General features: G+C 71.7%; 54 protein-coding genes and 1 riboswitch. Of the genes, 31 read left to right on the forward strand and 23 right to left on the reverse strand.

Annotated elements, in window-relative coordinates; genetic code table 11:
• The 3 genes from ABT381_RS12485 to ABT381_RS12495 all read right to left on the reverse strand — a co-directional run.
• A partial coding sequence (locus ABT381_RS12485; protein WP_351591881.1) for a HutD/Ves family protein occupies positions 1-434 on the reverse strand: 434 nt, incomplete at its 3' end.
• Positions 435-442: 8 nt separating this feature from the next.
• Positions 443-1,405: a zinc-binding dehydrogenase gene (locus ABT381_RS12490; protein ID WP_351591884.1), complete on the reverse strand. Its 963-nt coding sequence runs from the start codon at positions 1,403-1,405 to the stop codon at positions 443-445.
• A 223-nt stretch (positions 1,406-1,628) separates the two neighbouring features.
• Positions 1,629-2,831 carry an NAD(P)-dependent malic enzyme gene (locus ABT381_RS12495; RefSeq protein WP_351591887.1) on the reverse strand — a complete coding sequence of 401 codons (1,203 nt, stop codon included), beginning with the start codon at positions 2,829-2,831 and terminating at the stop codon, positions 1,629-1,631.
• 564 nt (positions 2,832-3,395) lie between these two features.
• Between ABT381_RS12495 and ABT381_RS12500 the strand changes: the two genes are divergently transcribed.
• From ABT381_RS12500 to ABT381_RS12510, 3 genes are read left to right on the forward strand one after another with little or no spacing between them, the layout of a single operon-like run.
• Positions 3,396-4,364, forward strand: coding sequence for an ABC transporter substrate-binding protein (locus ABT381_RS12500; protein WP_351591890.1), 969 nt, complete (start codon positions 3,396-3,398; stop codon positions 4,362-4,364).
• A gap of 56 nt (positions 4,365-4,420) precedes the next feature.
• A complete protein-coding gene (locus ABT381_RS12505; RefSeq protein WP_351591893.1) occupies positions 4,421-5,365 on the forward strand; it encodes an amino acid ABC transporter permease in 945 nt (314 codons plus the stop codon).
• A 29-nt stretch (positions 5,366-5,394) separates the two neighbouring features.
• Positions 5,395-6,147 carry an amino acid ABC transporter ATP-binding protein gene (locus ABT381_RS12510; protein WP_351591999.1) on the forward strand — a complete coding sequence of 251 codons (753 nt, stop codon included), beginning with the start codon at positions 5,395-5,397 and terminating at the stop codon, positions 6,145-6,147.
• A gap of 69 nt (positions 6,148-6,216) precedes the next feature.
• On the opposite strand, the gene ABT381_RS12515 is transcribed toward ABT381_RS12510, so the two are convergent.
• Positions 6,217-6,978, reverse strand: coding sequence for a class I SAM-dependent methyltransferase (locus tag ABT381_RS12515; protein WP_351591896.1), 762 nt, complete (start codon positions 6,976-6,978; stop codon positions 6,217-6,219).
• Between the two features lie 91 nt (positions 6,979-7,069).
• Here ABT381_RS12515 and ABT381_RS12520 point away from each other — a divergent pair, with 91 nt between their 5' ends.
• Positions 7,070-7,693, forward strand: a complete 624-nt coding sequence (locus ABT381_RS12520; RefSeq protein ID WP_351591899.1) for a CGNR zinc finger domain-containing protein — start codon at positions 7,070-7,072, stop codon at positions 7,691-7,693.
• On the opposite strand, the gene sodX is transcribed toward ABT381_RS12520, so the two are convergent.
• Positions 7,690-8,130, reverse strand: coding sequence for a nickel-type superoxide dismutase maturation protease (sodX, locus tag ABT381_RS12525; RefSeq protein ID WP_351591902.1), 441 nt, complete (start codon positions 8,128-8,130; stop codon positions 7,690-7,692). The genes ABT381_RS12520 and sodX overlap by 4 nt on opposite strands.
• A gap of 141 nt (positions 8,131-8,271) precedes the next feature.
• On the opposite strand from sodX, the gene sodN reads away from it, so the two are divergent.
• Together sodN and ABT381_RS12535 are read left to right on the forward strand one after the other, a co-directional pair.
• A complete protein-coding gene (gene sodN / locus ABT381_RS12530) occupies positions 8,272-8,667 on the forward strand; it encodes a superoxide dismutase, Ni (RefSeq protein WP_030085982.1) in 396 nt (131 codons plus the stop codon).
• 325 nt (positions 8,668-8,992) lie between these two features.
• Positions 8,993-9,733 (forward strand): GAF and ANTAR domain-containing protein, encoded by a 741-nt coding sequence (locus ABT381_RS12535; RefSeq protein ID WP_351591906.1) that lies wholly within the window; start codon positions 8,993-8,995, stop codon positions 9,731-9,733.
• 34 nt (positions 9,734-9,767) lie between these two features.
• Here ABT381_RS12535 and ABT381_RS12540 read toward each other — a convergent pair whose 3' ends face one another.
• A complete protein-coding gene (locus ABT381_RS12540) occupies positions 9,768-10,496 on the reverse strand; it encodes a GAF and ANTAR domain-containing protein (protein ID WP_351591908.1) in 729 nt (242 codons plus the stop codon).
• A complete protein-coding gene (locus tag ABT381_RS12545; RefSeq protein WP_351591910.1) occupies positions 10,496-11,230 on the reverse strand; it encodes a GAF and ANTAR domain-containing protein in 735 nt (244 codons plus the stop codon). Before ABT381_RS12545 ends, ABT381_RS12540 begins: the two co-directional genes overlap by 1 nt.
• 286 nt (positions 11,231-11,516) lie before the next feature.
• Between ABT381_RS12545 and ABT381_RS12550 the strand changes: the two genes are divergently transcribed.
• Positions 11,517-11,933, forward strand: a complete 417-nt coding sequence (locus tag ABT381_RS12550) for a hypothetical protein (RefSeq protein WP_467754578.1) — start codon at positions 11,517-11,519, stop codon at positions 11,931-11,933.
• A 38-nt stretch (positions 11,934-11,971) separates the two neighbouring features.
• Here ABT381_RS12550 and ABT381_RS12555 read toward each other — a convergent pair whose 3' ends face one another.
• From ABT381_RS12555 to ABT381_RS12565, 3 genes are all read right to left on the reverse strand, one after another.
• Complete coding sequence (locus ABT381_RS12555) at positions 11,972-13,213, reverse strand: RNA polymerase sigma factor (RefSeq protein ID WP_351591914.1); 1,242 nt, start codon at positions 13,211-13,213, stop codon at positions 11,972-11,974.
• A gap of 14 nt (positions 13,214-13,227) precedes the next feature.
• On the reverse strand, positions 13,228-13,641 hold the full coding sequence (locus ABT381_RS12560) for a YciI family protein (protein WP_351591917.1): 414 nt from the start codon (positions 13,639-13,641) through the stop codon (positions 13,228-13,230).
• Positions 13,642-13,908: 267 nt separating this feature from the next.
• Complete coding sequence (locus tag ABT381_RS12565; RefSeq protein ID WP_351591919.1) at positions 13,909-14,856, reverse strand: LysR family transcriptional regulator; 948 nt, start codon at positions 14,854-14,856, stop codon at positions 13,909-13,911.
• Positions 14,857-15,085: 229 nt separating this feature from the next.
• Here ABT381_RS12565 and snpA point away from each other — a divergent pair, with 229 nt between their 5' ends.
• The 4 genes from snpA (at position 15,086) to ABT381_RS12585 (ending at position 19,187) form a co-directional block, all read left to right on the forward strand.
• Positions 15,086-15,742 carry a snapalysin gene (gene snpA / locus ABT381_RS12570; protein WP_351591922.1) on the forward strand — a complete coding sequence of 219 codons (657 nt, stop codon included), beginning with the start codon at positions 15,086-15,088 and terminating at the stop codon, positions 15,740-15,742.
• A 298-nt stretch (positions 15,743-16,040) separates the two neighbouring features.
• Positions 16,041-16,733, forward strand: a complete 693-nt coding sequence (locus ABT381_RS12575; protein WP_351591924.1) for a FadR/GntR family transcriptional regulator — start codon at positions 16,041-16,043, stop codon at positions 16,731-16,733.
• Positions 16,733-18,028, forward strand: a complete 1,296-nt coding sequence (locus ABT381_RS12580) for a CynX/NimT family MFS transporter (protein WP_351591926.1) — start codon at positions 16,733-16,735, stop codon at positions 18,026-18,028. Before ABT381_RS12575 ends, ABT381_RS12580 begins: the two co-directional genes overlap by 1 nt.
• Positions 18,029-18,098: 70 nt before the next feature.
• Entirely contained in the window at positions 18,099-19,187 is a 1,089-nt protein-coding gene (locus tag ABT381_RS12585; RefSeq protein ID WP_351592002.1) for a magnesium and cobalt transport protein CorA, read from the forward strand.
• A gap of 76 nt (positions 19,188-19,263) precedes the next feature.
• On the opposite strand, the gene ABT381_RS12590 is transcribed toward ABT381_RS12585, so the two are convergent.
• Positions 19,264-20,262: an NAD-dependent epimerase/dehydratase family protein gene (locus tag ABT381_RS12590; RefSeq protein WP_351591929.1), complete on the reverse strand. Its 999-nt coding sequence runs from the start codon at positions 20,260-20,262 to the stop codon at positions 19,264-19,266.
• 190 nt (positions 20,263-20,452) lie between these two features.
• On the opposite strand from ABT381_RS12590, the gene ABT381_RS12595 reads away from it, so the two are divergent.
• Both ABT381_RS12595 and ABT381_RS12600 read left to right on the forward strand, forming a co-directional pair.
• Positions 20,453-21,391 carry a beta-ketoacyl-ACP synthase III gene (locus tag ABT381_RS12595; protein ID WP_351591932.1) on the forward strand — a complete coding sequence of 313 codons (939 nt, stop codon included), beginning with the start codon at positions 20,453-20,455 and terminating at the stop codon, positions 21,389-21,391.
• A 100-nt stretch (positions 21,392-21,491) separates the two neighbouring features.
• Positions 21,492-21,941 carry a VOC family protein gene (locus tag ABT381_RS12600; RefSeq protein WP_351591935.1) on the forward strand — a complete coding sequence of 150 codons (450 nt, stop codon included), beginning with the start codon at positions 21,492-21,494 and terminating at the stop codon, positions 21,939-21,941.
• Between the two features lie 10 nt (positions 21,942-21,951).
• On the opposite strand, the gene ABT381_RS12605 is transcribed toward ABT381_RS12600, so the two are convergent.
• Both ABT381_RS12605 and ABT381_RS12610 read right to left on the reverse strand, forming a co-directional pair.
• Positions 21,952-22,863: a glutaminase gene (locus tag ABT381_RS12605; protein ID WP_351591938.1), complete on the reverse strand. Its 912-nt coding sequence runs from the start codon at positions 22,861-22,863 to the stop codon at positions 21,952-21,954.
• Between the two features lie 10 nt (positions 22,864-22,873).
• Entirely contained in the window at positions 22,874-23,569 is a 696-nt protein-coding gene (locus tag ABT381_RS12610; RefSeq protein WP_351591941.1) for a helix-turn-helix transcriptional regulator, read from the reverse strand.
• 123 nt (positions 23,570-23,692) lie between these two features.
• Here ABT381_RS12610 and ABT381_RS12615 point away from each other — a divergent pair, with 123 nt between their 5' ends.
• The 3 genes from ABT381_RS12615 (at position 23,693) to ABT381_RS12625 (ending at position 25,689) form a co-directional block, all read left to right on the forward strand.
• A complete protein-coding gene (locus tag ABT381_RS12615) occupies positions 23,693-23,929 on the forward strand; it encodes a hypothetical protein (protein ID WP_351591943.1) in 237 nt (78 codons plus the stop codon).
• A 241-nt stretch (positions 23,930-24,170) separates the two neighbouring features.
• A complete protein-coding gene (locus tag ABT381_RS12620; protein WP_351591945.1) occupies positions 24,171-24,761 on the forward strand; it encodes an N-acetylmuramoyl-L-alanine amidase in 591 nt (196 codons plus the stop codon).
• A 34-nt stretch (positions 24,762-24,795) separates the two neighbouring features.
• Entirely contained in the window at positions 24,796-25,689 is an 894-nt protein-coding gene (locus tag ABT381_RS12625; RefSeq protein ID WP_351592005.1) for a 1-aminocyclopropane-1-carboxylate deaminase/D-cysteine desulfhydrase, read from the forward strand.
• A gap of 73 nt (positions 25,690-25,762) precedes the next feature.
• Here the strand turns inward: ABT381_RS12625 and ABT381_RS12630 are convergent, their stop codons facing one another.
• Entirely contained in the window at positions 25,763-27,370 is a 1,608-nt protein-coding gene (locus ABT381_RS12630; protein WP_351591948.1) for a Na+/H+ antiporter, read from the reverse strand.
• A 41-nt stretch (positions 27,371-27,411) separates the two neighbouring features.
• Here ABT381_RS12630 and ABT381_RS12635 point away from each other — a divergent pair, with 41 nt between their 5' ends.
• The 4 genes from ABT381_RS12635 (at position 27,412) to ABT381_RS12650 (ending at position 29,889) form a co-directional block, all read left to right on the forward strand.
• Entirely contained in the window at positions 27,412-27,672 is a 261-nt protein-coding gene (locus ABT381_RS12635; RefSeq protein ID WP_351591950.1) for a UBP-type zinc finger domain-containing protein, read from the forward strand.
• 72 nt (positions 27,673-27,744) lie between these two features.
• Positions 27,745-28,233 carry a GNAT family N-acetyltransferase gene (locus ABT381_RS12640; RefSeq protein ID WP_351591953.1) on the forward strand — a complete coding sequence of 163 codons (489 nt, stop codon included), beginning with the start codon at positions 27,745-27,747 and terminating at the stop codon, positions 28,231-28,233.
• Between the two features lie 266 nt (positions 28,234-28,499).
• Positions 28,500-28,913, forward strand: a complete 414-nt coding sequence (locus ABT381_RS12645) for an ATP-binding protein (RefSeq protein ID WP_030264314.1) — start codon at positions 28,500-28,502, stop codon at positions 28,911-28,913.
• Between the two features lie 43 nt (positions 28,914-28,956).
• Positions 28,957-29,889: an RNA polymerase sigma factor SigF gene (locus ABT381_RS12650; protein ID WP_351592008.1), complete on the forward strand. Its 933-nt coding sequence runs from the start codon at positions 28,957-28,959 to the stop codon at positions 29,887-29,889.
• 329 nt (positions 29,890-30,218) lie between these two features.
• Here the strand turns inward: ABT381_RS12650 and ABT381_RS12655 are convergent, their stop codons facing one another.
• Positions 30,219-30,674, reverse strand: coding sequence for a hypothetical protein (locus ABT381_RS12655; RefSeq protein ID WP_351591956.1), 456 nt, complete (start codon positions 30,672-30,674; stop codon positions 30,219-30,221).
• 105 nt (positions 30,675-30,779) lie between these two features.
• On the opposite strand from ABT381_RS12655, the gene ABT381_RS12660 reads away from it, so the two are divergent.
• Together ABT381_RS12660 and ABT381_RS12665 are read left to right on the forward strand one after the other, a co-directional pair.
• The gene (locus ABT381_RS12660; RefSeq protein WP_351591959.1) at positions 30,780-31,763 is read left to right on the forward strand and encodes a diacylglycerol/lipid kinase family protein; all 984 of its coding nucleotides are present in this window, start codon (positions 30,780-30,782) and stop codon (positions 31,761-31,763) included.
• 317 nt (positions 31,764-32,080) lie between these two features.
• On the forward strand, positions 32,081-32,338 hold the full coding sequence (locus ABT381_RS12665; RefSeq protein ID WP_003983230.1) for a WhiB family transcriptional regulator: 258 nt from the start codon (positions 32,081-32,083) through the stop codon (positions 32,336-32,338).
• Positions 32,339-32,494: 156 nt separating this feature from the next.
• On the opposite strand, the gene ABT381_RS12670 is transcribed toward ABT381_RS12665, so the two are convergent.
• Positions 32,495-33,964, reverse strand: a complete 1,470-nt coding sequence (locus ABT381_RS12670; RefSeq protein WP_351592011.1) for a sensor histidine kinase — start codon at positions 33,962-33,964, stop codon at positions 32,495-32,497.
• Positions 33,965-34,516: 552 nt separating this feature from the next.
• Here ABT381_RS12670 and nagB point away from each other — a divergent pair.
• Positions 34,517-35,299: a glucosamine-6-phosphate deaminase gene (nagB, locus tag ABT381_RS12675; RefSeq protein ID WP_351591962.1), complete on the forward strand. Its 783-nt coding sequence runs from the start codon at positions 34,517-34,519 to the stop codon at positions 35,297-35,299.
• A gap of 68 nt (positions 35,300-35,367) precedes the next feature.
• On the opposite strand, the gene ABT381_RS12680 is transcribed toward nagB, so the two are convergent.
• The 4 genes from ABT381_RS12680 to ABT381_RS12695 all read right to left on the reverse strand — a co-directional run bounded on the left by ABT381_RS12680 (position 35,368) and on the right by ABT381_RS12695 (position 40,206).
• A complete protein-coding gene (locus ABT381_RS12680; RefSeq protein WP_351591965.1) occupies positions 35,368-36,906 on the reverse strand; it encodes a glycoside hydrolase family 3 protein in 1,539 nt (512 codons plus the stop codon).
• 154 nt (positions 36,907-37,060) lie between these two features.
• Positions 37,061-37,891: a carbohydrate ABC transporter permease gene (locus tag ABT381_RS12685; RefSeq protein WP_351591968.1), complete on the reverse strand. Its 831-nt coding sequence runs from the start codon at positions 37,889-37,891 to the stop codon at positions 37,061-37,063.
• Positions 37,888-38,874, reverse strand: a complete 987-nt coding sequence (locus tag ABT381_RS12690; protein WP_467754577.1) for a carbohydrate ABC transporter permease — start codon at positions 38,872-38,874, stop codon at positions 37,888-37,890. Before ABT381_RS12690 ends, ABT381_RS12685 begins: the two co-directional genes overlap by 4 nt.
• Positions 38,875-38,952: 78 nt before the next feature.
• Positions 38,953-40,206, reverse strand: a complete 1,254-nt coding sequence (locus ABT381_RS12695; RefSeq protein WP_351591974.1) for an extracellular solute-binding protein — start codon at positions 40,204-40,206, stop codon at positions 38,953-38,955.
• Positions 40,207-40,448: 242 nt separating this feature from the next.
• On the opposite strand from ABT381_RS12695, the gene ABT381_RS12700 reads away from it, so the two are divergent.
• From ABT381_RS12700 to ABT381_RS12735, 8 genes are all read left to right on the forward strand, one after another.
• Complete coding sequence (locus tag ABT381_RS12700; protein WP_351592014.1) at positions 40,449-41,210, forward strand: GntR family transcriptional regulator; 762 nt, start codon at positions 40,449-40,451, stop codon at positions 41,208-41,210.
• 167 nt (positions 41,211-41,377) lie between these two features.
• Positions 41,378-43,519, forward strand: coding sequence for a carbon starvation CstA family protein (locus ABT381_RS12705; RefSeq protein WP_351591977.1), 2,142 nt, complete (start codon positions 41,378-41,380; stop codon positions 43,517-43,519).
• Positions 43,520-43,566: 47 nt separating this feature from the next.
• On the forward strand, positions 43,567-43,815 hold the full coding sequence (locus ABT381_RS12710; RefSeq protein ID WP_467754576.1) for a YbdD/YjiX family protein: 249 nt from the start codon (positions 43,567-43,569) through the stop codon (positions 43,813-43,815).
• Positions 43,816-44,028: 213 nt separating this feature from the next.
• Positions 44,029-44,298 carry a DUF3311 domain-containing protein gene (locus ABT381_RS12715; RefSeq protein ID WP_351591983.1) on the forward strand — a complete coding sequence of 90 codons (270 nt, stop codon included), beginning with the start codon at positions 44,029-44,031 and terminating at the stop codon, positions 44,296-44,298.
• Between the two features lie 95 nt (positions 44,299-44,393).
• Positions 44,394-46,010 (forward strand): monocarboxylate uptake permease MctP, encoded by a 1,617-nt coding sequence (gene mctP, locus ABT381_RS12720; RefSeq protein WP_467754575.1) that lies wholly within the window; start codon positions 44,394-44,396, stop codon positions 46,008-46,010.
• Positions 46,011-46,116: 106 nt separating this feature from the next.
• Positions 46,117-46,632: a GNAT family N-acetyltransferase gene (locus tag ABT381_RS12725; protein WP_351592019.1), complete on the forward strand. Its 516-nt coding sequence runs from the start codon at positions 46,117-46,119 to the stop codon at positions 46,630-46,632.
• A 76-nt stretch (positions 46,633-46,708) separates the two neighbouring features.
• A riboswitch (cobalamin riboswitch) is annotated at positions 46,709-46,840 on the forward strand.
• A gap of 153 nt (positions 46,841-46,993) precedes the next feature.
• Positions 46,994-49,423 carry a ribonucleoside-diphosphate reductase subunit alpha gene (locus ABT381_RS12730; protein ID WP_351591986.1) on the forward strand — a complete coding sequence of 810 codons (2,430 nt, stop codon included), beginning with the start codon at positions 46,994-46,996 and terminating at the stop codon, positions 49,421-49,423.
• On the forward strand, positions 49,423-50,475 hold the full coding sequence (locus tag ABT381_RS12735) for a ribonucleotide-diphosphate reductase subunit beta (RefSeq protein ID WP_351591989.1): 1,053 nt from the start codon (positions 49,423-49,425) through the stop codon (positions 50,473-50,475). Before ABT381_RS12730 ends, ABT381_RS12735 begins: the two co-directional genes overlap by 1 nt.
• A 93-nt stretch (positions 50,476-50,568) precedes the next feature.
• On the opposite strand, the gene def is transcribed toward ABT381_RS12735, so the two are convergent.
• The 3 genes from def to ABT381_RS12750 form a co-directional block, all read right to left on the reverse strand.
• Positions 50,569-51,213, reverse strand: a complete 645-nt coding sequence (def, locus tag ABT381_RS12740) for a peptide deformylase (RefSeq protein WP_351591992.1) — start codon at positions 51,211-51,213, stop codon at positions 50,569-50,571.
• Between the two features lie 102 nt (positions 51,214-51,315).
• Complete coding sequence (locus tag ABT381_RS12745) at positions 51,316-52,302, reverse strand: tetratricopeptide repeat protein (RefSeq protein WP_031067431.1); 987 nt, start codon at positions 52,300-52,302, stop codon at positions 51,316-51,318.
• Positions 52,303-52,587: 285 nt separating this feature from the next.
• The coding region (locus ABT381_RS12750; protein ID WP_351591996.1) for an HD-GYP domain-containing protein at positions 52,588-53,878 on the reverse strand (1,291 nt) is incomplete at its 5' end.

The raw sequence follows: 53,878 nt of genomic DNA on the forward strand, positions 1-53,878 counted from the left end.
GCCACCGCGGCGACCAGTACCGCGCCGTCCGGGCCCGGCGCCGGGCGCACCGTGTGCCGGCCGCGGGCCATCGCCACCTCGGCGGCGCACCGCCCCTCGCGCACCATCACGTTGAAGTTGACGACGGGGCCTGCGGCGAGCCGGCAGTCCGTGGCGGCGCCGCCGGGGAAGGACAGCGGCCGGAACGGCTCGGTGACGGCGGTCCGCTCACCGTCCACGGTCAGCTCCATGCCGCCCCCGGCCACCATCGTGAGGACGCGCCGGACGCCGGGCAGCGGGGAGTACGGGCCGTCCCGGTCCACGTCCGCCAGGCTGACCCGCCAGTCGAAGGCGTCCCAGCCCGCGCCGGGCGGCCCGGCGGCGATCTCCCGGGTCACGCCGCCCCCGTTGCTCCAGGGGGCGGCGGCGCGTCCGGCGGCCGGCAGCAGTTGCACCCGGTGCATCAGACGGTCAGCACGACCTTGCCGAAGAGGTCGCCCTCCGCCATCTTCGCGAAGCCCTCGCGGGCCCGGTCCAGCGGCAGTTCGGAGTCGATGACCGGCTTGACGCCCTTGGCCGCGCAGAAGCTGAGCAGCCCGGCCAGCTCCTCCTTGCTGCCCATCGTCGAGCCGACGACCTTCAGCTCCAGGAAGAAGATGCGGTTCAGCTCGGTCTTCTCGGGGTTGAAGCCGCTGGTGGCGCCCGAGATCACGAGCGTGCCGCCGGGCTTGAGGGACTTGACCGAATGCGACCAGGTCGCGGCGCCGACGGTCTCGATCACCGCGTCGACCCGCTGCGGCAGCCGCTCGCCGGTTGCGAACGCGCCCTCGGCGCCCAGGTCCAGCGCACGCTTGCGCTTGGCCTCGTCCCGGCTGGTGGCGAAGACCCGCAGGCCCGCCGCCGCGCCGAGGACGATCGCCGCGGTGGCCACGCCGCCGCCCGCGCCCTGGACCAGTACCGAGTCCCCGGGCCGCACGCCCGCGTTGGTGAAGAGCATCCGGTACGCGGTCAGCCAGGCGGTCGGCAGACAGGCGGCCTCCGCGAAGCTGAGCTCCTTCGGCTTGGGGAGTACGTTCCAGGCGGGGACCGCGACCTGCTCGGCGAAGGTGCCCTGGTAGCGCTCGGTGAGGATGGAGCGCGGCTCCTTCGGGCCGACGCCGTGGCCGGTCTGGCCGATCACGGAGTGCAGGACGACCTCGTTGCCGTCCGCGTCGACGCCGGCCGCGTCGCAGCCGAGGATCATCGGGAGGGCTTCTTCGCCGAGCCCCACACCGCGCAGCGACCAGAGGTCGTGGTGGTTGAGGGAGGCGGCCTTGACGTTGACGGTCGTCCAGCCGGGGCGGACCTCGGGAGCCGGGCGCTCACCCAACTCCAGGCCGCTGAGCGGATCGTCACGGTCGATTCGGGCGGCGTAGGCAGCGAACATGATCCGAACGTACGCCGCGGAGTGCGGTAGCGGAACCACGACGCGGTGTGACACGCGCCCCTTCGGGGGCGCGGGGAACTGCGCGCTCAGCCACGGCGTGGCCGCGCCCGGCAACGAGGGCGTACCCCAACGGCGCCTGGCCGGGCAGCCCGGCGGCCGCCGCAAACGCACCGCGCCGCCACCGTACGCATCCGGTCGTACGGCGGCGGCGCGGTGTGCGAGGTCAGCGGCGGGCGACGCCCTCCGCACGGGCGGCGGCGGCCACCGCGGCCGTCACGGCCGGGGCGACCCGGTCGTCGAACGGCGAGGGGATGACCTTGTCCGCGCTCAGCTCGTCGGCGACGACGGCGGCCAGCGCCTCGGCGGCCGCGAGCTTCATGCCCTCGGTGATCCGCGAGGCCCGCACCTGGAGGGCGCCCGCGAAGATGCCCGGGAAGGCGAGCACGTTGTTGATCTGGTTCGGGTAGTCGCTGCGCCCGGTGGCCACGACCGCGGCGTACTTGTGCGCCACGTCCGGGTGGATCTCCGGGTTCGGGTTGGCCATCGCGAAGATCAGCGAGTCCTTCGCCATCTTCGCCACCGCCTCCTCCGGGACCGTGCCGCCGGAGACGCCGATGAAGACGTCCGCACCTTCCAGCGCCGATTCCAGGGAGCCGGTGAGGCCGCCCTTGTTCGTGAAGCCGGCCAGCTCGCGCTTGACGTCCGTCAGGTCGTCGCGGTCCGCAGAGACGATGCCCTTGCGGTCGCACACCGCGACATCCCCGATGCCCGCCTCGATGAGGATCTTGGCGATGGCGACGCCCGCCGCACCGGCGCCCGAGATGACCGCGCGCAGCTGCCCCAGCGCGCGGTCGGTGAGCTTGGCTGCGTTGCGCAGCGCGGCCAGCGTGACCACGGCGGTGCCGTGCTGGTCGTCATGGAAGATCGGGATGTCCAGCTTCTCCTGAAGCCGGCGCTCGATCTCGAAGCAGCGCGGCGCGGAGATGTCCTCCAGGTTCACGCCTCCGAAGGAGGGCGCGAGCCGCACGACCGTGTCGATGATCTCGTCGGTGTCCGTGGTGCCGAGCGCGATCGGCACCGCGTCGACTCCGCCGAACTGCTTGAAGAGGATGGCCTTGCCCTCCATCACCGGGAGGGACGCCTCCGGGCCGATGTCGCCCAGGCCCAGCACCGCGGTGCCGTCCGTGACCACGGCGACGACCTGCGACTTCCAGGTGTACTCGTGGACGAGCTCGGGCTGCTCGGCAATGGCGCTGCACACCTTGGCGACGCCGGGCGTGTACGCGAGGGACAGGTCGTCCCGGTTGCGCACCGGCACCGTCGCCTGGACGGCCATCTTGCCGCCCCGGTGGAGGGCGAAGGCCGGATCGAACGGTTCTCCGTCCGTGCTGCTGTCGCTGCGAGGATTGACGATCTCCGCTGCCACTTGTCTGACCCCTTTATTCGTAAAACAGTTGAGGGTGGCCACTCCCTGGTTGAGGGGTGGGCGGGCACCGCGTCCGCGCCCTGAGCGACGGATGACCGCCGCGCGGGGGGAGGTACGGACGCCGGGCGCGCCGCACACGCGCCCTGAGCCCCGGATGAGGGGTGTAACGACCCTTTGTACCCGACGGGTGCGACCGCCGACGAGTCAGATTGGTTACCCTCGCGTTCTCAATTCCGACAATAGTCGCGAACCGCTCGAAAAGCCGGACGCGTGGATCATCTTCCGTCCACATACCGAGACTTCGGGCCCGTACCGCCTCCGCGGCGGTCCGGGCAAGCCCGTCATCCGGCGCTGACCAGCCTTGCCACGTCCGTTATGCGATTTTGACCTGTTCGGCAGTCCGAATACCGGAGTCCGGATGGCAAGATTCCGTGACCGAACGAGGTCGCGATGCCCGATGGTGTGTGCCCGGCCCCCAGCCGGCCGGTTTCCACCCCGGTTTCCCGCCGGCTCCCACCCCCGGTTCCCCACCGGCTCCATCCGTTCCGCAGCAGGAGGAAACGCATGACCGCAAGTTCCCGCCGTCGCCCGGCCTCCGGCAGGTCACGCACGGCCGCCGGCGCAGCGACAGTGGTCGTGGCCGCCCTCCTGCTCAGCGGCTGCGGCGACCAGACGGACGCCGCCATCGCCAAGCGCGAGGCCGCGAAGACCCGCAACGTGCACGCCCCGCTCTTCAAGAAGCTCCCCAAGGCCGTGCAGGACAAGGGTTTCCTCCAGGTCGGCTCGGACGCGACGTACAAGCCGGTGGAGTTCCGGAAGAACGGGGCGATCGTCGGCATCGACCCCGACCTCGCCGCCGCCATGAGCAAGCAGCTGGGCGTCAAGCTCAACTTCAACAACGCTACCTTCGACACCCTCATGGGCGGCCTGAAGTCCAAGCGGTACGACCTCGCCATGTCGGCGATGACGGACACCAAGGAGCGCCAGGAGGGCCTGGACTCCACCACCGGCAAGAAGATCGGCGAGGGCGTCGACTTCGTCGACTACTTCAACGCGGGCGTCTCGCTCTACGTCCAGAAGGGCAAGAGCGACACCGTCTCGGGCTGGGCCGACCTGTGCGGCAAGTCCATCGCCGTCCAGCGCGGCACCGTCTCGCACGACTACGCCAAGGACCAGGCGAAGAAGTGCAAGAAGGACGGCGAGGAGACGATCTCCATCGAGGCGTTCGACAACGACTCCGAGGCCCAGACCCGGCTGCGCACCGCCGGTGTGGACGCGGTCTCCAGCGACTACCCGGTCGCCGCGTACGCCGTGAAGACCTCCGGCGGCGGCAAGGACTTCGAGGTCGTCGGCGACCAGGTCGAGGCGGCCCCGTACGGCATCGCCGTCCCCAAGGGCCAGGCGAAGCTGCGCGACGCCCTCAAGGCCGCCCTGGAGGCGACGATCAAGAACGGGGACTACGCCAAGGTCCTCAAGAAGTGGCAGGTCAAGGACGCCGGGGTCAAGGAAGTGAAGCTCAACGCCGGTTCGTAGCCGCGCGCCGCCCTTCCCGCCCGCTGAACTCCGCCGAACCCCGAAAGGCAACATCCGTGTCTGTCGACGTCGACAAGGCGGCCAGGCCGCCGCAGGACGCTCCCCCGCCGCAGCCCGAGCCCATCAAGGCCGTCCCCGTGCGCCACTACGGCCGCTGGGTCGCCGCCGTGGTGGTCATCGCCGTGCTCGCGCTCCTCGTCCGGGCGTTCGCGACCGGCAACGTCAACTGGAACGCGATCCCCGACTACCTCTTCAACTCGGACATCCTGCGCGGTCTGCGCAACACCCTCCTGATCACCGTGCTCTCCATGGTGATCGGCGTGGTGCTCGGCGTGATCCTCGCCGTGATGCGCCAGTCCAAGAACCCGGTGACCTCGACCGTCGCGTGGTTCTACATCTGGTTCTTCCGCGGCACGCCGGTCTACGTCCAGCTCTTCCTGTGGTTCAACCTGGGCCTCGTCTTCCAGTACATCGACATCATGCCGGTCTACAAGGACGAGTGGTCGGACTTCATGACCCCGTTCCTGTGCGCGCTGCTCGGCCTCGGCCTGAACGAGGCCGCGTACATGGCGGAGATCTGCCGCGCCGGCCTGACCGCCGTCGATGAGGGCCAGACCGAGGCCGCGCAGGCGCTCGGCATGAGCCACGGCAGGACGCTGCGCCGGATCGTCGTGCCCCAGGCGATGCGCGTGATCGTGCCGCCGACCGGCAACGAGGTCATCAACATGCTCAAGACCTCCTCGCTGGTGATCGCGGTCCAGTACTACGACCTGCTGCAGTCCGCGCAGAACGTCGGCCGGGACTCCGGCGTCGTCGTGGAGATGCTGATCCTCGCCGCCGTCTGGTACCTCGTCGCCACCAGCGTGCTCAGCGTCGGTCAGTACTACCTGGAGCGCCACTACGCCCGCGGCTCCAGCCGCCAGCTCCCGCTCACCCCGCTGCAGCGCGCCAAGGCCAAGCTGTCCGGCGGCTTCAACCGTTCCGCCGGAGGTGCCGCATGACGGACAAGACCAGCAACAAGGCCGTCCCCATGGTCAAGGCCGAGGGCGTCCACAAGTCCTTCGGCGCCGCGCACGTCCTCAAGGGCATCGACCTGGAGGTCGCGCCCAAGGAGGTCTTCTGCCTGATCGGCCCGTCCGGCTCCGGCAAGTCGACCTTCCTGCGCTGCATCAACCACCTGGAGAAGATCAACGCCGGCCGGCTCTCGGTCGACGGCGAGCTGGTCGGCTACCGCGAGCACAACGGCAAGCTGCACGAGCTGCGCGACCGGGAGGTCGCGGCCCGCCGCCGCGACATCGGCATGGTCTTCCAGCGCTTCAACCTCTTCCCGCACATGACGGCGGTGGAGAACGTCATGGAGGCGCCCGTCCAGGTCAAGCGCGAGTCCAAGGCGTCGGCCCGCGAGCGCGCGCTGAAGCTGCTGGACCGGGTGGGCCTGAAGGACAAGGCCGGCAACTACCCCTCGCAGCTCTCCGGCGGCCAGCAGCAGCGCGTGGCGATCGCCCGCGCGCTGGCCATGGAGCCCAAGCTGATGCTCTTCGACGAGCCGACCTCGGCCCTCGACCCGGAGCTGGTCGGCGACGTCCTGGACGTCATGAAGGACCTGGCCGCCGACGGCATGACCATGGTCGTCGTCACCCACGAGATGGGCTTCGCCCGGGAGGTCGGCGACTCGCTGGTCTTCATGGACGACGGCGTGGTCGTCGAGTCCGGCCACCCGCGCGACGTCCTGACCAAGCCGCAGCACGAACGCACCAAGTCCTTCCTGTCGAAGGTCCTCTGAGGCACGCGGTACGCGGGAGGGGGCGGTAGGGGCGGGCACGCCCGGTACCGCCCCCTCCCGCATTCGTCCCTACTTCAGCCCCAGCACCATCGCGTCCGACGGCGAGGCCCAGACCGTGCGAGCCTCGGCGAAGCCGGCGTTCCGGAGGGCCTGTGCGTGCCACTCCGCCGAGGGGGTGTCGCCGTCCGCGTGCTCGCCGTAGATCTCGAACCGCTCGGCGGTCGGGCCTGCCAGCACCGGGTCGGCGGCCGCGAGCGCCCACCATTCCTTCCAGTCCACCGCGCCGGCCGCCTTGGCCGCGTCCATGCGGGCGTGCCGCTGCGCCCGGTCGGCGGCGTTCAGCCGGGGCGTCGCCGGGTCGGGCATGTGGTCGGCGTTCAGGAAGACGCCGCCCTCCCGGACCAGGCCCGCCAGCTGCCCGTACAGCACGCTCAGCTCGTCGCTGTGCAGCCAGTGCAGCGCGGTGGCGGTCAGTACCGCGTCGTACGTCTCGTACGGCAGCTTCGCCGGCCACGCCGGGTCCTTCAGGTCGGCCCGGACGAACTCCACCCGCCGCTCGCCCGCGAAGTACCCCTCCGCGATGGCCAGCAGCGCCGGGTCGAGATCGACGCCCGTGCTGAGCGCACCCGGCAGCCGCTTCAGCAGCCGGTCGGTGATACTGCCGGTGCCGCACGCGAGGTCCAGGACGCGCGGCTCGGGACCCGCCACCGCCTCGACCATGTCCAGCATCACCCGGAACCGCTCCTCGCGGTCCGGCAGGTACCACTCCTGCTGCCGGTCCCAACTGTCCTGCCACGCCCGCCAGTCCGCCCGTGCCACGGCCTCGGTCACCGGAACCCCTCTCGCCTGTAATACCCTCGAACAGACAACGCCCATTACGGGCTCAGTACGCAGACTAGCCCGCGCCCGGTAAGGACTACAAGTGGAACTGGCCTATTACTCGGACTATGCCGTGCGGCTGGTCAACAGCGAGCAGCCGGAGCGCGGCACCGACACCCTGACCTCGGTCGAGGCCGTACGCGCCCTCTTCGGCCCCGCCCAGCACACCGCCCGGCGCGCCACGGACGCCGACGTGACCCGCCTGCGCGCCGTACGGGCCCGGCTGCGCGCGATCTTCGAGGCGGCCGGTTCCGGGGACGAGACCCTCGCCGTCGACCTCCTCAACGCCCTGCTCATGGAATACCCGGTCAGCCCGCAGATCTCCGGGCACGAGACGCGAGACGCCGACGGCCGCCCCGACTGGCACCTGCACATCGCCGACCACGCCGCCAACGCCACCGCCGGCTACACGGCCACCGCCTGCATGGGCCTGGCCGTCCACCTCACCGAACTGGGCGTGGACCGCCTCGGCAGCTGCCAGGCGGCGCCGTGCCGCAACGTCTACCTCGACACCTCCACCAACCGCTCCCGGCGCTACTGCTCCGACCGCTGCGCCACCCGCGCCAACGTCGCGGCCTACCGCGCCCGCAAGCGCCAGGAGTCGGCCGCCGCCGCCCGCACCGAGCCGGAGAAGGCCCCCGAGGAGCCGGAAGGCGCGGGCGGCTAACGCCGGACGTTCCGTACCGGCCGGACCGCCGACGCCGCCCAGGACAGCACCCCGACGACCGACCGCCGCACCTCGCGCGGCGGCCGCACCCGCAGCCAGGCGCGGGCGACCACCAGCTCGTCGGGCACCGTGCCGAACTCCCGGCTGTCGTTCTCCACGAAGGGGTTGTCCCCCTGGACCCACCAGCCGCCGTCGCGCCGCTCCACCGCCCGTTTGACGATGAGCAGATCCTGCCGGAAGGGGTGTTTCAGGACGATCACGTCGCCCGGCCGCACTACCGCGCCGTACCGGACCACCAACTGGTCCCCGGGCCGCAAAGTGGGCACCATCGAGGGGTTGTACACCTCCGCCAGACCGATCGTCCGGAGCGGTCCCCTGCCCTCCCGGCCCTGCTCCTGCCCCTGATCGGGCCAGCGCTCATGCACCTGCTCCGGCATCCGGCACCTCCCGGTCCGTTCCTCCACCAGTCCCAGCCTGACACTGGACTTTTGCCCTAAGACCCCCGGGGCACCCGAGAAAAGCCTTCCCGTACCGAGTAATCTCGCACCTGAGAAGACGATCACGAGGAAGGACTGAACATGCTTTCCCGCCTGTTCGCCCCCAAGGTGAAGGTCAGCGCCCACTGCGACCTGCCCTGCGGTGTCTACGACCCTGCCCAGGCCCGCATCGAGGCCGAGTCGGTCAAGGCCGTGCAGGAGAAGTACCAGGCCAACGAGGATGCGGACTTCCGCACCCGCGCGGTCCTCATCAAGGAGCAGCGCGCGGAGCTGGCCAAGCACCACGTTTCGGTGCTGTGGAGCGACTACTTCAAGCCCCCGCACTTCGAGAAGTACCCGGAGCTGCACCAGCTGGTCAACGACACCCTCAAGGCCCTGTCGGCCGCCAAGGGTTCGAACGACCCCGCCACCGGCCAGAAGGCGCTGGACTACATCGCCCAGATCGACAAGATCTTCTGGGAGACCAAGAAGGCCTGACTCTGGGCCGGGCCCGTTGCCCCGCGATTGCGCGGTTCTCCTGGCCCATCCGACCGCACCCGGTCCGCAGGCCGCCCGAATACGGCGGCCACGGCGGACCGGGTGCGGTCTTTTCCGTCCGGCCGCTCCCGCCCCAACGCGCCTTTGGCCGCGGCGGGTTCGGCGGTGGGGCCGGTCGTGGTGACGGAGTGGCGTTCCGTGGTCACCCGCAGGTGTCGGCTCGGCCGTAGGCGCGCGGCACGGGAGTGGTTTGCCGTCGGGGCCGGAGGGTTACCCGTTGAGGCAGGCCTTTTCGAGAGGACCACCTACCCGGGCAAGTGATCGTATGACGGATTCGTCCGCCGCGGCGGAGCTGGTGCTGGCCGCAGCCTCCGAGGGAGACGCGCGCAGGCTCCCCGAGCGGCTGTGCGAGGCCATGTGTGTGGCCCTTCCGGTGGACGGCGCGACGATCTCGCTGCTCACCGATACCCCCGACCGCCAGCTCCTGCACGCGTGCGGCGAGTCGGCGATGCGGCTGGAGGAGGTCCAGTTCGAGGTGGACGAGGGGCCGTGCGTGACGGCGGCGGCGACCGGGCAGGCGGTGATCGTGGCCGATCTGCACGGCCGGCTGACGCAGTGGCCGATCTTCGGCGCCGCGGCGCGCCACGCGCTCGGGAAGATCGGCTCGGTGTACGCCTTCCCGATGAGCGACGGCTCAGAGGAGCACCCCGTGGGCTCCGTCGACCTGCTGCGGCACGAGCCGTGGGACCCGGACGAGGAGACCGTACGGGAGTGTGCGCGGGCCACGCGCGCCGCGACGGTGGCGCTGCTGACGGCCCCGACGGCCCTGCCGTGGAACCCGACGCCGATGATGGACGCGCACTGGGGCCGTACGCACCGCGCGGCCGGGATGCTCTCCCAGGAGACGGGCGTGCCCGTGGCCGAGGCGCTCGCCCGGCTGCGCGCCGACGCGTTCGTCACCGGGAAGCCGCTGCCCGAGATCGCGGAGGAGACGCTGGACCGGCTGCACGGCGGAACGCACGGCGGTGGCGCCTTCGACGAGGGCCGCGGCCCGTACGGCTCCTGAGGAGAAGAGGCCAGCCGGCTCTGAGGAGCAGCGGCTACCGGAGTGCCGCGGCGTCCAGCGTGCCGTCGATGACCCGGCGAGCGACGTCGGCCAGCCGCTCACGGTTCCGGCGGGCATAGCCGCGCAGCGCCTCGAACGCCTCGTCGACGCCGGTCGCCCAGCGCTCCGCGAGCACGCCCTGGGCCTGCTCGATGACGGTACGGCTGACGAGCGCCGCCTGCACCTGGACCCGTTCGACGTTGCCCTGCTCGATGGTGTGCTGCTGGAGGACGGCGATGGTCGCCACGTCGGCGAGCGTCCGGCCCAGCCGTACCCCCGAGGGGTCCAGCGTGTGCGGTCCCGCGTGGAGCATGCCTATCGCGCCGATGCTCCGCTGCCGCAGCCGCAGCGGCAGCGCGTGGGCGGTGGCGTACCCCGCCTGCCGGGCCCGCTCGGCGAACACCGGGAAGCGGGCGGTGTCGGCGGGCGCGGCGAGGGAGGCGTTCACCAGGGCCTCGCCGGTGCGGTAGCTCTCGGCGCAGGGGCCCTCCTCGCCCTGCACGGCGAACAGCTCCAGCAGTCCGGTGCGTTCGTCGGAGGCCGCGAGCACCTGCAGGTCACCGTGCGGATCGGCGAGCATGATGCCGACCGCGGTCACGTCGAGGAACTCGACGCCCCGCGCGCACAGCCGGTGCAGCGCGTCGATCAGGTCGAAGTCGTCGATCAGCGTGCCGACCGCTTCGCCGAACGCCTGCAGCACCCTTTCCTGCGGAGCCACCGCCATCATCCCCTCTTCCGGCCAGACGGGTCCGGCTCGGGTCCATCATTGCGAAAGTCCAGGCGCCTGGCGACCACGTCCTCGGCGACCTCCAGGATCGGCCGGCCGTGCCGGTAGGCGTACGCGCGCAGCCGGAGGAGCGCCTGGGACAGCGGTATTCCTGCCTGCACGCTGATCATGCCGGTCGCCTGGTGGACGGCCGCACGATAGAGGTCGGACGGGCGCTCCACGGCCATGAGCGCGTCGCTCGCGGCCCCGCCGTCCAGGAGCACGGCGGTCAGCGCGCCGGTCAGGATCAGCGCGTCGTCCATACTGGCGTCGGTCAGCGGCCCGCTCGCCCGCCGCTGGAGGGTCAGTACCCCCATGCAGACGCGGCCGACCAGCAGCGGGAAGCAGAAGACCGCGCCGACGCCGAGCGCCGCCAGCTCCGGCAGCAGCACGGGCCAGCGCCCGGCGGGCAGCCGGCCCAGGTCCGGCTCCACCACCAGCGAGCCGTGGCCCACCGCATCGACGCCGGGGCCCTCGCCCAGTGTGAACTGCAGGTCCTCCAGCCGGCGGCTGTCGCCCTCCGACGCCCACACCAGCTCGGAGGTGCCGTCGCTGGTCAACAGTGACAGCGCGACGCCGTCGACGCCCAGCACCCGGGCGCAGCCCTCGGGGTCGCTGCCGATCAGTCCCCCGGAGCCGGTGACCGGGTGCAGGGTCTGCAGCACGGCCGCCATTCCTGCGCTCGTACCCATCGGCGGTCACCTGCTCTCCCCTACCCGCCACACCAACAGCTCCAGACCATGCCCCAGTGGGCGATTCCACCAGCCTATCCGCTGCGCGCCCGCTGCCGAAGGCAACCCGGGCGGTAACGCTGCGGGGGCTTTGCGGCGCAGAGAGGAATGCGGGTGCGGAAAGCGCCGGCAGAAATGCGGACGGAAACGCCCCGGCGTGCCACCGGCCGTGCTCCATTCATCTTCGTCGAGGCGTTTTGGCGCCGGATGGGAAAATCCCGTGAGCAACCCCCACGACTCCGTGCCGGTGAACGGTCCGTACGCCCCGCAGGGCCATTACGACGCCGGGCAGGCCCCGTACGACCCCGGCCCGGCAGCGCCGTACGACCAGGGGCAGCCGGGGTACGGCGGCCCGAGCCGGGAGCGGTACCGCCGCCCGCGCGACGGCGCCGGCACGGCACGCACCGCATTGATCATCCATACGATCGCCGACATTGCCGCGGCGTTCCTCGTCCTGTGGATTCTGCTTTACCTGCTCGGCGCCAACCAGGCGAATGTGTTCGTCGATTTCGTGGAGAGCGTCGCGGACGGACTCGCATGGTGGTCGCAGGACATTTTCACCATGGACACGGAAGGACTTCGCGTGCTCCTCAATTACGGGCTGCCTGCCGTGATTTACCTGCTTGTCGGTCATGGCATTTCCGCCCGGATCCGCCGCCTCTGACCGAATTCCGGAGCGGCCGGGGCGGCCGGGGCGGCCGCTCAGCGCAGCCGCGCCGCCCGGGTCTGCAGATAGCGCTTCTCCGGGACGCTGAGCGCGCGTTCGGCGGCGCGACCGTATGCCGCGCGGGCCTCGGCGCTCTCCCCGGCCTGCTCCAGCAGGTGCGCGCGGACCGCTTCGAGGCGGTGGTGGTCCGCGAGATGCGGGTCACCGGCGACGGTGGCGAGGAGGTCCAGGCCGGCCCGGGGCCCGCTGACCATGGCGAGCGCGACCGCCTCGTTGAGGGTGACCACCGGGCTCGGCGCGATCCTGGCCAGCAGGCGGTACAGGCCGAGGATCTCGCGCCAGTCGGTGTCCTCGGGCCGCTCCGCCTCGTCGTGCACCGCGGCGATCGCGGCCTGGAGCTGGTACGGGCCGAGGGCCGTGCGGCGGAGCGCGTCGCTGACCAGCGCTACGCCCTCGGCGATCGCCGCCCGGTCCCAGGCGCCGCGGTCCTGTTCGGCGAGCGGGACGAGCGACCCGTCGGGCGCCGTGCGCGCCGCGCGGCGGGCGTCGGTCAGCAGCATCAGGGCCAGCAGCCCGGCCACCTCGCCGTCCTCCGGGAGCAGCGCGCGCAGCGACCGGGCCAGCCGGATGGCCTCCTGGGCCAGCTCGACGCGCTGCAGCCGGCTGCCGGAGGTCGCGGTGTACCCCTCGTTGAAGATCAGGTAGAGGATCTGCAGGACCGCGCCGAGCCGCGCGTCGCGCTCCTCGGGGGCCGGCGGCGCGAAGTGCCCGCCGGCCGCCTTGATCCGCTGTTTGGCGCGGCTGATCCGCTGCGCCATGGTCGGCTCCGGCACCAGGTAGGCGCGGGCGATCTCGGCGGTGGTCAGGCCGCCGACGGCGCGCAGCGTCAGCGCGGTCTGGGCGGCCGGGGTCAGCGCGGGGTGGCAGCACAGGAAGAGCAGGGTGAGGGTGTCGTCCTCGCTGGGAGCGCGGCTCTCCCCCGGCGCGGGGGCGTGGAACTCGTCGCGCGGCGTCAGCGCGTACGCGGTCTCCTCGCGCCGCCGCCGCGCCTCCTCACCGCGCAGCAGGTCCGTGAGCCGGCGCGCGCCGACCTTGATCAGCCAGCCGCGCGGGTTGTCCGGGCGGCCGGCCCCGGGCCACTGGACCGCGGCGGCCAGCAGCGCTTCCTGTACGGCGTCCTCGGCGAGGTCGAAGTGCCCGTACCGCCGCACGAGCGCGCCGAGGACCTGCGGCGCGAGCGCGCGCAGCAGGTCCTCGGTCCGTTCCGGTGCGCCCACGGCCCCCGGTCGCCTCAGACGTCGCAGGGCGGGTTGTCGGGGATGGACCGGATGGTGACGGGGCCGTTCTCGGCGCCCTCGGGGACCGGACACTGCAGGATGCGCTTCGCGATCTCGGTGGCGCGGTCCAGGGACGCGCAGTCCAGGAGCCAGTAGCCGCAGAGCACTTCCTTGGTCTCGCCGTAGGGGCCGTCGGCGACGACCGGTACGCCGTCCTTGCCGGGGGACACGACGCGAGCCTGCGCGGGCTCGCTCAGCCCCTGCCCGTCGATCATCTCGCCGTTCTCGGCGAGGTCGTTGTTGAGGTTCTCCATGAACTGGAACATCGCCTTGAGGTCGCCCTCGCTCCACCGCACCTTGCCGGAGTCCTTGCCGTTCATGGCGTCGTAGTGGGCCTGGCTCGCCTGGATCATCAGCATGTACTTCATGTCACTCACTCCTCGGGAGCTGTCGGCGTCCGGCCGGGCGCCTCTCACCGGAGACGTCGGAGCCGACGGCCGGTCCTCGACACGAGGAGGAGAAAAATCTTCGGAGAATTCCGGCTGCCCTGCCGCGTACGAGCCTCCGCCATGAATTCTCCTCGCGGCGCCCGCCCCCCGCACGGCATACGGGGCAAGCGCGCCGCGCCGTTCCGGATCCCGCCCGGGCGCGGTCAGGGCGTGCGGAGGCAGCGTGTCCCCTCGAGCAGCGGTCGGCTAGGACCCCACCGCCAGCAGGCTCTCGTGTCGGACCAGCCACTTGCGGTACGCGGTGCTCGCCCAGGCCACTTCCATGTACGCGGCCCGCAAGTCGTCGAAGAGCGCGTCGACCCACTCGGTGTCACGCCCGCCGCCGCGGTACGCCAGGAACAGCCGTACGGCCAGCGGGTCGCCGCGCAGCGGGCGGACGACCATGCCGTGGCGGGGGCGGGAGGTCGGCTGGCAGGGCGTGACGACCTCGCCGGCCGCGACCAGGTCGGCCGCCGCGAGGTAGTCGCCGTGCACCACGCGCGGGTCCATCCCGGCCGCGGTGAAGATCCGCCGCAGCCCGGCCCACTCGCCGTCCACGGACGGGTCGACCATCCACTGGTCCTCGGCGAGGTCGGCGAGCGTGACGGCCTCCAGCCCGGCCGCCGGGTGCGTCGCCGGGAGCGCCATGAACTGGGGCTCCCGGGCGAGGAGTTCGCGTTCTTCCAGCCCGTCGGGGACGCGCAGCGGCGAGCCCTCGACCTCGTGCACGAAGGCCGCGTCGAGCTGACCGGCGGCGACCATCTGCAGCAGGGTGTTGCCCGACAGGTCGATCCGTATCGTGGTGTCGGTCTCGGGCAGCCGGGCCCGCAGCCGGCGCAGCCAGCCCGCCACCGCGCGGCTGCCGGTGCTGCCCACGCGCAGCCGTGCGCCCTGCTCGCGCACCACCGCCGACCTGGTCTCGTCGACCAGCGCGGCCATCTCCGCCACTATCGGCCGGGCGCGGTGCAGGACGGTGTGGCCGAGCGGCGTCGGCCGGCTGCCGGAGCGCTCGCGGATGAAGAGCTGGCCGCCCAGCGCGTTCTCGATGCGCCGCAGCTGCGTGGTCAGGGAGGGCTGGGTCATGCCCAGTTGCCGGGCGGCCTTGCGTACGCTGCCGGTGTCGGCGATGGCGCACAGCGCACGTAGGTGCCTCACCTCAAGCTCCACGCGCGGAGCATAACGACGTCCTTACGTGTCGCACCAGCCACCTGAACCCCGCGAAGCACACATTTCTCAGGGGTTATTGGACTGTCCTATCGCCACATGGAATCTCCGCGCCCCCCGGATGTCTCCCTCAGACTCAGCGGCACCACAGTTCATCCGCGGGTCCCGGCCGTTGCCCCACACCTCGGCCGGGTCCCCCGGACACTAAGGAGCCCCCCACATGAGATCTCCCAAGACGGTGCTGTCGGCCGCACTCGGTCTGGGCCTGGCAGCGAGCCTGGCCGCCACCGTCCCCGCGGTGGCCAGCCCCTCGGCCGCCCCCACGGACAACAAGGTGACGGCGGCCCGGTACGTCGGCTCGGCCGCCGAGAAGGCCGACACCAAGCGGTTCTTCGAGGCCGTGCTGAAGTCCGCGCTCGCCAAGCAGAAGAAGACCGGCGCCGCTTCGGTGACGGTGACGTACGACGCGAGCGGCGCGCCGAGCTTCGCCCAACAGATATCCAGCAGCGCGCAGATCTGGAACGGTGCCGTCTCCAACGTCAAGCTCCAGGCCGGCAGCGGCGGCGCGGACTTCTCCTACCGCGAGGGCAACGACTCGCGCGGCTCCTACGCCAGCACCGACGGCCACGGTCACGGCTACATCTTCCTGGACTACCAGCAGAACCAGGAGTACGACTCCACCCGCGTGACCGCGCACGAGACCGGCCACGTCCTCGGCCTGCCGGACCACTACGAAGGCCCGTGCAGCGAGCTGATGTCCGGCGGCGGCCCCGGCCCGTCCTGCACCAACTCCCAGCCGGACGCCAACGAGCGCGCCGAGGTCGACCAGCTCTGGGCGAACGGCCTGACCGGCGCCCACTTCGGCAAGGCGTCCTGACCCTCCCCGAACCGTCGGCCGTCGGCCGCCCGCCGATGACCACGGGCCGACGGCCGGCCGGCGCTCCGCGCTGAGACGCGCGGTGGGAGCTGCGACTCCCACCGCGCGCGCTTTCCCCCCACCGCGCACGGCGCACCGCACTCCCCCGCGCGTTTCAGTGTGCAGCGCCCCGGGCCCCGAGAAGCCCGGGCTCATTTGACACCCGCAAACATGGGATGTTCCCATCACCGGAGTAATCCACTGAAGCAATCGCGGCGTCGGACGAGGCGCGCGCACTCGGAGAGGGGACCGCCGGCCCATGCCGCTGCGCAGCACGATCCGCACCAGCCTGGTGGACCTGGTCATCGACCAGATGGAACGCCTCATCGCCGACGGCGAGTGGCCGGTGGGCGCGAAGATCCCCGCCGAGCCGGTGCTCGTCGAGCAGCTCGACGTCGGCCGCAACACCGTCCGCGAGGCGGTCCGCGCCCTCGTGCACACCGGCATGCTGGAGCCCCGCCAGGGCGACGGCACCTACGTGCGCGCCAGCAGCGACTTCGGCGCCGCGGTGCAGCGCAGGCTGCGCCGCTCCGGCGACCTGGAGGCGTACGAGGTCCGCGCGAGCCTGGAGCGGGACGCGGCGCGCTACGCCGCGCTGCGCCGCACCGACGAGGACCTCGTCGCGCTGCGCGCCGCCCTCGCCCACCGCGACGACATCTGGCACACCGGCGACACCGCGGCCTTCATCGAGGCCGACATCGCCTTCCACCGCACCGTCGCCGCCGCCGCGCACAACAGCGTCCTGGCCGACCTCTACGGGCACCTCACCGACGCGCTGCGGGCCACGCTCCGGTCCGTGATCGCCGCCCCGGTGCCCGACTCCGTACGCCACCAGTTCGGCGAGCACGCCGCCATCGTGCACGCCATCGCGGCGGGCGACCCGGACGCCGCGGAGCAGGCCGCGCTGGCCCACCTCAACGAGGCCATGACGGCGCTGCGGGAGCAGGACTGATGCCACACCCGACCCAGGAGGCCACCCCCGTGCGCACCGACGAACGGCCGGACGCCCGTATACCCGCCCGGACGCCCTCGGACGCGCCCCCGGTACCCGCGGCCGGGCCCGGCCCCGTACGCGGCACCCTCTACCTCGCCGTCGGTGTGGTCCTGCTGGCCCTCAACCTCCGCCCGGCGCTGGTCGCGGTCTCCCCGCTGGCCGACACCATCCGCACCGACAGCGGCATGTCGGCGGCCGCCACCAGCCTGCTCACCGCGCTCCCGCTGCTCTGCTTCGGGCTGCTCGCCCCCGTGGCGCCGCGGCTCGGCCGCCGCTTCGGGCTGGAGCGGTCGCTGCTCGGCACGATGGTGCTGATCTGTGCCGGTACGGCGCTGCGACTGGCCGACCAGGTGGCCGCGCTGTTCGCCGGCACGGTCGTCATCGGCGCCGGCATCGCGGTGGCCAACGTGCTGCTCCCCGGCCTGATCAAGCGCGACTTCCCCGAGCGCACCGGGCTGATGACCGGCCTGTACTCCATGTCGCTGTTCGGCGGCGCGGCGCTCGCGGCGGGCGTCACCGTACCGCTGCGCACCGCCACCGGACTCGGCTGGCAGGCCACGCTGGCCTGCTGGGGCTCGCTCGCACTCCTCGCGCTGCTGGTCTGGCTGCCGCAGCTCCGCTCCCGTACGCGGGTCTCCGAGGGCGCGGCGCGGCAGGCGGCGCATCCGGTGCGCGGCCTGTGGCGGTCCCCGCTGGCCTGGCAGGTCACCGGCTACATGGGCCTGCAGTCGCTGAGTTACTACGCGGCCACCGCCTGGCTGCCGACCATGCTGACCGGCGCGGGGATGAGCGCGGGCGACGCGGGCTGGATGCTGTCCTTCTCCTCGCTGCTGGGCATCGCGGGCTCCTTCCTCGCCCCGGTGATCGCGGGGCGCAGGCTGCGGACGGGACACCTGGCGGCGCTCGGCGCGGTGCTGTGCGCCCTGGGCCTGGCCGGGATGCTGGCCGCGCCGGCCGCCGGCGCGTACGTGTGGATGACGCTGCTCGGCCTCGGCCAGGGCGCGGCGATCAGCCTCGCGCTGCTCTTCATCGTGCGGCGCGCGCCCGACACCCGGCACGCCGCGCAGCTCTCCAGCATGGCCCAGTGCTTCGGGTACATCCTCGCCGCGGCCGGCCCGGCGGTGCTGGGCGCCGTGCACGACGCCTCCGGCACCTGGACGGTCCCGGTCGTCGTCCTGCTCGTCCTGCTCGTCCCGCAGGTCCTCGCGGGCCTGGGCGCCGCACGGGACCGGCACGTCGCGGGCCAGGGGTGAACCCGAGCGCCGTGATCGGCATACTGGGCGGCGCCCGCCCGTAGGAGCCGCCCCGGAGCCGCCCATGTCGATGATCCGCCACCTCCGCCGGGCCGTACGCCTGCCCGAACAGCGCAGCCGCGGCGTCGACCTCGCCCACCCGGCGCGCTCGCCGCTGGGCACCGCGGTCGTCAACTGCGCGGTGTACGAGGACGGGGTGCGGCTGACCGGCGACCACCCCGTGGCGGAGGCGGTGCACCGGGTACGCGCCTCGGGCGACGGGTTCGTGTGGATCGGGCTGCACGAGCCGTCGGAGGCGGAGTTCGCGGGGATCGTGGAGCTGTTCGGGCTGCACCCGCTGGCCGTGGAGGACGCGGTCCTCGCCCACCAGCGCCCCAAGCTGGAGCAGTACGACACCAACCTGTTCACCGTCTTCAAGACCGCCTGCTACGTCGACCACGACCGGCTCACGGCGACCAGCGAGGTCGTGGACACCGGCGAGATCATGGTGTTCACCGGCGAGGACTTCGTCATCACCGTCCGGCACGGCGGGCACGGCTCGCTCGGCCCGCTGCGCGAGGCGCTGGAGGCGAACCCGGAACAGCTCGCGCTCGGCCCGTCCGCCGTCCTGCACGCCATCGCCGACCTGGTCGTCGACGACTACCTGGAGGCGACGGCGGCCGTCCAGGACGACATGGACGAGGTGGAGAGCGCGGTCTTCGCCGAGGGCGGCCGGAACGCCGACGCCGGACGCATCTACCAGCTCAAGCGCGAACTGCTGGAGCTGAAGCGGGCCGTGGCCCCGCTGGACCGGCCGCTGCACCAGCTCTCCACCCAGCCGCTGGCCCAGGTGGACCCGCGCATCCGCACGTACTTCCGGGACGTCGCCGACCACCTGGCCCGGGTCACCGAGCGCATCACCGCCTTCGACGAGCTGCTGAACTCGATACTCCAGGCGCACCTCGCGCAGGTCACCATCGCGCAGAACGAGGACATGCGCCGGATCAGCGCCTGGGTCGCGATCCTGGCCGTCCCGACGATGGTGTGCGGCGTGTACGGCATGAACTTCGAGCACATGCCGGAGAAGCACTGGGTGTTCGGGTACCCGCTGGTCATGGGCGTGATCGTGGCGGCCTGCGCGGTGATCCACCGCGGGTTCAAGCGGAACGGCTGGCTGTAGCGGGGCGGCCGCCGGACGCGGGCCGTGCCGGGACGTTCCGGGCCGTGCCGAAGCGTTCCGGCACGGCCCGCGGCGCTCAGGAGCCCGACGCGCCCAGCACCTCCGCCTCCTTCTCCGGGGACAGCCGGACCAGCGGGCGGTCCGGCCGCTGCGGCGCCCGGCCGCCGATCGACTCCAGCCAGTCCCAGGTGTCCGCCACGGTCTCCGCCACCGGACGGCAGCGCAGCCCGGCGGCGTACGCCTTCTCCACCCCCGTACGGTGCAGCGTGTCGTGGTCCTTCGAACCCGGCGGCAGCCAGACCGGCAGCTCCGTCCACGGCTCGATCCCGGCCGCGAGGATCTCCTCCGGGGCGGTCCAGCGCAGCTCGGCGGCCGACCCCGTGACCCGGACGCACGCCTCCAGCAGCTCGCCCATCGTGGCGTGGCCGCTCCTGCTGATCATGTTGTACGGGCCCGACAGCCCCGCCTCGACGGCGTGCAGGACCCAGGCGGCGAGGTCGCGGGGGTCGATGTACTGGATCGGGAGGCCGTGCGGCCCCGGGGCCAGTACGGGGCCGCCGCGGGCGATCCGGGACAGCCACCAGGGCAGCCGCCCGACGTTCTCGTAGGGACCGATGATCAACCCGGCCCGCGCGAGAACCGACCGGCCCGCGCCGAAGGACTCCTCGACCGCCAGCTCACCGCCCCGCTTGGCCTCCGCGTACGGTACGTCGCCCGCGTCCGGCGCGCCCGCCACGAGAGGGGCCTCCTCGCCCAGCCCCGCCGCCTTCGGGTGCGCGTACACCGAACAGCTCGACACGTACACGTAGCGCCCCGCCCGGCCGGCCAGCAGCCGGGCCGTGTCCCGTACCGCCGAGGGCGCCCAGGACCAGGTGTCCACCACCGCGTCCCACTCCCCCGTGCGCAGCGCCGCGAGCCCCTCCGGGGCGGTGCGGTCCCCGTGGAGCACGGCCGCGCCCGGCGGTGCCTCGTGGCGGCCCCGGTGGAACACCGTGACCTGCCACCCCTGTGCGAGGGCCGCCTCGGTCACGGCCCGCCCGACGAACTCCGTGCCACCCAGCATCAGCAATCTCATACCGCCGACTCTGCCCGCACGGATGTACGGGCGTCCCGCGCCTCGCTCTCAGCGGAATCGCCTACCACGGGGTGACGGTCCGAAGCCTCCAGAACAGCGCGTCGAAGATTGGAGGGTCACGCACCTCGGTACCGGACAGTACGGCCAACACTGGGGAGGTCGATATTCCACTTTCACCGCAGGGGGAGAGATGACCGGGTCGCGCGTCCTGGCGCTGGGCCACTACCAGCCCGCCAAGGTGCTCACCAACGACGACCTGGCCGAGCTCGTCGACACCGACGACGCCTGGATCAGCAGCCGGGTGGGCATCCGTACCCGGCGCGTCGCCGCCCCCGACGAGACCGTGGACGCGATGGCCGCTGCCGCCGCCGCGAAGGCGCTCGCGACGAGCGGCCTCGCCCCGGCCGACATCGGCCTCGTGCTCGTCGCCACCTGCACGGCCACGGACCGCAGCCCGAACACGGCCGCCCGGGTGGCCGCCCGGCTCGGCATTCCGGCGGCCGCCACGATGGACGTCAACGTGGTGTGCGCGGGTTTCACCCATGCGCTGGCCACCGCCGATCACGCGATCCGGGCCGGCGCGGCACGCAGCGCGCTGGTGATCGGCGCGGAGAAGTTCACCGACGTGGTCGACTGGACGGACCGCTCGACCTGCGTCCTCGTGGGTGACGGCGCGGGCGCGGCCGTGGTGACCGCGGCGGCGGAACCGGAGATCGGCCCGGTGCTGTGGGGCTCGGTACCGGAGATGGGCGACGCGGTACGCATCGAGGGCGAGCCGGCCCGCTTCTCCCAGGAGGGCCAGACCGTGTACCGCTGGGCCACCACCCAGCTGCCGGCCATCGCGCGCCAGGTGTGCGAGCGCTCCGGCATCCGGCCGGAAGAGCTGGCCGGCGTCGTACTGCACCAGGCCAACCTGCGGATCATCGAACCGGTCGCCGAGCGCATCGGGGCGGTGAACGCGGTGATCGCCCGGGACGTCGTGGAGTCGGGCAACACCTCGGCGGCGTCCGTGCCGCTGGCCTTCTCGAAGCTGGTCGAACGGCGCGAGATCCCCTCTGGGGCGCCGGTACTCCTCTTCGGGTTCGGCGGAAACCTTTCGTACGCGGGCCAGGTCGTGCGCTGCCCGTAGGGACACCCGAGCGCCGCACCCGGTGACGTCCGAAGCGCCGCACCCGGTGATGTCCGATTCGTTCAAGACCGGCGGGGCCGCGCCTTCGTAGGCTCGAGCCATGACTGACAGGAACAGCGCACAGACCACCTCCGGGACCGCGGCGGCGCGCACCGCTCCCGCGCCCCGGTTCGCCGCGATCGGCCTGGCCGCCGCCGACATGGCGGCCTCGCTCGCCTTCTACCGGCGCCTCGGCCTGGACATCCCACCGGAGGCCGACACCGCACCGCACGCGGACGCGGCGCTGCCCGGCGGGCTGCGGCTGATGTGGGACACCCACGAGACGCTGCGCTCCATCGACCCGGACTGGACGCCGTCCTCCGGGGGCACGCCCGAGCTCGCCTTCGAGTGCGCGTCCCCGGAGGCGGTCGACGCCCTCTATGCGGAGCTGGTCGACGCCGGGTACCGCGGCACGAAGAAACCGTGGGACGCCTTCTGGGGCCAGCGTTACGCCGTCGTCCTGGACCCGGACGGCCACGGCGTCGACCTCTTCGCGCCGCTGCCCTCCTGAGGGCCCGCCCTCAGAACACCGACCACCCGGTGAGCGTCGTGAAGTGGTCCAGCGCCGCCGCCCCGGCGACCGAATTGCCGCGCGCGTCCAGACCCGGGCTCCACACGCACAGCGTGCAGCGCCCGGGGACGACCGCCACGATGCCGCCGCCCACCCCGCTCTTGGCGGGCAGCCCCACCCGGTAGGCGAACTCCCCCGCCGCGTCGTACGTACCGCAGGTCAGCATCACCGCGTTCATCCGCTTGGCGTCGCGGGCGTGCAGCAGCCGGGTGCCGTCGGCGCGCAGCCCGTGGCGAGCGAGGAAACCGCCGGCCGTGGCCAGGTCCCGGCAGCTCATCTCGATCGAACACTGCCAGAAGTAGTGCTCGATGACGCTGGGGACGGGGTTCTCCAGATTGCCGAAGCTCGCCATGAAGTGGGCCAGCGCCGCGTTCCGGTTGCCGTGCTCGGCCTCGGAACCGGCCACCGCCTGGTCGAAGGAGAGCTCCGGATTGCCGCTCTCCTCGCGCAGGAAGTCCAGCAGCGCCGTGCTGGCATCGCCGGTGAGGGTCAGCAGCCGGTCGGTGACGACCAGCGCGCCGGAGTTGAGGAAAGGATTGCGCGGGATGCCCTGCTCCCACTCCAGCTGCACCAGGGAGTTGAAGGGCGTGCCCGACGGCTCGCGCCCCACCCGCTCCCAGATGCTCTGGTCCTCCTGGGCCAGCACGAGGGCCAGGGAGAACGCCTTGGAGATGGACTGCACGGAGAACGGGACCTCCCAGTCCCCGACGCCGTAGGTCTCCCCATTGAGGTCGGTGAGCGCGATCCCGAAGCGGTCCGGCGAGACGCACTCCAGCGCGGGGATGTAGTCGGCGACCTTCCCCTGTCGCACGAGCGGCCGCGCGCGGTCCGCCACCTCCTCGAGAACGGCCTGGTAGTCCATGGCGGACACGCTATCCCGGCGCGAGGACCACCCCGAGCGGGGCTCCCGCCAGCGCCTTCACCTCGCGCGCCAGGTGTGCCTGGTCGGCGTACCCGGCGACCGCGGCGACCTGTGCGTACGGCATCCCGGAGCGGGCCAGGTCCAGGGCGCGCACCAGACGCAGCACCCGGCCGAGGGTCTTGGGGCCGTACCCGAAGGCGGCCAGGCAGCGGCGGTGCAGCTGGCGCTCGCCCACGCCGACCGCGTCGGCCAGCTCGCGCACCGGCGTGCCCCGGGCCGCGGCCCGTGCGATCAGGCCGCGTGCCGGGTCGGGCGCGACACCCGTACGCAGCCGGGCGGCGGCCGCGGCCTCCAGGGTGCGGCCGGGCGCGGCGGCGTCGATCAGTTCGTCGGTCAGCCGCCGCACCCGGTCGGCGGGCCACAGGTCGGCGAGGGGAACGCGCAGGTCACGCAGTTCATCAGCGGGCACCCCGAAGACGGCCGGACCCTGCCCCGGAGCGAAGCGCAGGCCGACGACGGGCGCCTCCGGGGCCCGCTCGGGGGCCTGCGGCAGATGGGCGCGGGTGTCCGGGCCCGCGACCAGAAGGCGGCCGTCGTACCAGATCAGATCGGTGCAGCCGTCGGGCAGCACAGGATGCGGCGCCGTTTCCGGGGTCTTGGTCCACACGGCGGCGCCGGACAGCACGGAGGGCCGCTCCCGGTACACACCTCCAGCCTGGCACGGGAACCGCCGCCGCGTCCCGGCCGTTGATCGGGTACGGCACGCACCGGGCCGGAGCAGGACGGGCGCGGTGCCTGCGAGACCGACGGACCGACGCGGAGGCAGCACATGGCGGGATTTCTGGACCGTGCCAAGGAGCAGGCGCAGCGCGGCCTGGCACAGGGCAAGCAGAAGGTGGACGAGGTGCAGCAGCAGCGCGCGGGCGCCGATCTGCTGAAGCGGCTGGGCGCGGCGTACTACGCGGAGCGGCGCGGCAGCGGCTCCCCGGAGTCGACGGCGGCGGCGCTGCAAGCACTGGAGGCGCACATCGCCACGCACGGGGACGGCTTCCTGCACGGCGCCTAGAGCGACGCCCGCGTTCCCTCGTATCCCGGGCGCGAAACCGTCCCGGTAGGGACATATGTCCAGCGTATGCCCCGTAAGCGGCCGCTTCGGCTCGCATTGGCCGCGAACTGCTGACCTCGGGCCTTCCGTTCCAGTACAAGCGTTTCAGGGCCTGTGACCGATCCGGCCGGGGTCGGGCCACAGGCTCTTACGAGGCGGTGCGCGGTCGGCGGCCGCCGTGTCACCGGAACGGGAGCCGTTCATGGCCTCACCCATGTCAGCGGACAGATTCCTCGAAGCGCTGCGGGACGAAGGGCTGCGCGTCGTCGAGGTCGGCAACTGGCGCACGCACAACCGCAACCACAAGGGCCCCTGGGGAGGGGTGCACGGCGTGATGATCCACCACACCGTGACCTCGGGCGCCGAGGAGACCGTACGGATCTGCTACGACGGCCACCCGGACCTGCCGGGCCCGCTGTGCCACGGCGTGATCACCAAGGACGGCACGGTCCATCTGGTCGGCCACGGCCGCGCGAACCACGCGGGGCTCGGCGACGGCGACGTCCTGCAGGCGGTGATCGCCGAGAAGCGGCTGCCGCCGGACAACGAGGCCGACACCGACGGCAACCGCGTCTACTACGGCTTCGAGTGCGAGAACCTCGGCGACGGCGAGGACCCGTGGCCCGACGCGCAGCTGGAGGCCGTCGAGAAGGCGGCCGCCGCGCTGTGCCGAGTGCACGGCTGGAACGAACGCTCGGTGCTCGGCCACCTGGAGTGGCAGCCGGGCAAGGTCGACCCGCGCGGCTTCACGATGGACACGCTGCGCGAGCGCATCGGGAAGCGCCTGCGGTGACAATGGGGGCGTGACCAGCACTGTCCCCGACCCGATGACGCTGCGGCCGCGCCTGCCGTCCCCGGTACAGGAGATCGAGGACGACCGGTTCGCGCGCCGCGGCGTACGCCTGCTGCTCAAGCGGGACGACCTGATACACCCCGACCTGCCGGGCAACAAGTGGCGGAAACTGGAGCCCAACCTCCGCGCCGCCGCGGCGGCCGGGGACCGCACGCTCCTCACGTTCGGCGGCGCGTACTCCAACCACCTGCGCGCCACCGCCGCCGCCGGCCGCCTCCTGGGCCTGGCCACGATAGGCGTCGTACGGGGCGAGGAGCTGGCGGACCGGCCGCTGAACCCCTCACTGGCCCGCTGCGCCGCCGACGGCATGCGGCTGCACTTCCTGGACCGCGCCCGCTACCGCCGCAAGGACGACCCCGGGCTGCTCGACGCGCTGCGCGCCCGCTTCGGGCCGTACCGCCTGGTCCCCGAGGGCGGCAGCAACGCCCTCGCCGCCCGCGGCTGCGCCGCCCTGGGCCATGAGCTCGCCGGGGCCGCCGACGTCGTGGCCGTGGCCTGCGGGACCGGCGGCACCCTCGCGGGGCTGGCCGCGGGCCTCGCCCCGGGGCAGCGGGCCCTCGGCTTCCCCGTACTGAAGGGCGGCCCCGGGCCCGCCCACTTCCTGGAAGCGGACGTGCTCCGCCTCCAGGAGGCGGCCTTCGGGGGACGGCGCGGCGACTGGCGGCTGGAGACCGCGTTCCACTGCGGCGGGTACGCCCGCAGCACGCCCGCCCTGGACGCCTTCGCGGCGGACTTCGAGGCGCGGCACGGCCTGCCGCTGGAGCGGGTCTACGTGGCGAAGATGCTGCTGGGCCTGACGACGCGTACCGAGGAGGGCGCGTTCGCGCCGGGCACCACGGTGGCCGCGGTGATCACCGGCTCGCCCTGAAACGCGGCGCGTCTCAGGGGGCGGCGCGCATCGGTCGCCCCGAGGGGCTGCGGCCCGCCCCGAAGCGCACCGCCTACTCCGGGCTCACCGTCTCCCGGTACGCCGCCGCCTCCTCCAGGTCCAGCCGGCGCAGCAGCGTCCGCAGCATCTCGTCGTCGATCCGCCGCGCGTCGCGCAGCTCCACGAAGACCGCGCGCTCCGCGCCGATCATCTCCCGGGCCAGCCGCAGGTAGGTCGCCTCCACCGACTCCCCGGTCTCCGCGTTCGGCGGCCCCAGCCGCTCCCAGACGGCGTTGCGGCGCCGCTCCAGTACGGTCCGCAGCCGGTCCTCCAGCGGCCCCGGCAGCGCGTTGCGCGAGTCCTCCAGGAGTTCCCGCAGCCGGCGCTCCGCCGCGTCCGACGCGTCGTTCTGCGCCTGCGCCTCCGCCAGCGTCTCGGCCTGCGGGTCCGGACGGGGCAGCTTCAGGAGGCGGATCAGCGGCGGCAGCGTCAGCCCCTGGACGACGAGCGTGCCGATGACGGTCGTGAAGGTCAGGAAGAGCACCAGATTGCGCGCCGGGAACGGCGCGCCGCTGTGCACCGTCAGCGGGACGGAGAAGGCGATCGCCAGCGAGACCACGCCGCGCATCCCGGCCCAGCCGACGATCACCGGCGCGGTCCAGGTCGTGTCGGACTCCCGCTCCCGGATACGGGCCGACAGCCACCGGGGCAGATACGTCGCGGGGAACACCCATACGAAGCGCGCCAGCACCACCACCCCGAAGACCAGCAGCGCGTACGTGAGCGCCTGCACCGCGCTGAACTCCCCCAGCCCGCGCACCACGACCGGCAGCTGCAGCCCGATGAGCGCGAAGACCGCGGACTCCAGCAAGAAGGAGACCATGGTCCACACCGCGGCCTCCTGGAGCCGCGTCTCGAAGCCCACCTGCCACGAGCGGTGCCCCAGGTACAGCGCGACCACCACGACGGCGAGCACCCCGGAGGCGCCGACGTGCTCGGCCACCGAGTACGCCAGGAACGGGATGAGCAGCGACAGCGTGTTCTCCAGCACCGCGGAGTCCCGCAACTTGCAGCGCAGCCAGTGCAGCGGCCCCATGAGGACCAGCCCGATCCCGATGCCGCCGACCGCCGCGATGCCGAACTCCTTCAGGCCGCCGGCCCAGGTCGCGCCCTCCCCGACGGCCGCGGCCAGCGCCACCTTGTACGCGGTGATGGCGGTGGCGTCGTTGACCAGCGACTCGCCCTGCAGGATGGTCGTGATCCGGCCGGGCAGCCGCAGCCTGCGGGCGATGGCGGTGGCCGCCACGGCGTCCGGGGGCGCGATCACCGCGCCCAGCACGAGGGCCGCGGTCAGCGGCAGGTCCGGGATGACGAGGTACGCGGCATACCCGACGGCGAGCGTCGCGAAGAGCACGTAGCCGACCGACAGCAGCGCCACCGGGCGCAGGTTGGCCCGCAGGTCCAGGTACGAGCTGTCCAGGGCGGCCGTGTGCAGCAGGGGCGGCAGCAGCAGGGGCAGCACGATGTGCGGGTCGAGGGGGTAGTCGGGGACACCGGGCAGGTAGCCCGCGCCGAGCCCGGCCGCGACGAGCAGCAGGGGCGCGGGCACCGGGGTGCGCCGCGCCAGTCCCGCGACCGCCGCGCTCCCGGCGACCAGCAACAGCAGTGGCATCACATCCATGGCACGACCCGTCCCCGCGCGTTCCGGCTAATCTGGCAATCATGAGCGAGTGCCCGCACGTTCTCGAACTGCCGCGCCCCGAACCGGCCGCACTGAGCGACACCTGTCCCGAGTGCCTCGCCGTCGGCAGCCACCCTGTGCAGCTGCGGCTCTGCCTGGTCTGCGGCCACGTCGGCTGCTGCGACTCCTCGCCGCACCGGCACGCCACGGCACACTTCGAGGCGACCGGACACCCGGTGATGCGCTCCTTCGGGGCGGGCGAGGACTGGCGCTGGTGCTTCGTCGACAAGGCCCTGGTGTGAGCGCCCTCCGGGGCGCGCGGGCCGCACGGCGCCCGACGCCGGTTGTCAGTGGCGCCCGCTAGCCTGCTCAGCATGATCCGCACTGCGACACCCGCCGACGTCCCGGCGATTCACGCCATGATCCGCGAGCTCGCGGAGTACGAACGGGCCCTGGAGTCGGCGAAGGCCACCGAAGAGCAGTTGCGCGACGCCCTGTTCGGCGCGCACCCGGCCGTCTTCGGGCTGATCGCCGAGGAGTCCGGCACCCCGGTGGGCTTTGCCCTGTGGTTCCGCAACTTCTCCACGTGGACGGGCACGCACGGTGTCTATCTGGAAGACCTGTACGTCCGCCCCGCCCATCGCGGCGGCGGACACGGCAAGTCACTGCTCGCCGCACTGGCGCAGATATGCGTCCGCCGCGGATACGGACGTTTTGAATGGTCAGTCCTGGATTGGAATGAACCGTCCATCGGTATATACAAGTCGATCGGTGCTCAGCCCATGGACGAATGGACCGTCTTCCGGCTCACTGGAGAGGCACTGCACGAGCTCGCGGCAACTGCAGATGCCAACGCAGCGTAACCAGCGCCGATTTGGCAGTGCAGACCCCTAGCCACTGTCCGTACCCGTAGGCTTACAATGAGTGACACTCGTGGGTTTGCGGGACACTGCGAGTCCCACCGTCGTGCCAGGCCGGCAGCCACGCCGATCCCGGGCGACATTGCACCGCAGATCGCGATAGCGTCACACAGCGCATGCGCTGTGCCGGGTGGCCGTTCCTTCCGCCGGGAGGATCAGGTCCGGCATGAATATCAGCTCAAACAGCTTGTGTCACCTTGGAGGTGAGGGTGTCCCAGATCGCAGGCGAGCCCGGGAATCAGGACTTCGTGGAAGTCCGGCTGCCCGCTGCGGGTGCCTACCTTTCGGTGCTGCGTACGGCCACGGCCGGACTGGCAGCCCGGTTGGACTTCACCCTCGACGAGATCGAGGATCTGCGCATCGCCGTCGACGAGGCGTGCGCGATCCTCCTGCAGCAGGCCGTCCCCGGCAGTGTGCTGAGCTGCGTCTTCCGGCTGATCGACGACGCGCTGCAGGTGACCGTATCGGCCCCCACCACCGACGGACGCGCCCCGGAGCGCGACACCTTCGCCTGGACGGTGCTCTCCGCACTGGCCGGCAAGGTCGACTCCACCGTCGCCGAGGACCAGACGGTCAGCATCAGTCTGTACAAGGAGCGCGGCGCCGGTCCCGGACCGTCATGACCGAAGAGGGGGCCCTGTGAAGGATCTGGAGCGCGGCGCGCGGATGGAGCCGAGACTGGCCATCCCCGAGCAGCAGGCCCGGCCGCACCCGATGGGCACGGACGACCTCAGCGGCCGGTTGAACGCGGCGGAGCAGGCAGAGCGGGCGGACCACATGGACCACAGCGAGCAGCAGCGGCAGCAGCAGGATCCGCAGCATCACCCTCACGATGCGCACGATCCGCACGACCGCAGTGGTGCCCGCGCGATGTTCTACGAGCTGCGCAAGCTCCCGGAGGGCTCCGACGAGCGCGCGGAGCTGCGGAACACCCTGGTCCGGATGCACCTCCCCCTGGTGGAGCATCTGGCCCGGCGCTTTCGCAACCGCGGCGAGCCGCTGGACGACCTCACCCAGGTCGCCACGATCGGCCTGATCAAGTCGGTGGACCGGTTCGACCCGGAACGCGGCGTGGAGTTCTCCACGTACGCCACCCCGACCGTGGTCGGCGAGATCAAGCGGCACTTCCGTGACAAGGGCTGGGCGGTCCGCGTGCCGCGCCGCCTGCAGGAGCTGCGGCTGTCGCTGACCACGGCGACCGCGGAGCTCTCCCAGCGGCACGGCCGTGCCCCCACGGTCCACGAGCTGGCCGAGTTCCTGCGCATCTCCGAGGAGGAGGTGCTGGAGGGCCTGGAGTCGGCGAACGCCTACAGCACCCTCTCGCTGGACGTGCCGGACACCGACGACGAGTCCCCTGCGGTCGCCGACACCCTGGGCGCCGAGGACGAGGCGCTGGAGGGTGTCGAGTACCGCGAATCCCTCAAACCGCTGCTGGAGGACCTGCCGCCGCGCGAGAAGAAGATCCTGCTGCTGCGCTTCTTCGGCAACATGACCCAGTCGCAGATCGCCCAGGAGGTCGGCATCTCCCAGATGCACGTCTCCCGGCTGCTGGCCCGCACCCTGGCCCAGCTCCGCGACAAGCTGCTGGTCGAGGAGTAGCGGACCCCCCGGCGGGGCGGGAGACCGCCGGATCAGCCGCACTCCAGACCACCACCGCGTGACACGGGCGCGGGCCGCACCGCCAGTCCTGTACGGCTCCACAGAGAGCCTCACGGGCCGGGTGCGCCCGCGCCCGTCGGCGTACGGCCTTCCGACACGCCCCGCGCAAGCCCGGCGTGCGGCGCTCCGACAAGCTCCCTGCAAGCCCCCAGTCCGGCGTACAGCCCTGCGGCGCGCCCGCGCGAGTACCGGCGTACGGCTGCGCGGCTGCCCCGGCGCACGGCGAGCGTCCGCCGCCCACGCCGCCCACGCGTCCCCCGTGGAGTCGGCTACGCGTCCTCGCGCGGCCCGATGCCCAGCGCCTCGGTGGCCGTCGGATTGACCAGCAGACCGAGGACGACGAGCGCGACGACGCCGAGGACCACGCCGCCCGCGAGCAGCGCGCCGCCGCCGTTGATCAGCGTCCAGGCCACCGGCAGCGCCACGATCTGGGTGATCAGCGAGGGCCCGCGGCTCCAGCGCCGCCGCAGCCACAGCCCGCGCGCGGAGATCAGCGGCAGCAGCGCCAGCACGATCACGGTGATCCCGCCCATCTCGGCCTGCTGGGGGCTGTCCGGCGAGCCGGTGAGCCCCTCGACCAGCATGTAGACGCCCAGGGCTGCCAGCGCGAGCCCTTCGAGTCCCGTGAGCACCGCCGCCGCGGTCAGCCGGCGCGGCCGCGGCCCGACGGGTCCGGGGGCGGGCGTGGGGGCGGCTGGGGTCCGCTTCTGCTTGCTGCTGCTCACCCCAGCAGGGTAGCGCCGGAGCCCGGCCCACCCGACGGGCAGGGGCCGGGCCCTCGTACCGACAGGGCTGGGCCCTCGTACCGACAGGTAGGTACCCTGCTCCCCATGCGTGCACTTCTCGTGGTCAACCCTGCAGCCACCACCACCAGTGCGCGCACCCGTGACGTACTGGCCCACGCGCTGGCCAGCGACCTGAAGCTGGAGGTCGCGCAGACCGAGTACCGCGGTCACGCGCGCGACCTCGCCCGCCGGGCCGCGGAGAGCGGCGAGACGGAGCTGGTGGTCGCCCTCGGCGGCGACGGGACGGTCAACGAGGTCGTCAACGGTCTGCTGACGCACGGCCCGGCCCCGGAGGCGCTGCCGCGCCTCGCCGTGGTCCCCGGCGGCTCCACCAACGTCTTCGCGCGGGCGCTCGGCCTGCCGAACGACGCCGTGGAGGCCACCGGCGCCCTCCTGGACGCGCTGCGCGACGGCAGCGAAAGAACCGTCGGGCTGGGTTTGGCCGCCGGCACACCGGACACCCAGGACGAAATGATCCCGAAGCGCTGGTTCACCTTCTGCGCGGGATTCGGCTTCGATGCCGGGGTCGTGGGGCGAGTCGAACAACAGCGCGAACGCGGCAAGCGTTCGACCCACGCGCTGTACGTACGGCAGGTAATGCGCCAATTCATGGGCGACCCGCACCGCCGGCACGGCACGATCACGCTGACCCACCCGGGTGACGAACCAGGCACGACGGAGGTGATCGAGGATCTCGTCCTGTCCATAATCTGTAACACCGCGCCCTGGACCTACCTGGGCAATCGTCCGGTCTACCCGTCTCCGCAGGCGTCCTTCGACACGGCCCTGGACGTCTTCGCGCTGACCAGGCTCTCCACCCCGGCGGTCGCCCGGTACGCCACCCAGCTGCTGGCGTCAACCCCGGACCGCGGCCCGCAGGGAAAGCACGCCGTATCGCTTCATGATCAGACGGACTTCACCTTGCATTCACAGGTTCCACTGCCCTTCCAGATGGACGGTGACCACCTGGGACTGCGTTCCAGCGTGACGTTCACAGGCGTACGCCGTGCACTGCGTGTGATTGTGTGAGCAGTAGGGCCGAAAGTCCTTTCAGTCGAACGTTTAGGCTGACTTCCACCCCCTAGAAGTACGGCTGTGACCTAGGCGACACCAAGGAATCAAAAAAAAGTTTCCGGAAGGGGTTGTATCCGCCGCCGAGGTTTGCGAGTCTCTTCATGGCGATCGGGACGGCCGCTCTTCGGCCCCCTTGAGAGCCCGAACCCCCTCCTCTTTTCCAGGACCGCACCAGCCCCTTGCGGGCGTTCGGCCCTTCCCTTGCGGAGGGATTCGTGAAAGCGTTCACATTCACAAGCAACGTTCCCGTAATACGAGGAGATGGAGCAGCCATGGACTGGCGTCACCGCGCCGTTTGCCGCGAGGAAGACCCCGAGCTCTTCTTCCCCATCGGCAACACCGGTCCTGCGCTGCTGCAGATCGAGGAAGCCAAGGCCGTCTGCCGCCGCTGCCCCGTCATGGAGCAGTGCCTGCAGTGGGCGCTCGAGTCCGGCCAGGACTCCGGCGTCTGGGGTGGTCTGAGCGAGGACGAGCGCCGCGCAATGAAGCGCCGTGCAGCTCGTAACCGGGCGCGCAACGCCAGCGCCTGAACCAGCCGCCCCGTGGCATCCGAGCCGCAGCGCGCAGTACCCCCGATGCGCTAAGCAACGTGAGCTTTGAGCCCCGGACCGTACCTCGGTCCGGGGCTTACTGCTGTCCGCGGCCGCTTCCCGGACGCCGCGGTCCGGGTCGTCGGCCGCAGCCTCTCAGTGCTTCTCCGCCCGCACCGGGATGTCCAGCACCACCTGGGTGCCGCGCCCGGGGGCCGGCAGCATGTCGAACGTGCCGCTCATCTCGCCCTCGACCAGCGTCCGGACGATCTGCAGCCCGAGGTTGCCCGCGCGCTGCGGGTCGAACCCTTCGGGCAGCCCGCGGCCGTCGTCCTGGACGGTGACCCGCAGGCGTGGCTCCGTACTGCTGCCGCCGCGCACCGCGCCCACGTCGACCGTGCCCTGCTCCCCCGGTGCGAAGGCGTGCTCCAGCGCGTTCTGGAGGACCTCGGTGAGCACCATGGACAGCGGGGTCGCGACCTCGGCGTCCAGGATTCCGAAGCGGCCGCTGCGCCGCCCGGCCACCTTTCCGGGCGAGATCTCCGCCACCATGGCCAGCACTCTGTCGGCGATCTCGTCGAACTCCACGCGCTCGTCCAGGTTCTGGGAGAGCGTCTCGTGCACGATCGCGATGGAACCCACCCTGCGGACCGCCTCGTTCAGCGCCTCGCGCCCCTGGGGCGAATCCATCCGGCGGGCCTGCAGCCGCAAGAGGGCGGCAACTGTCTGCAAGTTGTTCTTCACCCGGTGGTGGATTTCCCGGATGGTCGCGTCCTTCGTAATCAATTCGCGCTCTCGGCGTCGCAATTCGGTGACGTCGCGCAGCAGTACGAGTGAACCGATGTGGGTGCCCTTCGGTTTGAGCGGGATGGCGCGCAGTTGAATGACGCCTTCCTCGCCCTCCACCTCGAATTCGCGCGGCGCCCAGCCGCTGGCCAGTTTCACCAGGGCCTCGTCCACGGGACCGCGCGCCGGCGCCAGTTCGGCCGTGGCCCGGCCGAGGTGGTGGCCCACGAGGTCGGCCGCCAGCCCCAGACGGTGGTACGCGGAGAGCGCGTTCGGACTGGCGTACTGGACGACGCCGTCCGCGTCGAGCCGGATGAGCCCGTCACCGGCCCGCGGCGAGGCGTCCATGTCGACCTGCTGACCGGGGAACGGAAACGATCCCGCAGCGATCATCTGCGCCAGGTCGGACGCGCTCTGCAGGTAGGTGAGCTCCAGCCGGCTGGGCGTCCGTACGGTGAGCAGGTTGGTGTTCCGGGCGATCACGCCCAGCACCCGGCCCTCACGGCGTACGGGGATGGACTCCACCCGTACGGGCACTTCCTCGCGCCACTCGGGGTCGCCCTCGCGCACGATGCGGCCCTCGTCCAGCGCGGTGTCCAGCATGGGGCGGCGGCCGCGCGGCACCAGGTGGCCGACCATGTCGTCCTGGTAGGACGTCGGCCCGGTGTTCGGGCGCATCTGCGCGACGGACACGTACCGGGTGCCGTCCAGGGTGGGCACCCACAGGACGAGGTCGGCGAAGGACAGGTCGGAGAGCAGCTGCCATTCGGAGACCAGCAGGTGGAGCCACTCGAGGTCGGAGTCGCTCAGAGCGGTGTGCTGGCGGACGAGATCGTTCATGGAGGGCACGCATGCGAGCCTACCGGCGTACGGTGTATCCGTTGACCGTGCACAGGCATGGACTGATGAGCATGGTCTAGTCCACAATGAATCGGTAAAAGGCTTCCGCCCTCCCCGCACAGGAGGACGGATAGAGGACCGAGGCGCTCTCTGCCCTGACTGCGCCGCGGCCTCCGATCGGCCGGACCGGGCGCCGCGAGGAACCGCACACCTCACGGCGCACACCGGCCGATGTCAGCTCCGGGCTGCGGTGCCGGACAGGTTGAGGGTCCTGTCCCGGCGCCGCGGCCCGCGGGTGTTTCCGGGCGCGTATACAGGCGCGCGTACAGAGGCTCATACGGACGGCCCCCGCTCCCCCGAGGAGCGGGGGCCGTCGGCGTTTGTGCAGGTGAAGCGGGGTTCCGAGGTCTGCGGTAGCCCGTCGGGCGGGGAGCGCGGAGCATGGAATCGCGGTGGCGTGTGCGGCTGTGCGCCAAGGGCGCCACGGGGCCGCGACGCCGCTGCTAGAGTGGTCTATACCACTTGCCCCCTCTCCAGAACGGCAGGCCCAGCGTGGAAGTTGTCATCGTCCCGGATGCCAAGGAAGGCGGCGAGCTGATCGCCGAGGCCATGGCCGCCCTGCTGAGGCACAAGCCCGACGCGCTGCTCGGCGTGGCCACCGGCTCGACCCCGCTCCCCATCTACGAAGCGCTCGCGCACAAGGTCGCGGCGGGGGCCGTGGACGCCTCACGGGCCCGTATCTGCCAGCTCGACGAGTACGTGGGACTGCCCGCGGGCCACCCCGAGTCCTACCGTTCCGTGGTGCTGCGTGAGGTCGTCGCGCCGCTCGGCCTGGACGCGGACTCCTTCATGGGCCCGGACGGCGCCGCCGAGGACCTCCAGGCGGCCTGTGACGCCTACGACCGCGCCCTGGCCGAGGCCGGCGGCGTGGACCTCCAGCTGCTGGGTATCGGCACCGACGGGCACATCGGCTTCAACGAGCCGTGCTCCTCGCTCGCCTCCCGTACGCGTATCAAGACGCTGACGCAGCGGACCCGGGAGGACAACGCCCGGTTCTTCGACAGCCTCGACGAGGTGCCGCACCACGTCATCACCCAGGGCATCGGGACCATTCTGGAGGCCCGTCACCTGGTGCTGCTGGCCACGGGCGAGGGCAAGGCGGACGCGGTGGCCCAGACCGTGGAGGGTCCGGTGGCCGCGCTGGTACCGGCCTCCGCGCTGCAGTTGCACCCGCACGCGACGGTGGTCGTCGACGAAGCGGCGGCCTCCAAGCTCAAGCTCGCGGACTACTTCCGCGCGACGTACGCGGCCAAGCCGGAGTGGCAGGGGCTGTAGGGCTGCTCGTACGGAACGCACAGGTGCCGAGCCCCGCGGGGCTCGGCACCTGTGCGTTTGCCGCGGCCTCAGCCGCCCGTGATCACCTCCGCGGCCGCGAGGCCGCAGACGCGGGCGGCCCCGTGCGTCGCGATGTGCAGCGCTCCGGTGGGCGGCGCCTGCGGTACTCCCATCTCGACCACGACGGTGTTGGGCCGGGCGGCGATGAGAGCGGCGAGGGCGTCGGCCATCCAGGGGTGCCGGTGAACGTCGCGTACTACTGCGACGATCTTGCGATCCGCCGCGGCCCGCAGCACCTTCGCGATCAGTGCGGAGGTACCGGCCTCCTCGGCGTCGGCGGGGCCGTAACTGCCGGTCGCGGTGGAGGGCAGCAGCCGCTCCAGCTCGGCCGCGACGCCCCAGGGCGTCTCGTCGCCGACCGCGATGTTGGCGACGGGCGTGAAGGCCGCGACATACGCGGGCGTACGCAACGGCTCGTACGCGCCTTCGGCCGCCGTCACCCGTAGGGCCCGCCGGGCCGCCCGGAGCCCCACGTCCGGGTCTTCCGCTCCCCCGTGTGCGCGTGCCGAGGACCGCCCGGCGTCGCGCGTCCAGCGGGCCAGGGCGCGGACCCGGCCTGCCGCCTCGGCCAGGCGCTCCTCGGTGAGCGCGCCGGAGCGCACGGCGCTCACCAGCGCGTCGCGGAGGCGGAGGACGGTCGCCTCGTCGGCCAGTCCGCCGCCGACGCAGATGGCGTCGGCACCGGCGGCGACGGCGAGCACGCTGCCGCGTTCGATGCCGTACGTGGCGGCGATGGCCCGCATCTCCACGGCGTCGGTGACGATCAGGCCGTCGAAGCCGAGGCCGCCCGCCGCGACGGGCGCGCGCAGCAGTCCGTGCAGGGCGGCCGGGCTGAGCGTGGCGGGCAGGTCGCCGTCGAGGGCGGGCACGAGGATGTGCGCGCTCATGACGGCCTTGGTGCCGGCCGCGACGGCCGCCTTGAAGGGCACGAGTTCGCGGGCGTGCAGGGTGTCGCGCCCTGCGTCGATGCGCGGCAGGTCGTGGTGGGAGTCGACGGCGGTGTCGCCGTGGCCGGGGAAGTGCTTGGTGCAGGCGGCGACGCCGGCGGACTGCATGCCCTGGACGTAGGCGGCGGTGTGCCGGGCGACCAGGTGCGGGTCGGAGCCGAAGGAGCGTACGCCGATGACGGGGTTGCCGGGGTTGGAGTTGACGTCGGCGCTGGGGGCCCAGTTGAGGTTGATGCCGCAGTCGGCGAGGCGGCGGCCCAGCTCGCGGGCGACGGCGCGGGTGAGGCCGGTGTCGTCGACGGCGCCGAGGGCGAGGTTGCCGGGGAAGGAGGAGCCGCCGCGTACTTCGAGGCGGGTGACGTCGCCGCCTTCCTCGTCGATGGCGATCAGGAGGCCGTCGGTCTCGGCGCGGAGGCGGGCGTTGAGGGCGGCGAGCTGTTCGGGGGTGTGGACGTTGCGTCCGAACAGGCCGACGGAGGTGAGGCCCTCGCCGAGCCGGCGCAGCAGCCAGTCCGGCGCTTCGGTCCCGGTGAATCCCGGCTGGAGTACGGCCAGCGCGTCGCGGGTGAGGGTGTCGGCGGAGCGTACGAGCGTCGTCATGGAGCTGCGTGTCCCTTCACGGCGCGTGAACGAGCGGGCGGGCGGACGGCGGTACGGGACCGGGGCGGGCCGCACCGAGCGGTACGGGACCGGGAGCGGCCTTCATCAGACCGCAGACCGGCGGCGCCGGCGCGGAGGCAGGCGGGCGTCCGCGTCATCCCTTCACCGCGCCCGAGGTGAGGCCGCCGACCGCTTTGCGCTGCAGGAAGAGGAAGAGGATCAGGATGGGGAGGGCGAAGAGGGAGGCGGCGGCCATGGTGGCGCCCCAGTCGTCGCCGAAGTTGGTCTGGAAGCCGGAGAGCCACAGGGGCAGGGTCTGGGCCTCGGTCTGCTTGTTGAGGATGAGGACGAGGGGGAATTCGTTCCAGGCGGTGATGAAGCCGAAGAGCGAGGTGGCCATCAGCCCGGGGGCGAGCAGCGGGAGGATGATCCTGACGAACGCCTGGGGGCGGGAGCAGCCGTCGACCATGGCGGATTCCTCCAGCTCCTTGGGGACGGCCGCGATGTAGCCGCGGAGGGTGAGGATCGTAAAGGGCAGCACCATGACCATGTAGAAGAACGTGAGGGGCAGCAGGCTGTTCAGCATGGAGCCGTCCCGGACGATCATGTAGATCGCGATGACCATCACTTCCCAGGGCGCCATCTGGGCGATCATGAAGGTGACGATCACGCCGCGGCGGCCCTTGAAGCGCATCCGTGCGATCGCGAAGGACGCGAGCATGGCGATCACGAGCGACATGCCCACGGCGAGGACCGTGACGGTGACGGAGTTGCCGACGTATCGCCAGAAGTGCGGGGCGCCGACGGCGGTGCGGAAGTGTTCGAGGGTCGGGGTGAGCGGGAACCACACGGGGTCCTCGCTGATGATGTCGCCGGTCGGCTTCAGCGCCGTACTGAACATCCAGTAGACGGGGAAGAGGAAGCCGGCGGTCAGGACCAGGGCCGTGGCGTTGGGCCAGACGCGGCCGAAGAGAGTGCGTTTCATCGCTCGTCCTTCTCTTGCCGGAGCACGATCCGGAGGTAGTACGAGGTCAGTACGAGCAGGATGAGGATGGTCAGCAGCGAGATGGCCGCGCCCATGCCGTAGTGCTGGTTGCCCATGCCCTCGATGAAGGCGTAGACGGGGAGGATCTCGGTGAGCCGGTCCGGGCCGCCCTCGTTGATGGCGAACACCTGGGTGAAGGCTTTGAACACCCAGATGACTTCGAGGAAGGTCGTCGCGTAGAGGAACGGCCTGATGAAGGGCAGGGTGACCGAGGTGAAGCTCTTCCACACGCCGGCGCCGTCGAGGGCGGCCGCTTCGTAGAGCTCCGTGGGGATGGTGGTCGTCGCGGCGTAGAGGTTGACGGCGACGAAGGGCACGGACTGCCAGACGACCAGGACGGTGATGACGAAGAAGGTGGAGAACTGGCTGCCGGTCCAGTTGAAGTCCGCCATGTCGTGCCACCCGAGCCGGTCCAGTACCCAGTTGACGACGCCGAAGCGCTGGGCGAAGAGCCACTGGTAGACGGTGGTGGCGGCGATGACGGGCATGGCCCAGGCCAGGACGAGCCCGAACATGAGGGTGAGCCGCATACGGGGGCCGAGCCGGGCCAGGAGCAGGCCGATGAGGGTGCCGATGCCCATCGTGAGGGCGACGTTGGCAGCGGTGAAGAGGAGAGAGCGGAGGGAGACCCGCCAGAATTCCGCGTTGCCGAGGATCTGCCGGTAGTTGTCGGTGCCGTTCCATTCGGTGGCGTGCCGGATGAGCTGCCCCATGTTGAGGTTCTGGAACGACAGCGCGCCGTTGGTGATCAGGGGGTAGCCGAGGAAGACCGCGGTGACGGCGAGCGCGGGCAGCAGCAGGAGGTACGGCGCGCGGCCGGCCGTCCGCGCGCGTGGCCGCAGCGGTGGCCGGGGCGGGCCGCCGGTCCCCCCGTTCCCGGCGGTGCCGGGCGTTTTCCCGGCCCGTCTGCTCTGCACTGACATGGCTGCCATCTCTTCTCGCGCCCTCCCCGGCGACGCTCCTGCCGGGGGACGGAGCGGTCCCCCGGCAGGAGCCGGTGCCTACTGCTGCTGGCTGAGCCGCTTGTTGAATTCGCCCTCGACCTGCTGGGCGGCGTCCGCGGCGTCCTTTCCGTTCAGGACGGCGGTCATGTACGTCCTGATCGGGTTGGGCGGGTTCTCCACGGCGCCCCATTCCGGGATGAGCGGGGTGGTGCCGCCGCCGGCGACGGCGGGCGCCGCCGCCTCGGCCGCGGGGTTGCCCTTCAGGGCGCTCTGCAGCGACTCCTTGTTGGGGATGACGCCGCCTTCCCGGGCGAGCTGTCCCTCGTACTTGTCGGAGAGCGCGACCTTCAGGAACTTCTTGGCCAGGTCCTGCTTCTGGCTGCCGGCGGCGACGGCGAGGTTGGAGCCCCCGAGGAAGACGCCTTCCGGCGTGCCGGCGGTCTCACCGGGGATGGTGAAGTAGCCGATGTCCTTCTCGATCTTCGGGTTGGCCTTGATGGCGATCCCGGACTCCCAGCCCATGCCGATGAACGCGCCGGTCTTCCCCTTGGCGAAGACCTCGCCCTGCTGCGGGGTGGCCTCGTCCTTGTCCTTCGGGGCCTTGCTGAAGGACTGGTACTGCTTGTAGATGTCCATGGCCTTGGCGACCTTGGGGTCGGCGAGGTTGGAGACCCACTTGCCGCCCTGCTTCTTGACCAGGTCGGCCTTGGTGCCGATGGTCAGGCCGTCGAAGAAGTACCAGTTCTGGCCGGGCATGTAGAGCGGCTCGGCGTCGGTCTTCTTCCGGATCAGGTCCAGGTCCTTGAAGAACTCGGTGCGGGTCTTCGGCGTGTCCTCGATGCCGGCCTCGGCCCAGATCTTCTTGTTGTAGACGACGACGCGGTTGGCGGCGAACCAGGGGGCGGCGTACTGCTTGCCCTGGTAGACGGCCGACTTGTTCAGGGCCGGCGTCCAGTCGGCGCCGATCCCCTTCTTCAGGTCGTCCAGTTCGGCCAGGCCGGAGGTCTTGGCGTAGGCGGAGGTCTGGGTGTTGCCGACCTCGATGACGTCCGGCGGGTTCTCCTCGGAGAGCGCGGTGGTGATCTTCTGCTGAATACCGTTCCACTTCTGGATCTCGATGTTCAGCTTCGCGCCGGTCTTCTTCTCGAAGGCGGCCGTGACGTCCTTCGTCCAGCCCGGCGGGGTGGAGCCGTCCATGACCCATATGGTGAGGCTCTTGTCGTCCGCCCCCGCCGACGTGCCGGACCCGCAGGCCGCGACACTTACCAGCATTCCCGCGACTGCCGTCGCCGCGATCAGCCCACGCTTCACAGCACACTCCCCTAATGGCTGGGTGTGGTCTTTAATGGTTTAGACCAGTGCCCGCAGCTTGGCCTAGACCTTTAGGGGTGTCAAGAGGTGTATAAGAGTCGCAGTCGGCTCCGTTACCGGACCGACATCCGGCAGGCGCGGACCTGCGAGGGAGCATCGGCACCCCACCCGTGCCACGATGTGAGCCGCTACGCATGGAGGAGCCGGTGACGACAGCACGAGTGGAGTCGGAAGGGCGGGTCATGGAGACCGACGGGGCCGGCGCGGAGTCCGGCAGCGGAACCGCACGCACCGCGCGGGTGCCCAAGTACTACCGGCTCAAGCGGCATTTGCTGGAGATCACCGAGACGCTGCCGCCGGGCACCCCCGTACCGCCCGAGCGCACGCTGGCCTCGGAGTTCGACACCTCACGGACGACCGTGCGGCAGGCCCTGCAGGAACTGGTCGTCGAGGGACGGCTGGAACGCATCCAGGGCAAGGGCACCTTCGTCGCCAAGCCCAAGGTCTCCCAGGCGCTGCAACTGACCTCCTACACCGAGGACATGCGCGCCCAGGGCCTGGAACCCACCTCGCAGCTGCTGGACATCGGATACGTCACGGCCGACGACCGGCTGGCCGGGCTGCTGGACATCGCGGCGGGCGGCCGGGTGCTGCGCATCGAACGGCTGCGGCTGGCCAGCGGCGAGCCGATGGCCATCGAGACCACGCACCTGTCGGCCAAGCGCTTCCCCGCCCTGCGCCGCAATCTGGTCAAGTACACCTCGCTCTACACCGCGCTCGCCGAGGTCTACGACGTCCGCCCGGCGGAGGCCGAGGAGACCATCGAGACGTCCCTCGCCACCCCGCGCGAGGCCACGCTGCTGGGCACGGACGTGGGCCTGCCGATGCTGATGCTCTCCCGGCACTCCCTGGACCCCCAGGGCGAACCGGTGGAGTGGGTGCGCTCGGTGTACCGCGGCGACCGGTACAAGTTCGTGGCGCGCCTGCAGCGGCCGAACGACTAGCGGCACGGAGCCGGGCGCGGCCGTACGGGCGGCGGGCGAAAGCCGTCGTACGGGGCGGGAGAAGCGGAAGCACACATCCCCGTCACCCGGGTTATCCACAGGGTGTAGCGCACGTCACAATTCCTGCTCTACGGTCCTTCCGTCACCGTCGGACGGGAGGACGGCCAGTGCGCACCACATCACCGCGAACGATCGCCATCTGGACAGCCGTTGCGCTGATCGGCGCCACCGGCTGGACCCTGCTCGCACTGGGCCGCGGCGAGCAGGTGTCGGCGGCCTGGATGGTGGCCGCAGCCCTCGGCACGTACGCCATCGCCTACCGCTTCTACTCGCGCTTCATCGCGACGCGCGTGCTGCGGGTGGACAAGACCCGCGCCACCCCCGCCGAGCGGCTGAACAACGGCATCGACTTCCACCCCACCGACCGCCGCGTCCTGCTCGGCCACCACTTCGCGGCCATCGCGGGCGCGGGCCCCCTGGTCGGCCCGGTGCTCGCGGCGCAGATGGGCTACCTCCCGGGCACGATCTGGATCATCGCCGGGGTGGTGTTCGCGGGCGCCGTGCAGGACATGGTGGTCCTCTTCTTCTCCACCCGGCGGGACGGGAAGTCGCTGGGCCAGATGGCGCGCGAGGAGATCGGCCCGTTCGGCGGGGCCGCCGCGCTGCTCGCCGCCTTCGCCATCATGATCATCCTGCTGGGCGTACTGGCCCTGGTGATCGTCAACGCGCTGGCCGCGTCCCCCTGGGGCACGTTCTCCATCGGCATGACGATCCCCATCGCCCTCATCATGGGCGGCTACCTGCGCTTCCTCCGGCCCGGCCGGATCACCGAGGTCTCCCTCATCGGCATCGCGCTGCTGCTCCTCGCCCTCGTCGGCGGCCGCTGGGTCGCGGAGTCCTCCTGGGCCGACGCCTTCACGCTCCAGCCGAAGACCCTGGTCATCTGGCTGGTGGCATACGGCTTCATCGCCTCGGCGCTCCCCGTCTGGACCCTGCTCGCACCGCGCGACTACCTCTCCACCTTCATGAAGATCGGCACGATCGGGCTGCTGGCGGTGGGCGTGGTGATCGCGCTCCCGACGCTGAAGATGGACGCGGTGACGGACTTCGCGAGCCGCGGCGACGGCCCGGTCTTCGCCGGCTCCCTCTTCCCCTTCGCGTTCATCACGATCGCCTGCGGCGCGCTGTCGGGCTTCCACGCGCTGATCTCCTCGGGCACCACGCCGAAGATGGTGCAGAAGGAGACCCAGATCCGGATGATCGGGTACGGCTCGATGCTCATGGAGTCGTTCGTCGCGGTGATGGCGCTGGTGGCCGCCTCCATCATCGACCCGGGGCTGTACTTCGCGATGAACGCACCGGCCGGCGTCATCGGCGACTCCGTCCAGTCCGCGTCCCAAGCGGTCGCGCACCTCGGTTACTCGATCTCGCCCGACCAACTGGCCGCCGCGGCCAAGGCCGTGGAGGAACAGACGCTGCTGTCCCGCACGGGCGGCGCGCCGACACTGGCCATCGGGGTGTCGGAGATCTTCTCGCAGGTGGTCGGCGGCGCCGGGATGAAGGCGTTCTGGTACCACTTCGCGATCATGTTCGAGGCGCTGTTCATCCTCACGGCGCTGGACGCGGGCACGCGGGTGGGCCGCTTCATGCTCCAGGACATGCTGGGCAACGCGTACAGGCCGTTCCGGAACATCAGCTGGAAGCCCGGCCTGTTGCTCTGCAGTGCGGCCGTGGTCGGCCTGTGGGGGTACTTCCTGTGGGTGGGCGTCCACGAGCCGCTGGGCGGCATCAACCAGCTCTTCCCGATCTTCGGCATCTCCAACCAGCTGCTGGCGGCGGTGGCGCTGGCCGTGTGCACGACGCTGCTGGTGAAGTCCGGCCGGGTCAAGTGGGCCTGGATCACGGGCATACCGCTGGCCTGGGACGCGGTGGTCACGCTGACCGCGAGCTGGCAGAAGGTGTTCTCCGGCGACCCGAAGGTGGGGTTCTTCACGCAGCGCGGGGTCTATCAGGACGCGATCGACGCCGGGAAGGTGCTGCCGCCCGCGAAGACGATGGACGACATGCACACGGTCGTCACCAACTCCACGGTGGACGGGGTGCTGTCGGCGGTACTGGCCCTGCTGATCGTGGTGGTGATCGCCGACGCGGCCCGCATGTGCATACGCCACCTCCGCACGCCGGACGCGACCCCGCTGCACGAAGCCCCGTACGTCGCCTCGCGCCTCGTCGCCCCGGCCGGCCTGATGGCCACACCGGAGGAGAAGGCGGAGCTGGCGGCGGCCGGGAACGCGGAGGCGAGGAGGTGAGCGGCCCGGCACGGACGGCACACGGAACGCCCCGGTGGGCGGCCGGGATGGCCCGGTGGGCGGGCACGGCGGCTGGGTGGGGGCGCGGGGTCCGGTGGGTGGCCACGGTGGCCCGGTGGGGGCGCGGGGTCCGGTGGTACGTACGGGAGTTGACCGGCGAGTCGGCGTACGACCGGTACGTCGAGCATCTCCGCCGGCACGCCCCGGACGCCCCGGTGCCCACCCGCGCCGAGTTCGAGCGCCGCAGGACGGACGCGCAGGAGGCCGACCCCCGCTCGGGCTTCCGCTGCTGCTGAGCGGGGGGGCGGCTGAGGAGGAGGCGGTGGGGGTGGGGTGGGGGCGGGGGGGAGCCCCCCCGAAGCGCAGCCCCCACGCCGCCCCGCCCCCTCCCGCCCCCGCCACCCAAACCGTTTCCGTACCGATATGCGGACAGCTGGTGACGGCGGGAGCTTTGGGCGCTTAGATTTCCTGGCCTTACATATGTGATCGCCAGGGATGGAGCAGCGGATATGTCAGAGCCAGCCGAAACACCCCGTTCCGGGCCGATCGTCACGCCCACGCGCGTGGTGGCCGGCCTCTGCCTGCTCGCTCCGTTCGTGGCGATGCTCTGGGTGAGTTCGTACGCGAAGGTCGAACCGACGCTGATCGGCATCCCGTTCTTCTACTGGTACCAGATGCTGTGGGTGCTGATCTCGACGGCGCTGACGATGACCGCGTACAAGCTCGTGCAGCGTGAGCAGCGCGGGCTTCGCGCCCGTAAGGACGGTGCGTCGAAGTGATGACCACGGCAACGAACTTCCTGGCCACCTCGGTCGCCCCGGCCACCCCGACCATCCCGGCCGGAAGCGCGCTCGCGGCGGACGCGACCGGCGGCGTGAACGGCATCGCGCTGGCCGTCTTCATCTTCTTCTTCATCGCCGTGACGGTCATGGGCTTCCTGGCCGCCCGCTGGCGCAGGGCCGACCAGTCCGACAACCTCGACGAGTGGGGCCTGGGCGGCCGCAGCTTCGGTACGTGGGTGACGTGGTTCCTGCTGGGCGGCGACCTCTACACCGCGTACACCTTCGTCGCCGTGCCCGCGGCGATCTACGCGGCGGGGGCGGCCGGCTTCTTCGCCGTGCCGTACACGATCCTCGTCTACCCGTTGATCTTCACGTTCCTGCCGCGGCTGTGGTCGGTGTCGCACAAGCACGGGTACGTCACCACCTCGGACTTCGTGCGCGGCCGCTTCGGCTCCAAGGCCCTGTCGCTGGCCGTCGCGCTCACCGGCATCCTCGCCACGATGCCGTACATCGCGCTGCAACTCGTGGGCATCCAGGCGGTCCTGGACGTGATGGGCGTCGGCGGCGGCGAGAGCACGAACTGGTTCATCAAGGACCTGCCGCTGCTGATCGCCTTCGGCGTGCTGGCCGCGTACACCTACTCCTCCGGGCTGCGCGCGCCCGCGCTGATCGCGTTCGTCAAGGACGGCCTGATCTACCTCGTCATCGCGGTGGCGATCATCTACATCCCGATCAAGCTGGGCGGCTTCGAGCACATCTTCCACACGGCGGGCGACGCCTTCGCGCAGACGAACCCGGCCACCGGCAAGCCGCGCGGCGAGCTGGCGAGCGGCCCCAACGCGCAGTGGGCGTACGGGACGCTGGCGCTCGGCTCGGCGCTGGCGCTGTTCATGTACCCGCACTCGATCACGGCCACGCTCTCCTCGCGCAGCCGTAACGTGATCCGCCGCAACACCACCATCCTGCCGCTGTACTCGCTGATGCTCGGCCTGCTCGCGCTGCTGGGCTTCATGGCGATCGCGGCCGGGATCAAGGTGCAGAACGGGCAGCTGGCGATCCCGCAGCTGTTCGAGAACATGTTCCCCGACTGGTTCACGGGCGTGGCGTTCGCCGCGATCGGCATCGGCGCGCTGGTGCCCGCCGCGATCATGTCGATCGCCGCGGCGAACCTCTTCACCCGCAACATCTACAAGGACTTCCTCAAGCCGGGCGCCACGCCCGCGCAGGAGCACAAGGTCGCCAAGCTGGTGTCGCTGCTGGTGAAGGTCGGCGCGCTGGCGTTCGTCCTGACGATGGACAAGACGGTGGCGATCAACTTCCAGCTGCTGGGCGGCATCTGGATCCTGCAGACCATGCCGGCGCTGGTGGGCGGCCTGTTCACCCGCTGGTTCCACCGCTGGGCGCTGCTCGCCGGCTGGGCGGTCGGCATGGTGTACGGCACGGTCGCGGCGTACGGCGTGGCGAGCCCCACGCAGAAGCACTTCGGCGGCTCGAACGCGGAGATCCCCGGGATCGGCGAGATCGGCTACATCGGCCTGACCGCGTTCGTGCTCAACGTCCTGGTGACGGTGGTCCTGACGGTCGTCCTGCGGGCCGTGAAGGCCCCTGCCGGCATCGACGAGACCTCGCCCGAGGACTACACGGCGGACGCCGGTGACAAGGGCGTCCAGGTGGACCTGCCGCCGGCCACGGCGGGCGCCGCCCACTAGGTCGTGACCGCAGAGTCCCGCCTGAGCTCATGACGGCCGACGGGCCGCCGGTGGAAACCGGCGGCCCGTTGTCGTACCCCCGGTGCACACTGAGCGCATGGATCCCATGGACATCGTGGTCAGGCGGATACGTACGGAGGAGCACGCGTGGCTGGGCGAGATCACGGCCCAGGCGTATCTCGGTGACGGGCTGCTCGACTTCGGGGAGGACGACGGCTATCTGCCCCTGCTGCGGGACGTGGCGCGGCGGGCCGCCGAGGCGGAGGTGCTGGTGGCCGTGGCGGACGGCGAGGTGCTGGGCGGGGTGACGTTCGTGCCGGCGGGCGGTCCGTGGGCGGACATCGCGCGGCCGGGCGAGGCGGAGTTCCGGATGCTGGCGGTCGCGAAGGAGGCACGCGGCAGAGGCGCGGGCGAGGCGCTGGTGCGCGCGTGTCTGGAACGTGCGCGGGAGACCGAGGGCTGCGCACGTCTCGTGCTGTCCTCCCAGCGCTCGATGCTCAGCGCGCACCGCATCTACCGTCGCCTGGGGTTCACGCGGACCCCGGACCGCGACTGGCATCCGATACCGGACGCCGGCCCGCTGCTGACGTTCGCCCGGGAGCTGACGCCTTCGCAGGGGTGACCATCCGTGCGTACGGCTGCACGGACAGCAGCGTCGCGACACAAGATATGGGAACGCTCGCGCGGGGCGACACAAGATGTATGCTCGTGCTCGCTGTCGCCGCAGGGGAATCCGGTGCGAATCCGGAACTGTCCCGCAACGGTGTGCTGAGTGGGCATTTGTGCCGCGCTCGCCGAGTCCGAGGACCTGCCGACGGTACGTCCGTATCCGTTCCGGTGCGGGCGTCGAGACGTCCGGGCTCCGTGGGATGGGCCGGTGGACGCTGCGTGGTGTGCCCGCGTGCCCGGCAGGGCTCCGGCGCGGCTGCCCGTACGCCTCCGACCGCCCTCCCCCGGCCCCAGCCGAGTGAGGAGAGCACAAGGTGACCATCGCGCCAGCGGAGTCAGCACAAGAGGCGCAGGCGGCACAGGAGAAGCGGGCGGCACAGGAGGCGCGGGCGACGACCGCGCGGCCCGACGACGGCCCCGGTACGGCCCTGCTGCGCACCCTGACCGACCTCACCGCCGACCTGCCGGCCACCGACCCGGGCAAGGTCGCCGCGGCCGCGCTGCGCGGCCGGCACGCCGGCTCGGACGCGGCGGAGCTGCGCGAGCTGGCGATGGAGGCCGCGGCCGGGCTGATCGGCGATGAGCCGCAGTACTCCAAGCTGGCCGCCCGGCTGCTGACCGCCGCGGTCGCCGAGGAGGCCGCGAGCCAGGGCGCGACGGGCTTCGCCGCCTCGGTCGCCACGGGGCACCGCGAGGGTCTGATCGCCGACGGCACGGCGGAGTTCGTCCGGACGCACGCCGCCACGCTGGACGCGCTGGTCGAGGCGGCCCTCCAGGACGGCGCCGACGACCGCTTCGGCTACTTCGGCCTGCGCACGGTCTACTCCCGCTACCTCCTCCGGCACCCGATCACCCGCAAGGTCATCGAGACCCCGCAGCACTTCCTGCTGCGCGTGGCCTGCGGCCTGGCCGAGGACCACTCGGACCGCGCCGTCCAGGACGTCGCCGCGCTGTACGCGCTGACCAGCACGCTCTCCTACCTGCCCTCCTCCCCCACGCTCTTCAACTCCGGCACCCGCCACCCGCAGATGTCCTCCTGCTATCTGCTGGACTCGCCGCTGGACGAGCTGGACTCGATCTACGACCGCTACCACCAGGTCGCGCGCCTCTCGAAGCACGCGGGCGGCATCGGCCTCTCGTACTCCCGGGTGCGCGCCCGCGGTTCGCTGATCCGCGGCACCAACGGGCACTCCAACGGCATCGTGCCGTTCCTGCGGACCCTCGACGCGAGTGTCGCCGCGGTGAACCAGGGCGGCCGCCGCAAGGGCGCCGCCTGCGTGTATCTGGAGACCTGGCACGCGGACATCGAGGAGTTCCTGGAGCTGCGCGACAACACCGGTGAGGAGGCGCGGCGTACGCACAACCTGAACATCGCGCACTGGATCCCGGACGAGTTCATGCGCCGGGTCGAGGCGGACCAGGACTGGTCGCTGTTCTCGCCGGCGGACGCGCCGGAGCTGGTGGACCTGTGGGGCGCGGAGTTCGACGCCGCGTACCGGCAGGCGGAGGCCGACGGAAAAGCGATCAAGGCCGTCCCCGCGCGGACGCTGTACGCCCGCATGATGCGGACCCTGGCGCAGACCGGCAATGGCTGGATGACCTTCAAGGACGCCGCCAACCGCACCGCGAACCAGACCGCCGAGCCGGGCCGGGTCGTGCACTCCTCGAACCTGTGCACGGAGATCCTGGAGGTCACGGACGACGGCGAGACGGCCGTCTGCAACCTCGGCTCCGTCAACCTCGCCGCGCACCTGGGCGCGGACGGCGAGCTGGACTGGGCCAAGCTGGACGCCACGGTCCGGACGGCCGTCACCTTCCTCGACCGCGTCGTGGACATCAACTTCTACCCGACCGAGCAGGCCGGCGCGTCCAACTCCCGCTGGCGACCGGTGGGACTGGGCCTGATGGGCCTCCAGGACGTGTTCTTCCGGCTGCGCTTGCCGTTCGACTCCCCCGAGGCGCGCGAGCTGTCCACCCGTATCTCCGAGCGGATCATGCTCGCCGCGTACGAGGCGTCCGCCGACCTCGCCGAGCGGCACGGCCCGCACCCGAACTGGGCGGCGACCCGCACCGCCCGCGGCGTGCTGCACCCCGACCACTACCCCAATGCCGAGCCCCGCTGGGCCGACCGCTGGGCCGCGCTGCGCACCCGTATCGCGGCGACCGGCATGCGAAACTCACTCCTTCTGGCGATCGCCCCCACCGCGACCATCGCCTCCATCGCGGGCGTGTACGAGTGCATCGAGCCGCAGGTCTCCAACCTTTTCAAGCGCGAGACGCTGAGCGGGGAGTTCCTGCAGGTCAACGCGTACCTGATCGAGGAGCTCAAGGCGCTGGGCCTGTGGGACGCGCGGACCCGTGACGCGCTGCGCGAGGCCAACGGCTCGGTCCAGGACCTGGAATGGGTGCCGGAGGACGTCCGCGCGCTGTACCGCACGGCCTGGGAGGTCCCGCAGCGCGCGCTGATCGACATGGCCGCCGACCGCACTCCCTACCTGGACCAGAGCCAGTCCCTGAACCTCTTCATGGCGGCGCCCACCATCGGCAAGCTCAGCTCGATGTACGCCTACGCGTGGAAGCGCGGCATCAAGACCACGTACTACCTGCGGTCCCGCCCGGCGACCCGGATCGCGCAGTCCGCGCGCGGCACGGCCGCCGCCGCCCCCGTACCCCAGCAGGCGACCGACCCCGAGGCGATCGCCTGCTCCCTGGAGAACCCCGAGTCCTGCGAGGCATGCCAGTAATGACCACCGCACCCGAGAGCGCCGCCGCCACCCACACCGTCGGCGCGACGCACAAGAACCTCCTCGACCCGGGCTTCGAGCTGACGCTGCGTCCGATGCGGTACCCGGACTTCTACGACCGCTACCGCGACGCGATCAAGAACACCTGGACCGTGGAGGAGGTCGACCTCCACTCCGACGTGGCCGACCTCGCCAAGCTGTCGCCGGGCGAGCAGCACCTGATCGGCCGGCTGGTCGCCTTCTTCGCGACCGGCGACTCGATCGTGTCGAACAACCTGGTCCTCACTCTCTACAAGCACATCAACTCCCCCGAGGCGCGGCTCTACCTGAGCCGGCAGCTCTTCGAGGAGGCCGTGCACGTCCAGTTCTATCTGACGCTGCTGGACACGTACCTGCCCGACCCGGACGACCGCGCCGACGCGTTCGCCGCCGTCGAGAGCATCCCGTCCATCCGCGAGAAGGCGCAGTTCTGCTTCCGCTGGATGGACTCCGTCGAGAAGATCGACCGGCTGGAGACCAAGGCCCACCGCCGCCGCTTCCTGCTGAACCTGATCTGCTTCGCGGCCTGCATCGAGGGGCTGTTCTTCTACGGTGCGTTCGCCTACGTGTACTGGTTCCGCTCGCGGGGCCTGCTGCACGGCCTGGCGACGGGGACGAACTGGGTCTTCCGCGACGAGACCATGCACATGAACTTCGCGTTCTCCGTCGTGGACACCGTCCGCGAGGAGGAGCCGGAGCTGTTCGACGCGGAGCTGGAGCAGCAGGTCACCGACATGCTGAAGGAGGCCGTGGAGGCCGAGCTGCAGTTCGCCGAGGACCTGTGCGGCGACGGCCTGCCGGGCATGAACACGGCGTCGATGCGGGAGTACCTGCAGTGCGTGGCCGACCAGCGGCTGCAGCGGCTCGGCTTCGCACCGGTGTACGGCTCGGAGAACCCGTTCTCCTTCATGGAGCTGCAGAACGTCCAGGAGCTGACCAACTTCTTCGAGCGCCGCGCCTCGGCGTACCAGGTGGCGGTCGAGGGCTCGGTCTCCTTCGACGACGAGTTCTAGAACGGCTGCCGGACTTCTGGCACGGCTGCCGGAAACCGCGCTGCCCCCGAACGGGTGTTCCGTTCGGGGGCGGCGCCGGATGTACGCGGGGCGTCAGTCGTTGGCGACGACCGGGTAGCGCGGTTCGCCCTCTGCCATCTGCTTCAGGACGTCCTTGCGGTCGCGCTTGGAGAGGCGGTCGATGTAGAGGTATCCGTACAGGTGGTCCGTCTCGTGCTGCAGGCAGCGCGCGAAGTAGCCGGTGCCCTCGACGGCGATGGCGTTGCCCTCGATGTCCTGGCCGCGCACCACCGCGTAGTCGGGCCGCGGGAGCTCGGCGTAGGCGCCGGGGACCGACAGGCAGCCCTCGTTGGAGTCGTCCAGCACCCGGCGGTCGGCCGGCAGCTCGTCCAGGACCGGGTTGCAGACCGCGCCGACGTGGCGTACGCCCTGGTCGTCCATGCAGTCGTAGACGAAGACCTTCAGGTCGACGCCGATCTGGTTGGCGGCCAGGCCCACGCCCTCGGCGGTGCGCTGGGAGGCGAACATGTCGTCGACGAGCCGCGCGAGCTCGTCGTCGAACGCGGTGACGTCCTTGCACTCCTTGTGGAGCACCGGATTGCCGACCACGGTGATCGGGCGGGAGGTGCCGCGCTCGCGGTACGCCTTCTCGCGCGCGTCCGCGTCGGTCACGTCGTCGATGAACTCGGTGTCCACCTGCTGATCGCCGTCCTGATCAAACCCAGTTTGCTGCGCCATGTCCGCCGCACGCCTTCCGCGATGTTCCGCAAAGATTCTTCTTAGCTGCCCGTACAGGGTACGGGGGCCCGCCGTGCGCCCGCCGACACAGCTCGTGGCGGCTCAGCAGACCTCTTCGAGGTCCCGCCACTCGCGGGTGTCCGGGCTGTCGGCCACCCAGCCGTCCAGCAGGCCGCGCACCAGCCCGGCGGGCGCGGCGATGCCGCACTCACGCTCGGGCACCCACAGGGAGCCGGAGCCGGCCGTGCGGTGCCCGAGCGGGCCCGGATGGCCGGGCTCGCTGTGGTCGTGCGGGTCCAGGTGCTCGCCCTCGCCCTCGTCGCTGGGCATCCGGCTCTCGGAGCACGTGCGGCACAGCAGGCGGACGGAGGAGGACCAGTCCTCGGCGGCGTACCCGGCGTCCGCGGCCAGCCGCTCGAGGGCGTCCCGGTCGGCCTCGCCGGCGGCCTCGAGGAGGACGACCCAGGTGGGCACCGGCGAGGGCGCCCACAGCTCGATCTCGTCGAAGACGGGGTAGGAGGGCCCGGCCGTGGTCGTGCGCTCGCCGTGCGGTACGCCGTCGTGCAGCACCACCTCGCCCCAGCGGCGCCCGGAGGACGGCAGCGGGATGGAGAGCACCTCGATGCGGGCGGGGTCCAGCCGGCGGCCCCAGACGACCTCGGCCTCGCCCTCGGGCGAGAGGCGGACCGCGGCGCTGCCCAGCTGCATGCCGCGCGGCTCTCCGGAGGGCGCGCCCTCGCCGGGGACGTGCAGGCCGTACGCCTGCCAGGCGCGCCGGGCCAGCGGCCAGTCCTGCAGGGCGGTGGCCGCGATGCCCACGTTCCACCAGTCGGGGGCTCCGGCCTCGCGCTCCAGGAGGGCGACGGCGCGCAGTCCGGCCGTGCGCGCCTGCTCCCAGTCGTGCCGGAACTTGTGCAGCAGGGCGAGGTTGAACCAGGACTCCGACAGCCACGGCTCCATGTCGGCGGCGCGGGTGAGCAGCGCGCCCGCGTCCTCGTAACGGCCGTCGCCGATCAGCGTGAAAGCGCGGTCGGTCGCCTGCCGCCACGAGGCGGAGGGCCGGTGCCGTACCTTGCCGAAGATCTTCACGATTCCCGCCTGCCGATTGCTTCCTTGGTGCCGTCCGGTGGACGGCCGAGGGCTCACTCGACAACCTGCCACAGTTTGCCGCCGGGCTCAGCCCGATGACCGGCGCCCCCTGCTGCTCCTTGCCTCGCGCAGCCCCCTCGGCCCCGCTCCCCGGGGCCTCCTTCGCATCCAACCATGCCCATATCCGAGGCCGCTCATTACCCATCGGTTCTGTGACCTTGAACCGGTACCCCGATACGTGACGGCTACCCCTGTGGGCACCGCGCGCACGGCGGGAAGGGCCGGTCAGGCGGGCCCGAGGGGCCGGGAGAGCACTCGGGCGAGGGCCTCCACCACACGGGGTTCGAAGTCCTGTGCGGTCGACAGGCGGAGCCGTTCCAGGGCACGCAGCGTGCCCCCGGGGCCGCCGTCCCCGCCCGCGAGGTCGTCGTAGGCGTTCACGGTGCGCACGATACGGGCGGGCAGCGGCTGCTCCCGGAAGGGATCGGCCTGCCGCTCGACGATCACCGCCACCTCGGCGGGCACCCCGGTCTGGCGGACGACGGCCCCGCCGAGCAGGGCGATCCTGCGCTGCTCGGCGGACGGCAGGCCGGCGGTGGCGCCGCCGGTCACCGGGTCCACCAGGGACAGCTGCCCGATGTCGTGCATCAGCGCCGCGTACTCCAGGACGCTCAAGTCGGCCTCGCCGAGGCCCAGTTCCCGGCCGACGGCGCGGCTGAGGACGGCGACCCGGCGGGCGTGGCCCTGCGGGGTGTAGCCGGCGATCTCGGTGGCGCGGGCGAGGGAGGCGATGGTCTGCCGGTACGTGGCGCGGACGGCGGCGTAGCGGCGGAAGGAGAACTGGGTGAGGAGAAGCGGCAGGCAGAAGACGGGCAGCGCCCACAGGCCGGCGACGGCGGTGGCCAGGGCGATGACCAGGCCCGTCGCGCAGATCGCGGAGCCGATGCCGAGGAGGGCGCGCAGCTCGTCGCGGAGCAGGGGGCCGTACGGCCAGCCGGTACGGGCCCTGGCCAGGGCCGCGGCGAGCACGGCGTCGCACAGGGCGGTGAGCACGAGGATGCCGAGGAGGTAGCAGGTGTAGTACGTGCCGTCGCCGATCCAGGCGGCCAGCCGGCCGGTGGTGTACAGGGGCTGGAAGCAGGTCGCGGCGAAGCCGACGGTGAGGACGCGGCGGGCGATGTGGTCCAGGGCCGGGCCCCGGCCGAGCGCCACATGGGGGACGAGGCCGATGAGCCCTGCCGCGACGACGACGGCGACGGTCTGCAGGACGCCGTGCGAGGTGGGCCGCCCGCCGACCTCACCGAGCAGGGCGTAGGCCAGGGCTCCGGCGACGCCGAGCGGGGCGCTCTCGCGGTCGCCGGGCAGCGCGCCCGCGCCGCCGCGCGCGGGCGGCCCCGCGCCCCAGCGGGCCAGCTCACCGACCGCTATCAGGGCGCCGAAGGCGAGGGCGATACCGGGGTCGGCGAGGCCGTGCCAGAGGGTGTGGCCCAGCGCGAGGCAGGCGAGGGCGCCGGCCGCGGTGTGGACGAGGGCGACGGCACGGGGGGCGCCGGTGCGGTGCGGGACGGCGGGCGGG

It is taken from the genome of Streptomyces sp. NPDC000151 (assembly GCF_040301705.1).
In the GTDB taxonomy this organism is placed as follows: domain Bacteria; phylum Actinomycetota; class Actinomycetes; order Streptomycetales; family Streptomycetaceae; genus Streptomyces.

What these genes read in the sequence shown, in the direction of transcription:
- ABT381_RS12490 (WP_351591884.1), bottom strand. Translation starts at nt 1,405, where the DNA reads ATGTTCGCTGCCTACGCCGCCCGAATCGACCGTGACGATCCGCTCAGC.
- ABT381_RS12500 (WP_351591890.1), top strand. Translation starts at nt 3,396, where the DNA reads ATGACCGCAAGTTCCCGCCGTCGCCCGGCCTCCGGCAGGTCACGCACG.
- ABT381_RS12510 (WP_351591999.1), top strand. Translation starts at nt 5,395, where the DNA reads ATGGTCAAGGCCGAGGGCGTCCACAAGTCCTTCGGCGCCGCGCACGTC.
- sodX (WP_351591902.1), bottom strand. Translation starts at nt 8,130, where the DNA reads ATGCCGGAGCAGGTGCATGAGCGCTGGCCCGATCAGGGGCAGGAGCAG.
- sodN (WP_030085982.1), top strand. Translation starts at nt 8,272, where the DNA reads ATGCTTTCCCGCCTGTTCGCCCCCAAGGTGAAGGTCAGCGCCCACTGC.
- ABT381_RS12535 (WP_351591906.1), top strand. Translation starts at nt 8,993, where the DNA reads ATGACGGATTCGTCCGCCGCGGCGGAGCTGGTGCTGGCCGCAGCCTCC.
- ABT381_RS12540 (WP_351591908.1), bottom strand. Translation starts at nt 10,496, where the DNA reads ATGGCGGTGGCTCCGCAGGAAAGGGTGCTGCAGGCGTTCGGCGAAGCG.
- ABT381_RS12545 (WP_351591910.1), bottom strand. Translation starts at nt 11,230, where the DNA reads ATGGGTACGAGCGCAGGAATGGCGGCCGTGCTGCAGACCCTGCACCCG.
- ABT381_RS12560 (WP_351591917.1), bottom strand. Translation starts at nt 13,641, where the DNA reads ATGAAGTACATGCTGATGATCCAGGCGAGCCAGGCCCACTACGACGCC.
- snpA (WP_351591922.1), top strand. Translation starts at nt 15,086, where the DNA reads ATGAGATCTCCCAAGACGGTGCTGTCGGCCGCACTCGGTCTGGGCCTG.
- ABT381_RS12575 (WP_351591924.1), top strand. Translation starts at nt 16,041, where the DNA reads ATGCCGCTGCGCAGCACGATCCGCACCAGCCTGGTGGACCTGGTCATC.
- ABT381_RS12580 (WP_351591926.1), top strand. Translation starts at nt 16,733, where the DNA reads ATGCCACACCCGACCCAGGAGGCCACCCCCGTGCGCACCGACGAACGG.
- ABT381_RS12585 (WP_351592002.1), top strand. Translation starts at nt 18,099, where the DNA reads ATGATCCGCCACCTCCGCCGGGCCGTACGCCTGCCCGAACAGCGCAGC.
- ABT381_RS12590 (WP_351591929.1), bottom strand. Translation starts at nt 20,262, where the DNA reads ATGAGATTGCTGATGCTGGGTGGCACGGAGTTCGTCGGGCGGGCCGTG.
- ABT381_RS12595 (WP_351591932.1), top strand. Translation starts at nt 20,453, where the DNA reads ATGACCGGGTCGCGCGTCCTGGCGCTGGGCCACTACCAGCCCGCCAAG.
- ABT381_RS12600 (WP_351591935.1), top strand. Translation starts at nt 21,492, where the DNA reads ATGACTGACAGGAACAGCGCACAGACCACCTCCGGGACCGCGGCGGCG.
- ABT381_RS12605 (WP_351591938.1), bottom strand. Translation starts at nt 22,863, where the DNA reads ATGGACTACCAGGCCGTTCTCGAGGAGGTGGCGGACCGCGCGCGGCCG.
- ABT381_RS12615 (WP_351591943.1), top strand. Translation starts at nt 23,693, where the DNA reads ATGGCGGGATTTCTGGACCGTGCCAAGGAGCAGGCGCAGCGCGGCCTG.
- ABT381_RS12620 (WP_351591945.1), top strand. Translation starts at nt 24,171, where the DNA reads ATGGCCTCACCCATGTCAGCGGACAGATTCCTCGAAGCGCTGCGGGAC.
- ABT381_RS12625 (WP_351592005.1), top strand. Translation starts at nt 24,796, where the DNA reads ATGACGCTGCGGCCGCGCCTGCCGTCCCCGGTACAGGAGATCGAGGAC.
- ABT381_RS12630 (WP_351591948.1), bottom strand. Translation starts at nt 27,370, where the DNA reads ATGGATGTGATGCCACTGCTGTTGCTGGTCGCCGGGAGCGCGGCGGTC.
- ABT381_RS12635 (WP_351591950.1), top strand. Translation starts at nt 27,412, where the DNA reads ATGAGCGAGTGCCCGCACGTTCTCGAACTGCCGCGCCCCGAACCGGCC.
- ABT381_RS12640 (WP_351591953.1), top strand. Translation starts at nt 27,745, where the DNA reads ATGATCCGCACTGCGACACCCGCCGACGTCCCGGCGATTCACGCCATG.
- ABT381_RS12650 (WP_351592008.1), top strand. Translation starts at nt 28,957, where the DNA reads ATGGAGCCGAGACTGGCCATCCCCGAGCAGCAGGCCCGGCCGCACCCG.
- ABT381_RS12660 (WP_351591959.1), top strand. Translation starts at nt 30,780, where the DNA reads ATGCGTGCACTTCTCGTGGTCAACCCTGCAGCCACCACCACCAGTGCG.
- ABT381_RS12665 (WP_003983230.1), top strand. Translation starts at nt 32,081, where the DNA reads ATGGACTGGCGTCACCGCGCCGTTTGCCGCGAGGAAGACCCCGAGCTC.
- ABT381_RS12670 (WP_351592011.1), bottom strand. Translation starts at nt 33,964, where the DNA reads ATGAACGATCTCGTCCGCCAGCACACCGCTCTGAGCGACTCCGACCTC.
- ABT381_RS12680 (WP_351591965.1), bottom strand. Translation starts at nt 36,906, where the DNA reads ATGACGACGCTCGTACGCTCCGCCGACACCCTCACCCGCGACGCGCTG.
- ABT381_RS12685 (WP_351591968.1), bottom strand. Translation starts at nt 37,891, where the DNA reads ATGAAACGCACTCTCTTCGGCCGCGTCTGGCCCAACGCCACGGCCCTG.
- ABT381_RS12690 (WP_467754577.1), bottom strand. Translation starts at nt 38,874, where the DNA reads ATGTCAGTGCAGAGCAGACGGGCCGGGAAAACGCCCGGCACCGCCGGG.
- ABT381_RS12700 (WP_351592014.1), top strand. Translation starts at nt 40,449, where the DNA reads ATGGAGACCGACGGGGCCGGCGCGGAGTCCGGCAGCGGAACCGCACGC.
- ABT381_RS12710 (WP_467754576.1), top strand. Translation starts at nt 43,567, where the DNA reads ATGGCCCGGTGGGCGGGCACGGCGGCTGGGTGGGGGCGCGGGGTCCGG.
- ABT381_RS12715 (WP_351591983.1), top strand. Translation starts at nt 44,029, where the DNA reads ATGTCAGAGCCAGCCGAAACACCCCGTTCCGGGCCGATCGTCACGCCC.
- ABT381_RS12725 (WP_351592019.1), top strand. Translation starts at nt 46,117, where the DNA reads ATGGACATCGTGGTCAGGCGGATACGTACGGAGGAGCACGCGTGGCTG.
- ABT381_RS12735 (WP_351591989.1), top strand. Translation starts at nt 49,423, where the DNA reads ATGACCACCGCACCCGAGAGCGCCGCCGCCACCCACACCGTCGGCGCG.
- def (WP_351591992.1), bottom strand. Translation starts at nt 51,213, where the DNA reads ATGGCGCAGCAAACTGGGTTTGATCAGGACGGCGATCAGCAGGTGGAC.